40 protein-coding genes and 1 riboswitch (2 of these 41 cut by a window edge) are annotated in these 57,671 nt (G+C 66.6%); of the genes, 20 read left to right on the top strand and 20 right to left on the bottom strand.

What is annotated here, in order from left to right:
- Both FG95_RS05920 and FG95_RS05915 read left to right on the top strand, forming a co-directional pair.
- On the top strand, nucleotides 1-70 hold the end of the coding sequence (locus tag FG95_RS05920; RefSeq protein ID WP_037554651.1) for a sulfatase family protein. It extends 1,490 nt beyond the left edge of the window; the window shows 70 of its 1,560 coding nt (coding positions 1,491-1,560); the start codon falls outside the window, past its left edge; the stop codon is at nucleotides 68-70.
- Between the two features lie 41 nt (nucleotides 71-111).
- On the top strand, nucleotides 112-1,341 hold the full coding sequence (locus FG95_RS05915; RefSeq protein ID WP_037554649.1) for an MFS transporter: 1,230 nt from the start codon (nucleotides 112-114) through the stop codon (nucleotides 1,339-1,341).
- A 16-nt stretch (nucleotides 1,342-1,357) separates the two neighbouring features.
- On the opposite strand, the gene FG95_RS05910 is transcribed toward FG95_RS05915, so the two are convergent.
- Both FG95_RS05910 and FG95_RS05905 read right to left on the bottom strand, forming a co-directional pair.
- Nucleotides 1,358-2,290: a winged helix-turn-helix transcriptional regulator gene (locus tag FG95_RS05910; protein ID WP_037554648.1), complete on the bottom strand. Its 933-nt coding sequence runs from the start codon at nucleotides 2,288-2,290 to the stop codon at nucleotides 1,358-1,360.
- A gap of 100 nt (nucleotides 2,291-2,390) precedes the next feature.
- The gene (locus FG95_RS05905; protein WP_037554646.1) at nucleotides 2,391-4,679 is read right to left on the bottom strand and encodes a TonB-dependent receptor; all 2,289 of its coding nucleotides are present in this window, start codon (nucleotides 4,677-4,679) and stop codon (nucleotides 2,391-2,393) included.
- Nucleotides 4,680-4,825: 146 nt separating this feature from the next.
- Between FG95_RS05905 and FG95_RS05900 the strand changes: the two genes are divergently transcribed.
- The 10 genes from FG95_RS05900 to FG95_RS05855 all read left to right on the top strand — a co-directional run bounded on the left by FG95_RS05900 (nucleotide 4,826) and on the right by FG95_RS05855 (nucleotide 17,040).
- The gene (locus tag FG95_RS05900; protein WP_037554644.1) at nucleotides 4,826-5,764 is read left to right on the top strand and encodes an NAD(P)H-dependent flavin oxidoreductase; all 939 of its coding nucleotides are present in this window, start codon (nucleotides 4,826-4,828) and stop codon (nucleotides 5,762-5,764) included.
- The gene (locus FG95_RS05895) at nucleotides 5,761-7,257 is read left to right on the top strand and encodes a carotenoid oxygenase family protein (RefSeq protein WP_037554642.1); all 1,497 of its coding nucleotides are present in this window, start codon (nucleotides 5,761-5,763) and stop codon (nucleotides 7,255-7,257) included. The genes FG95_RS05900 and FG95_RS05895 overlap by 4 nt, the downstream gene beginning before the upstream one ends.
- Before the next feature lies 1 nt (nucleotide 7,258).
- A complete protein-coding gene (locus tag FG95_RS05890) occupies nucleotides 7,259-8,950 on the top strand; it encodes a class I adenylate-forming enzyme family protein (protein ID WP_037554641.1) in 1,692 nt (563 codons plus the stop codon).
- 1 nt (nucleotide 8,951) lies between these two features.
- On the top strand, nucleotides 8,952-10,181 hold the full coding sequence (locus tag FG95_RS05885; RefSeq protein ID WP_037554638.1) for an acetyl-CoA acetyltransferase: 1,230 nt from the start codon (nucleotides 8,952-8,954) through the stop codon (nucleotides 10,179-10,181).
- A 1-nt stretch (nucleotide 10,182) separates the two neighbouring features.
- A complete protein-coding gene (locus FG95_RS05880; protein WP_037554636.1) occupies nucleotides 10,183-11,343 on the top strand; it encodes an acetyl-CoA C-acyltransferase in 1,161 nt (386 codons plus the stop codon).
- A 206-nt stretch (nucleotides 11,344-11,549) separates the two neighbouring features.
- Nucleotides 11,550-11,770: riboswitch (cobalamin riboswitch) on the top strand.
- Between the two features lie 177 nt (nucleotides 11,771-11,947).
- Nucleotides 11,948-13,807 (top strand): TonB-dependent receptor plug domain-containing protein, encoded by a 1,860-nt coding sequence (locus FG95_RS05875; protein WP_037554634.1) that lies wholly within the window; start codon nucleotides 11,948-11,950, stop codon nucleotides 13,805-13,807.
- The gene (gene cobO / locus FG95_RS05870) at nucleotides 13,807-14,415 is read left to right on the top strand and encodes a cob(I)yrinic acid a,c-diamide adenosyltransferase (protein ID WP_037554632.1); all 609 of its coding nucleotides are present in this window, start codon (nucleotides 13,807-13,809) and stop codon (nucleotides 14,413-14,415) included. Before FG95_RS05875 ends, cobO begins: the two co-directional genes overlap by 1 nt.
- Complete coding sequence (locus tag FG95_RS05865; protein WP_037554630.1) at nucleotides 14,415-15,272, top strand: ABC transporter substrate-binding protein; 858 nt, start codon at nucleotides 14,415-14,417, stop codon at nucleotides 15,270-15,272. Before cobO ends, FG95_RS05865 begins: the two co-directional genes overlap by 1 nt.
- Nucleotides 15,269-16,270 (top strand): FecCD family ABC transporter permease, encoded by a 1,002-nt coding sequence (locus tag FG95_RS05860; protein ID WP_037554628.1) that lies wholly within the window; start codon nucleotides 15,269-15,271, stop codon nucleotides 16,268-16,270. The genes FG95_RS05865 and FG95_RS05860 overlap by 4 nt, the downstream gene beginning before the upstream one ends.
- Nucleotides 16,264-17,040 (top strand): ABC transporter ATP-binding protein, encoded by a 777-nt coding sequence (locus tag FG95_RS05855; RefSeq protein WP_037554627.1) that lies wholly within the window; start codon nucleotides 16,264-16,266, stop codon nucleotides 17,038-17,040. The genes FG95_RS05860 and FG95_RS05855 overlap by 7 nt, the downstream gene beginning before the upstream one ends.
- On the opposite strand, the gene FG95_RS05850 is transcribed toward FG95_RS05855, so the two are convergent.
- Together FG95_RS05850 and FG95_RS05845 are read right to left on the bottom strand one after the other, a co-directional pair.
- Nucleotides 17,037-18,047: a cupin-like domain-containing protein gene (locus FG95_RS05850; protein ID WP_235211472.1), complete on the bottom strand. Its 1,011-nt coding sequence runs from the start codon at nucleotides 18,045-18,047 to the stop codon at nucleotides 17,037-17,039. The genes FG95_RS05855 and FG95_RS05850 overlap by 4 nt on opposite strands.
- A 16-nt stretch (nucleotides 18,048-18,063) precedes the next feature.
- Nucleotides 18,064-20,619: a family 20 glycosylhydrolase gene (locus FG95_RS05845; RefSeq protein WP_037554625.1), complete on the bottom strand. Its 2,556-nt coding sequence runs from the start codon at nucleotides 20,617-20,619 to the stop codon at nucleotides 18,064-18,066.
- A gap of 160 nt (nucleotides 20,620-20,779) precedes the next feature.
- Between FG95_RS05845 and FG95_RS05840 the strand changes: the two genes are divergently transcribed.
- Entirely contained in the window at nucleotides 20,780-21,763 is a 984-nt protein-coding gene (locus FG95_RS05840) for a glycosyl hydrolase family 18 protein (RefSeq protein ID WP_161786535.1), read from the top strand.
- A gap of 99 nt (nucleotides 21,764-21,862) precedes the next feature.
- Nucleotides 21,863-22,600 carry a GntR family transcriptional regulator gene (locus FG95_RS05835; protein ID WP_037554622.1) on the top strand — a complete coding sequence of 246 codons (738 nt, stop codon included), beginning with the start codon at nucleotides 21,863-21,865 and terminating at the stop codon, nucleotides 22,598-22,600.
- 97 nt (nucleotides 22,601-22,697) lie between these two features.
- Here FG95_RS05835 and FG95_RS05830 read toward each other — a convergent pair whose 3' ends face one another.
- The 4 genes from FG95_RS05830 to FG95_RS05815 all read right to left on the bottom strand — a co-directional run bounded on the left by FG95_RS05830 (nucleotide 22,698) and on the right by FG95_RS05815 (nucleotide 30,353).
- Complete coding sequence (locus FG95_RS05830) at nucleotides 22,698-24,182, bottom strand: tryptophan halogenase family protein (protein ID WP_037554620.1); 1,485 nt, start codon at nucleotides 24,180-24,182, stop codon at nucleotides 22,698-22,700.
- Nucleotides 24,179-25,645 carry a tryptophan 7-halogenase gene (locus tag FG95_RS05825; protein WP_152567584.1) on the bottom strand — a complete coding sequence of 489 codons (1,467 nt, stop codon included), beginning with the start codon at nucleotides 25,643-25,645 and terminating at the stop codon, nucleotides 24,179-24,181. The genes FG95_RS05830 and FG95_RS05825 overlap by 4 nt, the downstream gene beginning before the upstream one ends.
- On the bottom strand, nucleotides 25,642-27,147 hold the full coding sequence (locus FG95_RS05820; RefSeq protein ID WP_037554617.1) for a tryptophan halogenase family protein: 1,506 nt from the start codon (nucleotides 27,145-27,147) through the stop codon (nucleotides 25,642-25,644). The genes FG95_RS05825 and FG95_RS05820 overlap by 4 nt, the downstream gene beginning before the upstream one ends.
- Before the next feature lie 65 nt (nucleotides 27,148-27,212).
- A complete protein-coding gene (locus FG95_RS05815; RefSeq protein ID WP_052182133.1) occupies nucleotides 27,213-30,353 on the bottom strand; it encodes a TonB-dependent receptor in 3,141 nt (1,046 codons plus the stop codon).
- A gap of 256 nt (nucleotides 30,354-30,609) precedes the next feature.
- Between FG95_RS05815 and FG95_RS05810 the strand changes: the two genes are divergently transcribed.
- The 5 genes from FG95_RS05810 (at nucleotide 30,610) to nagE (ending at nucleotide 38,197) form a co-directional block, all read left to right on the top strand.
- Complete coding sequence (locus FG95_RS05810; protein WP_037554790.1) at nucleotides 30,610-31,692, top strand: acyltransferase family protein; 1,083 nt, start codon at nucleotides 30,610-30,612, stop codon at nucleotides 31,690-31,692.
- Nucleotides 31,693-31,787: 95 nt separating this feature from the next.
- Nucleotides 31,788-32,819, top strand: coding sequence for an SIS domain-containing protein (locus FG95_RS05805; protein ID WP_037554615.1), 1,032 nt, complete (start codon nucleotides 31,788-31,790; stop codon nucleotides 32,817-32,819).
- Nucleotides 32,816-33,982: an N-acetylglucosamine-6-phosphate deacetylase gene (gene nagA, locus FG95_RS05800; protein ID WP_052182132.1), complete on the top strand. Its 1,167-nt coding sequence runs from the start codon at nucleotides 32,816-32,818 to the stop codon at nucleotides 33,980-33,982. Before FG95_RS05805 ends, nagA begins: the two co-directional genes overlap by 4 nt.
- 46 nt (nucleotides 33,983-34,028) lie before the next feature.
- Complete coding sequence (gene ptsP, locus FG95_RS05795; RefSeq protein ID WP_200880156.1) at nucleotides 34,029-36,518, top strand: phosphoenolpyruvate--protein phosphotransferase; 2,490 nt, start codon at nucleotides 34,029-34,031, stop codon at nucleotides 36,516-36,518.
- Complete coding sequence (nagE, locus tag FG95_RS05790) at nucleotides 36,518-38,197, top strand: N-acetylglucosamine-specific PTS transporter subunit IIBC (RefSeq protein WP_037554614.1); 1,680 nt, start codon at nucleotides 36,518-36,520, stop codon at nucleotides 38,195-38,197. The genes ptsP and nagE overlap by 1 nt, the downstream gene beginning before the upstream one ends.
- Before the next feature lie 73 nt (nucleotides 38,198-38,270).
- Here nagE and FG95_RS05785 read toward each other — a convergent pair whose 3' ends face one another.
- The 11 genes from FG95_RS05785 to FG95_RS05735 form a co-directional block, all read right to left on the bottom strand.
- The gene (locus FG95_RS05785) at nucleotides 38,271-38,591 is read right to left on the bottom strand and encodes a DMT family transporter (protein WP_037554613.1); all 321 of its coding nucleotides are present in this window, start codon (nucleotides 38,589-38,591) and stop codon (nucleotides 38,271-38,273) included.
- A gap of 101 nt (nucleotides 38,592-38,692) precedes the next feature.
- Nucleotides 38,693-39,712, bottom strand: a complete 1,020-nt coding sequence (locus FG95_RS05780; protein WP_052182131.1) for a sugar kinase — start codon at nucleotides 39,710-39,712, stop codon at nucleotides 38,693-38,695.
- Nucleotides 39,709-40,488: a 2-keto-4-pentenoate hydratase gene (locus tag FG95_RS05775; RefSeq protein ID WP_037554612.1), complete on the bottom strand. Its 780-nt coding sequence runs from the start codon at nucleotides 40,486-40,488 to the stop codon at nucleotides 39,709-39,711. The genes FG95_RS05780 and FG95_RS05775 overlap by 4 nt, the downstream gene beginning before the upstream one ends.
- Nucleotides 40,488-41,234 (bottom strand): FadR/GntR family transcriptional regulator, encoded by a 747-nt coding sequence (locus FG95_RS05770; RefSeq protein ID WP_037554610.1) that lies wholly within the window; start codon nucleotides 41,232-41,234, stop codon nucleotides 40,488-40,490. Before FG95_RS05770 ends, FG95_RS05775 begins: the two co-directional genes overlap by 1 nt.
- A gap of 82 nt (nucleotides 41,235-41,316) precedes the next feature.
- The gene (locus FG95_RS05765; protein WP_161786534.1) at nucleotides 41,317-42,204 is read right to left on the bottom strand and encodes an alpha/beta hydrolase; all 888 of its coding nucleotides are present in this window, start codon (nucleotides 42,202-42,204) and stop codon (nucleotides 41,317-41,319) included.
- Nucleotides 42,205-42,212: 8 nt separating this feature from the next.
- Nucleotides 42,213-45,071, bottom strand: a complete 2,859-nt coding sequence (locus tag FG95_RS05760; protein ID WP_052182129.1) for a TonB-dependent receptor — start codon at nucleotides 45,069-45,071, stop codon at nucleotides 42,213-42,215.
- 115 nt (nucleotides 45,072-45,186) lie between these two features.
- Complete coding sequence (locus tag FG95_RS05755; protein ID WP_037554609.1) at nucleotides 45,187-46,026, bottom strand: rhamnogalacturonan acetylesterase; 840 nt, start codon at nucleotides 46,024-46,026, stop codon at nucleotides 45,187-45,189.
- Nucleotides 46,026-46,778, bottom strand: coding sequence for an SDR family NAD(P)-dependent oxidoreductase (locus FG95_RS05750; protein ID WP_037554608.1), 753 nt, complete (start codon nucleotides 46,776-46,778; stop codon nucleotides 46,026-46,028). Before FG95_RS05750 ends, FG95_RS05755 begins: the two co-directional genes overlap by 1 nt.
- A 13-nt stretch (nucleotides 46,779-46,791) precedes the next feature.
- The gene (locus FG95_RS05745; RefSeq protein ID WP_037554607.1) at nucleotides 46,792-48,075 is read right to left on the bottom strand and encodes an MFS transporter; all 1,284 of its coding nucleotides are present in this window, start codon (nucleotides 48,073-48,075) and stop codon (nucleotides 46,792-46,794) included.
- Nucleotides 48,072-50,234 carry a heparinase II/III domain-containing protein gene (locus FG95_RS05740; RefSeq protein WP_037554606.1) on the bottom strand — a complete coding sequence of 721 codons (2,163 nt, stop codon included), beginning with the start codon at nucleotides 50,232-50,234 and terminating at the stop codon, nucleotides 48,072-48,074. Before FG95_RS05740 ends, FG95_RS05745 begins: the two co-directional genes overlap by 4 nt.
- Entirely contained in the window at nucleotides 50,231-52,414 is a 2,184-nt protein-coding gene (locus FG95_RS05735; RefSeq protein WP_037554605.1) for a chondroitinase-B domain-containing protein, read from the bottom strand. The genes FG95_RS05740 and FG95_RS05735 overlap by 4 nt, the downstream gene beginning before the upstream one ends.
- A 177-nt stretch (nucleotides 52,415-52,591) precedes the next feature.
- Here FG95_RS05735 and FG95_RS05730 point away from each other — a divergent pair, with 177 nt between their 5' ends.
- Complete coding sequence (locus FG95_RS05730) at nucleotides 52,592-55,630, top strand: TonB-dependent receptor (protein ID WP_037554604.1); 3,039 nt, start codon at nucleotides 52,592-52,594, stop codon at nucleotides 55,628-55,630.
- 145 nt (nucleotides 55,631-55,775) lie between these two features.
- Here the strand turns inward: FG95_RS05730 and FG95_RS05725 are convergent, their stop codons facing one another.
- A protein-coding gene (locus tag FG95_RS05725; protein WP_037554602.1) for an autotransporter domain-containing protein crosses the window boundary here: on the bottom strand, nucleotides 55,776-57,671 show its 3' portion. It continues 4,086 nt past the right edge of the window; the window shows 1,896 of its 5,982 coding nt (coding positions 4,087-5,982); its start codon lies beyond the right edge, outside the window; its stop codon occupies nucleotides 55,776-55,778.

Below are 57,671 nucleotides of genomic sequence, written 5' to 3'. Positions count from 1 at the left end.
GGCGATGAAGCGGCGGCTGGTCGAACTGCGCCGCGAATATAGGGATACGAGTGGCCCCGCCATTTCCTGACCGGGTTGCGACGGCTGCTTGCGGACGGTAGGCGCGATGGCGTGAGCCCCGAACCACCCTCTGCGTTCGCGCCCTTCCGCTACCCGGCGTTCCGCGCGATCTGGATCGCGAACCTTGCGTCGAACATGGGATCGATGATCCAGTCGGTCGCGGCGGCGTGGCTGATGACCGAGCTGACCCAATCGCACCTGCTGATCGCGCTGGTGGCCGCGAGCACGACGATCCCCGTCATGCTGCTCGGCATCTTCGCCGGCGCGATCGCCGACAATTTCGACCGGCGACGCGTGATGCTCGCGGCGCAAACGGGGATGCTGATCGTCTCGGCGGCGCTGACGGTCACGACCTATATGGATGCGATCACGCCGCTGACGCTACTGTTCTTCACGCTCGCGGTCGGATGCGGCACCGCGCTCAACGGCCCCGCGTGGCAGGCGTCGGTGCGCTTGCAAGTCGGTCCCAGGGATTTGCCGCAGGCGATCGCTCTCAACACCATCGCCTTCAACCTCGCGCGCAGCGTCGGGCCCGCGCTGGGTGGGATGCTGGTCGCGATCGTCGGCACCGCCGCCGCTTTCGGGCTCAACGCACTAAGCTATGTCGCGTTGATCGTCGTGCTGCTGCGCTGGCATCCCGGAACGCTGCCGCCGCGAAGGACGCCGATGCTGACGGCGATCGCCGCGGGCATAAGATTCTGCGCGCATTCGGACCCGGTGCGCCGCGTGTTGATTCGCGGTTTCGCCTTCGGTTTCGGCGCGGCAGGGTTTCAAGCGCTGCTTCCTTCGCTCGTCCGTGACCGGCTGCACGGGACCGAAATCATCTACGGCCTGTGTCTTGCCGCTTTTGGCGCGGGGTCGATCTTTGCCGCGCTGTGGGTCGGACAGGCGCGGCGCCGCTGGGGCAGCGACCGGGTGGTGACGACCGCGTCGCTGATCTTCACCGCCGCGATGCTGCCGGTCGCGCTGACGGCCAACCTCCCCGCCCTGATGGTCGCCGCCTTCGTCGCGGGCGGCGCGTGGGTCTCGACGCTGACGACGCTGAACGTCGCGATGCAGCTCCGCTCGCCCGAAGAGATACTCGGCCGCTGCCTGTCGATCTATCAGGCGGTGACCTTCGGCGCGATGGCGCTCGGCGCCTATACGCTCGGGCTGGTCGCCGACCTCAGCAGCCTGCCCGCGGCGATCCTCGGGTCCGCCGGCTGGCTTCTGCTCTCCGCGCTGGTGCTGCGTTTCGTCGCGCCGATGCCGCGCCGCGACGAGGGCCGCATCCTGCCCTGAGCTTAGGGTCAGGACCCTAGCCCGCCTCTTCGATCGTGAAGCGGCTGTTCGATAGCGCGAGTTCGTCGCCGCAATGGCTGCACGCCGCGACCATATGCAAGTCATGGCCGCACGGACGATGCGTCAGCAGCACCGGCGGCCCGCGCTCGTCGGAAAACCATTTGTCGCCCCATTGCAACAGCGCGAGCAGCACCGGGTAGAGATCGCGCCCCTTGTCGGTCAGGCGATATTCGACGCGGTCGGCGTGGCTCGAATAGGGCACGGTCTTCAAGATACCCTGCCGCACGAGCCGTTCGAGGCGGCCGGTTAATATGTTCGTCGCCATCAGCGTGTCGCGCTGGATATCGTCGAAGCGGTTGATGTGCGTGAACATCGCGCGGACGACGAGCGTCGCCCAGCGATCGCCGAACAGCTCGATCATCGTGTCGACGAGCGGACGGCCGCCGGGGCGCCGGGCGCCGACTTCGCCGTTGAAGCGGCGGCGCTCGTAATGCGGGACGACCTGTGCAAGCCCCGGCCCCTCGCGCCAGTCGACGTCGCGCGGATCGATCTCGGCGCGGCAATGCGCGCATACGGGCACGGGTTCGGTCGCATGGCCACAGGTGGCGTGGTGAAGCCGGACCTGGAAATCGCGGCTGTCCGCCTCCCACTTATGCTGCCAGCGCAGCATCATCAGGCCGTTCGGGAATTGGTCGCGGCCCTTCTGCGTGAGGACATAGTGAAAGCCGCGCCCATTCTTCTTGGGCACTTTGGCGAGGCAATCCTCCTCGACCAGCTTCTTGAGGCGGCCGTTGACGACCGAGCGCGCGAGGCCGGTGCGCGCGACGAATTCGTCGAAGCTGTGGATGCCGAGGAACGTCTGTTCCATGATCAGCAGGACCGGCACGTCGCCGACGACATCGAGCGCGCGCCAGATCGAGCAGGCCCTGATGGTGCGGTCGTGTTTCAAATAAGCCGTCCTTGCCTCTCCCCGCCCCTAGACCAAGGCGGGTGCATCGACAAGGCTAGCACCCGCGACAGGAGGGCGGCGGCGTGCCGCCCTCCCCGAGTCAGAAGCGTCCGGTCAACTGCACCGCGATCGTGCGCGGGCGGTCGACGATGCCGTTATAGGCGTTGCCGGCGTTTCGCGTGATCGTCGTCGCGAGCGGCATCGAACTCGCGGTCTGCAGGATGCGTTGGTTGGTGAGGTTGCGGCCGATCAGTGCGGCCTCCCAGCGGTCGTCGACCTCAGCCAGCGCAAGCCGCGCGCCGAGCTTCACATAACCGTCCTGATGCGTGCGCGGGTCGAGGTTCGCCGCCGCGATATAGGAGGAGGAGAAGTCGGCATTAAGGTTGAACGCGACCTTCATGTCGCTCGTCACCGGCGTAGTGTAATCGAGGTTGAGGTTGCCCGACCATTTGGGGCTGAGCGCGTTGCGCTTGCCCGAATAGTCGCAGAAGCCGTTCGCGTCGGGCGTCTGCAGATAATAGCATTGGCCGTCGGTGAAATTGCTGAACTTGAAGTCGAGATAGGCGACCGCGCCGCTGACCGTCAGCCCGGGGGCGAGCGCGGCGCGGAAGTCGGCCTCGACCCCCTGCGTGCGGGCCTCGGCGGCGTTGCGGACGTTGAAGTTGAGCGTGCCGTCGAAGATGTTGACCTGCAGATCCTTGTAATCGGTGCGATATACCGAAAGATTGAACGCGACACTGCGCCCCTTGTATTTGACCCCCGCCTCGAAATTGTCGGCGCTTTCGTCCTCGAACTCGAACGCGCCGGGCCGCGCGACGGTGGTCGAGGTCGGCAGCGAGTTCGACCGGATGTCGAAGCCGCCCGCCTTCGTCCCCTTGGCATAGGAAGCGTAGAGCATCAGATCGTCGGTCGCGTCGTACTGGACGTTGACCATCGGGTTGAAGCTGTCCTCGCTGATCTTGCCCGAGATGCTGTGTGCTTCGATATTGAGAGCGCGGAACACCGCCGCAACGACCGGCGCGGGCGCGGTGCTGAGCGGCCCCTGCACGATCGCGAGGTTGCGGCTGCCCGTCTTCTTCTCATGGTTGAAGCGCGCGCCCGCGGTGATGCGAAGCCGATCGGTGACCGACAGCTCGCCTTGGGCAAAGCCCGAAATCAGGTCGGATTTCTGCGCATAATCACGATCGTTGCTGGTATCGCCGAGCGCGCTGAAGGGGGCGCCCAGCGCGAGAAAGGTCGGGTTGAACAGCGTGAAGTCCTGCACGTCGAGCTTCGCATGCTGGTAATAGACGCCCGCGATATAGTTGAACGCCTCGCCGCCCGGCGACGCGAGGCGGAGTTCCTGGCTGAACTGGCGATAATCCTCGCGCAAATTGGTGCCGTCGAGGAAGCTGATGCCGGAGAAATCGACGTCGACGATCTCGCGCGTCTTGTAATCGAGCAGCGACGAAACCGAGGTCAGCGTGTGGTCGCCAAGCTCAAGGTCGGCGTTGAGCGTCGCGCCGAACACCTTGTTGCGGCTTTCATAGCCATTGTCCTCGCGGACATAATCGGGATCGGTGCTGACGAAGAAGGGTCCCTGGAAGACGGCATTGTAATTGCCGACCGCGCCGAACACGTCGCGCGGCTGCCCCTTCGTTTCGAAGTCGGCATATTCGAGCTTGAGTTCGGCCGCGAACGGCCCGCCCTTGTCGAATTCGAGCTTACCGCGGACATAATATTCGTCGACGTTCGGCTCGTCGCGGTCGAGTTCCTGATTGTAGAAATAGCCGTCCATCGAACGATGATAGCCGACGACGCGCGCTTCGATGCCGTCGCTGAGCGGCCCCGACAGCACGCCGGTGAGCTGCACTTCCTTGTGGTTGAATTCATAGAGGCCGCTGACCGAGCCTTCGAACTCGTCGGTCGGGCTGCGCGTCGTGATGTTGACCGCGCCCGCGATCGCATTTTTCCCGAACAAAGTCGGCTGCGGGCCGCGCAGGACCTCGACGCGCTCCATGTCGACGAGCGGCAGGCGCGAGAGCTGGTCGCGGCCGTAATAGACGCCGTCGACGAACATCGCGACCGACTGTTCGAAACCCTTGTTGTCGCCCGATGCGATGCCGCGGATCGCGATGCGGTTGGCGATCGCGGTCTGGGTGATCTTGAGGTTCGGGACCGACGAGGAGATTTGTTCGAGGTTGGTCTGGCCATAACTTTCGACCTGCTTGCCGCTGACCGCCGAGATCGAGATCGGCACGTCGGAGAGGCCCTCGGCGCGTTTCTGCGCGGTGACGATGATTTCCTCAAGCCCGCCCTGATCGTCAGCCGGCGCCGCGTCCTGCGCAAGGGCGATACCGGGGCTGGCAAGCGCCGATGCGGCGAGCAACGCGACCAAATGCTTTTTCATGAAACTCTCTCCCTCCCACCATCCTCAGGTTTGCCCCGCGATGTTTTTCTGGCCTTGCGACTCATATCGTCTTTAAGTATCGTTATGCAAGTCAGATAATTTGGAGAGGATCGAAGGTGCCGAAAAACGGCCTGCCAACTGCGCTGATGCGGAATTTGCGCCTGCCCGCGATCGCGGCGCCGATGTTCCTCGTCTCGGGTCCCGAGATGGTGATCGCGGCGTCGCGTTCGGGGGTGATCGGCAGCTTCCCGGCCCCCAATGCACGCACATCGGCCGACCTCGAAGACTGGGTCAGCCGGATCGATTCGGCGCTGTCGAACGATCCCGACGCCGCAGCCTGGGCGGTCAATCTGGTCGTCCATCCGTCGAACAACCGCCTGCCCGAAGACCTCGCCTGCGTCGTGCGCCACAAGGTCCCGCTGGTGATCACCGCGCTCGGCAGCCCGGCGCGCGTCGTCGAAGAAATTCACGGCTATGGCGGGCTCGTCTTCGCCGACGTCAATTCGGTGGGTTTCGCGCGCAAGGCGGCGGCGGCCGGAGTCGACGGGCTCGTGCTCGTCGCCGCGGGCGCGGGCGGACACACCGGCGCGACCGCGGGCTTCGCCTTTGTCGAGGAGGTGCGGCAATTCTGGGACGGGCCGCTCGTGCTCGGCGGGGCGATCTCGACCGGCCATGCGATCCGCGCCGCCGAAATCCTCGGTGCCGACTTCGCCTATCTCGGCACCTCGTTGATCGCTTGCGCCGAAAGCATGGCAGTGCCGGGCTATAAGGACATGGTCGTCGCCGCTGGCGCCGAGGACATCGTGCCTTCGAAGGGCATCACCGGTGTCACTGCCAACTGGCTGAAGTCGAGCCTGATCGCTGCGGGCTACGATCCCGTCAACATGCCCGAAGACAAGCGACCAAATTTCTCCGACGCGCAGGACGATGCCAAGGCGTGGAAGAATGTGTGGTCCGCCGGCCAGGGCGTCGGCGCTGTCCGCGCGGTCGAGCCCGTCGCGACTATCGTCGACCGCCTCGTCAAGGAATATGATGCCGCCGCCGCGAGGCCGCGCTTTGCTGCCGCCGAAGGAGTCCCCGCATGACCGCCGAACTCATCGACACGATCCAGACCACCATCCAGCCGAACGACCACCCCTATATGAAGGGCGCGTGGCGCCCGACCTATAATGAGTGGAACGCGATCTTCGCCGACGGCGATGCCGAGGTGATCGGCAATATCCCGACCGACATCGACGGGGTTTACGTCCGCACCGGCGAAAACCAGATCCACGAGCCGATCGGCCGCTATCACCCCTTCGACGGCGATGGCTTCATACACGCTATCTCGTTCAAGGATGGCCGCGCGAGCTATCGCAGCCGTTTCGTGCGCACCAAGGGGTTCGAGGCCGAAAAGGAAGCCGGCCGCTCGCTGTGGGCGGGGCTGATGGAGCCGCCGCACAAGTCGACGCGCCACGGCTGGGGGGCGCAGGAATGGCTCAAGGATTCAAGCTCGACCGACGTCGCGATCCACGCGGGCAAGATAATCTCGACCTTCTACCAGTGCGGCGAAGCGTACCGGCTCGATCCCTTCACGCTCGAACAGTTCGGTACCGAAAGCTGGGTGCCGCTCGACGGCATTTCGGCGCACTGCAAGGTCGACCTCGCGACGGGCGAACTCATGTTCTTCAACTATTCGAAGCACGCGCCCTATATGCACTATGGCGTCGTCGGCGCGGACAATAAGCTCAAGCATTATATCCCCGTCCCGCTCGCCGGACCGCGCCTGCCGCACGACATGGCCTTCACCGAAAATTATACGATCCTCAACGACATGCCGCTTTATTGGAACGCGGAACTGCTCGAACGGAACCTCCACGTCGTCCAGTTCCATCCCGACGAGAAGACGCGCTTCGCCATCATCCCGCGCCACGGGCAGCCCGCAGATATCCGCTGGTTCGAAGCCGAACCGACCTACACGCTCCACTGGCTCAACGCATGGGAGGAAGGCGACGAGATCATCCTCGACGGCTATTATCAGGAAGAGCCGATGCCGAAATCCTATCCGAACGCGCCGGAGGGGCTCGAGCGGATGATGGCCTATCTTGATCAGGGGCTGCTCAAGCCGAGGCTCCACCGCTGGCGCTTCAACCTCAAGACCGGGAAAACGACCGAACAGAGGCTCGACGACCGCGACCTCGAATTCGGCATGTTCAACCACCGCTATGCGGGCAAGCCCTATCGCTACGCCTATAGCGCGATCCCCGAGCCGGGCTGGTTCCTGTTCCGCGGGCTGGTGAAGCACGACCTCGATGCTGGGACGAGCGAGGACTATGAATTCGGCCCCGGCCGCTTCGGCAGCGAGGCGCCCTTCGCGCCGCGGATCGATGCGAAGGACGAGGACGACGGCTATCTCGTCTCCTTCATCGCCGACCTCGAAACCGACAAATCCGAATGCGTGCTGATCGACGCGAAAAATGTCGCGGCGGGGCCGGTATGCCGGATCATCCTGCCCGAACGCATCTGTTCGGGCACCCACACCGTGTGGGCGAGCGGCGACGATATCGGCATGGGCGAAAACAGCGTGCTGGCCGCCTGAGATGATCGTCGCGGGAGAGGATAAAAGGCGGCAATATCGGGAGAGCGGCTGGTGGGGTGACGAAACATTCGCCAGCCTGTTCGCGGCCAATGCGGCGGCGCATCCCGGGCGGCTGGCGCTGGTCGATGCGCCGAACCGCAGCGACTTCGCGTTCGGCGTGCCGCAGCGGTTGAGCTATGCCGAGCTGGCGGCGGAGGTCGACCGGCTAGCGGGGGCGCTGGTCAAGGCGGGCATCCGCAAGGACGATGTGCTGCTCGTCCAGCTTCCCAATATCAGCGAGTTCGTCGCGCTCTATTTCGCTGCGGCGAAGATAGGCGCGATCGTCAGCCCGGCGGCGGTGCAATATCGCAGCCATGAGCTGAAGGGTATGATCGGCGTCGTCGAACCGAAAGCCTTCCTCTGTGCGACGACGGTCAAGGGATGCGATCATGTCGGTGTTGCGGCGCCGCTGCTCGATGGCATCAGGCTGATGACCTTTGGCCCCAATCCACCAGACGAAGCGCTCGACCTCTCGACCGCCGTGGGTGACGAAGCCGCGCTAGCCGCGCATATCGCCGCCAACCCGGTCGATGCCGACGATATCTTCACCATCTGCTGGACATCGGGCACCACCGGCGTGCCCAAGGGCGTGCCGCGCAGCCACAACCATTGGATCGCGGTTGCGGGCGCCGGTTATGAGGCGATGAAGGTCGGCCCGGGCGACGTGCTGCTCAACCCCTTCCCGCTTATCAACATGGCGAGCATCGGCGGCATTACAATGTGCTGGCTCACCAGCGCGGGGACGATGGTGCTGCACCACCCCTTCGACCCCGGCGTCTACCTCAAGCAGATCGCGACCGAGCGGCCGAGCCTGACGATCGCGCCGCCCGCGGTGCTCAACATGCTGCTGCAGAATGAGGCTTTGCTCGCGTCGGTCGACCTCTCCAGCCTGCGCGTCATCGCCTCGGGCTCCGCCCCCCTCGCGCCCGCGATGGTGCGCGGTTTTCAGGACAAGCTCGGCATCATCATCGTCAATGTGTTCGGGTCGAACGAGGGGATGAGCTTCATCACCGGCGAGGCCGACATGCCCGACCCCGACAAGCGCGCGAGCCTGTTCCCGCGTCGCGGTACCTATCAGCGCCCCTATTGCGAAGGCCGCGCCCCCAATATCGAAAGCCGGCTCGTCCCGCCCGGCGGCGGCGAACCGATCGAGGCGGACGGCGTCTCAGGCGAACTCCAGATCCGCGGCCCGACCTTGTTCGAGGGCTATCACAATGCCCCCGAGCGCACCGCCGAAGCCTTCACCGACGACGGCTGGTTCCGAACCGGCGACCTGTTCGAGATCGCCGAGGACGGAGATTTCTATCGCTTCGTCGGGCGCTGCAAGGATCTGATCATCCGCGGCGGGGTCAATATCTCGCCCGAGGAGATCGACCAGATGCTCGGCGGGCATCCGCTGCTGGCCGAGGCCTGCACCTTCTCGCTCCCCGACCCGACGATGGGCGAGCGCATCGGACTCGCCTATGTTCCGCGTGGGAGCGACGATGTGGGGATCGGCGAGGTCGCCGATTATCTGCGCGGCCACGACCTCGCGGTATTCAAACTGCCCGAGCGCCTGTTCCGCTTCGACGCGCTGCCGCGCAACGTCACCAACAAGGTGATGCGCAGCGAAGTGCGCGAAATGGCGCTCGCCACTCTCGAAAAGGAAGCCTGACATGGCAAAGGACGTCTTCATCCTCGGCGGCGCGCAGACCGACTTTTCGCGCAACCTCGAACGCGAGGGCGGCGGGCTGTTCGAGCTGTTCCGCGATGTCGCCGAAGCCGCTTTCGTGGCGACGGGGATCGAACCCAAAGAGGTCGAGACCGCGCATGTCGGCAATTTCGTCGGCGAGCTGTTCGCGGGGCAAGGCCAGCTCGGCGGCTTCTTCGGCCATGTCCACCCCGACCTCGCGGGCATCCCCGCTTCGCGGCACGAAGCCGCCTGCGCGTCGGGCAGCATCGCGATCCTCGCCGCCGCCGCCGAGATCGAGGCCGAGCGCTACGGCCTCGCGCTCGTGCTTGGGATCGAATTGATGCGCAACGTCCCCGGCCAGCGCGCCGCCGAATATCTTGGCGCCGCCGCGTGGGCGGGGCGCGAGGCGCAGGAGGCGCGTTATCTGTGGCCCTATATGTTCGCGCGCGTCGCCGAGGAATATGAGGAGCGCTTCGGGCTCGACCGTGCGCATCTGCGCGGGATTTCGGCGAACAATTTCGCCAATGCCAAGAAGAACCCATATTCGCAGACGCGCGGCTGGGCGATTACCGACGATCATCTCGGTGAGAATGACGAGGTCAATCCGTTGATCGAGGGGAGTTTGCGCAAGTCCGATTGCGGGCAGGTTACCGACGGGGCGGCTGCGATCTTTCTCGCCTCGGCGGAAGTTGCCGAACGTTACGCGCAGCGTCGGGGGATTTCGATCGACTTGATTCCGCGGATCAAGGGATGGGGGCATGCGACCGCGCCGCTGCTCTATTCGACCAAAGTCGCGGAAAGCAGAGGCCAAGGCTTTGTTTTTCCAAGCGTTCGCAAGGCGATGATGGACGCGCTGCGGCGCGCAGAGATGCCCGACATCTATGCGTGCGACGGGGTCGAGGTGCATGACTGTTTTTCGATCACCGAATATATGGCGATCGATCATTTCGGGATCACCAAACCGGGCGAAAGCTGGCGCGCGGTCGAGGACGGGACGATTGCGCTGGGCGGGAAGCTGCCGGTCAATCCATCGGGCGGGCTGATCGGGCTCGGGCATCCGGTAGGTGCCACCGGGGTGCGGATGCTGCTCGACGGATGGCGGCAGGTCACCGGAAACGCTGGCGATTATCAGGTCGAGGGCGCGCGCAACTTCGCGACCTTCAACGTCGGTGGCAGCGCGACGACCGCGGTCAGCTTCGTCGTCGGCACCTGATTTGAGCGAGGTCTATCTTTACGACGCGGTGCGGACGCCGCGCGGCAAGGCGCGGCCCGATGGCGGGCTCGCCAAGCTCAGCCCGCAGGAGTTGGTGCGCCAGCAGGCGGCGGCGCTTGCGGCGCGATGCGGCGATGTCGCTACGACGCCAGATGTGCTGCTGCTTGGTTGCGTTACGCAGAGCGGCGAGCAGGGTGGGCATATCGCGCTGGTGTCGAAGCTGCACGCGGGGTTGCCCGACCAGACCGCCGCGCACAGCATCAACAATTATTGCGCGTCGGGATTATCGGCGATCGGGCAGGCGGTCGCGAAGGTCGCGAGCGGCGAGATCGCGGTGGCGCTCGCGGGCGGAGTCGAGTCGATGAGCAGCGCGCCCTTCCTCGGCGATCGCGCCGGATATTACACCAACGACGAATTGCCGCCGCGCGCGCGCTTCGTGCCGCCGGTGCTGGCGGCCGACCGGCTGGCGAACAGCGAAGGCATCGCGCGCGCCGAACTCGACGCGGTTGCGCTCGCCTCGCAACTGAAAGCTGCTGCTGCGGAAACCGATCCCGCCCTGCAAGCCTCGCGCGTCGCGACCGGCGCGCTCGACGGCGAGGAGTGTATCCGGCCGCAAACGAGCGCGGAATCGCTCGCCGCCGCACCGGCGGCCTTTGGCGAGTTGCAGGCGCAATATGCGGGCGCACTCGAAGGCGCGACCTTTGAACCGCTGCACAGTATCGCGCATGCACCGCCGATCTGCGATGGCGCGGGGCTGGCGCTGGTCGGCGGCGACGGGCTCGGCATCGCGCCGCGCGCGCGCGTGGTCGCCTTTGCCGAAAGCGGCGGCGACCCTGCTGCTTCGCTGACCGCGGGGTTCGCGGCGATGGACAAGGTGCTGACGCGCGCCGGGCTGACGCTCGGCGAGATGGACCGGATCGAGTTCATGGAAGCGTTCGCGGTCACGATCGCCAAATTCATGCGCGACCGCGATGCCGATCCGGCGCGCGTCAATGTCAGCGGCGGCCATCTCGCCAAAGGCCATCCGATGGGCGCGAGCGGCGCGATTCTGACCTCGACCTTGCTCGACGCGCTCGATGCGTGCGGCGGGCGTTATGGACTGGTCGTGCTGACCGGCGCGATGGGGGTCGGCGCGGCGATGGTGGTCGAGCGGGTCGCTTAGAACCAACTCCTCCTGTGGCGGAGCCATGGGGAGGTGGCAGCCCCGGAGGGCTGACGGAGGGGCATTGGCGCTACCGTTTCGGCCCCTCCACCACCGCTTCGCGGCGGTCCCCCTCCCCATCGCTTCGCGACAGGGAGGATTGCGTCTCGCAAAAGCCGATTGCGCAAAAGCGTGGCTGCGCTATGGGCGGCGCGTGCGGGGCTTGCCCTGCGCATGATCGCGCCGGTGCCCGAGAGGGCTTAAAATGGGAACGCGGTAACGGGGTTCGTCCTGAACCCCCGAAGCCGAGGCTGTCCCTGCAACTGTAAGCGGCGAGCGCGATGCACCGGTTCGAGGCTTTCGGACCAGCCACTGGGATCATCCTGGGAAGGCGTGCATCAAGCCCAGACCCGCGAGCCAGGAGACCTGCCGGCGTGGGTCGCTCAATGCCATGGCCCAGGGAAAGGCCACGGCACGGAGGTTTCCGTCGAGCGACGACCAGGCGGCTGGAGCCGCCTCGGTGCGGTGCCGCAGGCGTTACGCCACTTGCGACGCCGGCATCGGTCGATCGCGTCCCACGCAGTCGGCAGGCTCCGCCTTCGTTGCCGGCGTGCAGGGACTTCCGATGTTGAAATTTGCGACCATTTCTCTTTTGACACTGGCAACGGCAACACCGGCGCTTGCCGAAACCGTCGATAGCGAGCGCGGAGACGATATCGTCGTCACCGCGTCGGGCGTCGAGCAGCCGCGCGACGAAGTCGGTCAGGCGATCACGATCATCGACGCCGACACGATCGCGCGGCGCCAGTCGGTCGATGTCGTCGACCTGCTCGCGACCACGCCCGGGGTGCGCTTCAACCGGTCGGGCAGCACCGGATCGGTCGCGAGCATATCGCTGCGCGGCGCCGAAACAACGCAGACGCTCGTGCTGATCGACGGGGTGAAGGTCAACGACCCGAGCGGCATCGGCGACGGATATGATTTCGGCCATCTGCTGACCGGCAATATCGACCGGATCGAGGTGCTGCGCGGGTCGAACTCGGTCGTCCACGGCAGCCAGGCGATCGGCGGCGTCGTCAGCCTGATGACCGCAACCCCGGCCGAAGGCTTCGCCGCCGATGCCTCGGCCGAATATGGCTATAGCGATACTTTGAATGCCAAGGCCGATGTGTCGGGCACCGCCGGGCGCATCTCGGGCGGGATCGGCGGCGCTTATTTTCGCACCGACGGCATTTCTTCGGCGGCGGTCGGCACCGAAAAGGACGGTTACAAGAATTTCGCGGGCAACGCGCGGCTGAAGGTCGCGTTCAGCGACGCGCTGAGCCTCGACCTGCGCGGCTATTATATCAACGCCGACCTCGATTACGACAGCTTCTTCGGCGCGCCCGCCGACAGCGCCGACGTCGCCAAGCTCGACCAATATGTCGGCTATGCGGGGCTGAACCTTGGCCTGTTCGACGGCAATTTCACCAGCCGCGCGGCGGTGACGTGGATGCGGGGCGAGCGCGATTATTATTTCGTGCGCGGGACGGCGCCCGATTACGGCTATTCGGGCAGTAATTTGAGGTTCGAATATCAGGGTGTCGTGACGCCGGTACAGCAGGCCAAGCTGATCTTCGGTTACGAGCATGAACGCCCCGACTATGATTTCTTCGGCTTTGGATCGACCGACAGCCAGAAGGCCGATATCGACAGCGTCTATGCGCTGGGGATCGTCCAGCCGGTCACCGGCCTGTCGCTGTCGGGCGGCGTCCGTCACGACGACCACAGCCAGTTCGGCGGCGCGACGACGTTCGGCGCCAACGCCAATTATTCGCCGAACGCGGGCGCGACCAACTTCCGGCTGAGCTATGGCGAGGGGTTCAAGGCGCCGTCGCTGTACCAGCTCTACGACGCGTTCAGCGGCAACGCCGCGCTGCGCCCCGAACGGTCGAAAAGCTATGATATCGGCGTCGACCAGAGTCTCGCGGAAGGCCGTGCGCTGATCTCGCTCACCGCGTTTCTGCGCAACACCGACGACCAGATCAATTACGACAATGCGACCTTTATCTATGGCAATATCGACCGCACGCGCGCCAAGGGGATCGAGGCGACGCTGGCGCTGAAGCCCGTCGACGCGCTGAACGTCACCGCGTCGTACAGCTATATCGACGCGCGCGACCGGTCGGGGCGCCCCGCGTTCGACGGCAAGCGCCTGCCCCGCCGCGCCGAACATGCGGTCAGCCTGTCGGCCGATTATGACTGGTCGTTCGGGCTGTCGACGGGCGCGACGCTGACGATGGTCGGCGACAGTTTCGACGATTTCGCCAATAACGTACCGCTCGACGGCTATGCGCTCGCAGGGATCCGCGCATCCTTCCCCGTGAGCGGCCATTTCGAGATTACCGGCCGCGTCGATAATCTGTTCGACGCCGATTATGCGACGGCGTTCAATTACGGCACCTATGGCCGCGCGGTCTATGGCGGCGTGCGGGCGCGCTTCTGATGAAGGCGCGGAGCGACGCCGAGCATAAGGCGAAGATGAAGAAGATCCAGGCGGCGCAGGCGAAGAAGGTCGCGGCGAAGACGGTCGAAAAGGGGTTGGTCATCGTCCACACCGGTCCCGGCAAGGGCAAGACTTCGGCCGCGCTCGGCATGGCGGTGCGCGCGATCGGACACGGGATGAAGGTCGGCGTGATCCAGTTCATCAAGGGCGCGATGACGACCGGCGAGAAAGCCGTGTTCGACCGCTTCCCCGACCTGATCGAATTCAAGCCGATGGGCGAAGGCTTCACCTGGGATACGCAGGACCGGACGCGCGACATCGCGGTCGCGCGCGAAGCGTGGGACGAGGTCAAACGGATGATCGCCGATCCCGACTATGCGATGGTGATCGCCGACGAGCTCAATATCGTGCTGCGCTACGACTATCTGCCGGTCGATGAGGTGGTGGAGGCGCTGGGTACGAAACCGCATATGACGCATGTGGTCATCACGGGCCGCAACGCTCCCGAGGCGTTGATCGACGCCGCTGATCTTGTCACCGAAATGGCGCAGGTGAAGCATCCGTTCCGCGAGCAGAATGTGAAGGCGCAAAAGGGAATCGAGTTTTGATGCGGCGGCGCGGCCTTTTGGCGGCGGCCGCGCTGCTCGCGGGCGGCGCGGGGCTGCTGTGGGCGGCCTCCTCCGCCCCGCCGGTCAAGGCGCCGACGGTGCCGCAGCGCATCGTTTCGATCAACCTGTGCGCCGACCAACTCGTGCTCGCCCTCGCCGACCGGAAGCAGATCGCCGGGCTGACGAAGAACGCCACCGACGCGGAAATGTCGGGCGAGGCGGGGGCAGCGCGTGGACTGCCGCTCCTCAGCAATTCGGCCGAGCAGATTTTGGCGATCGAACCCGATTTGATCGTCGGCATGCCCGCGAGCCGCAGCGCGGCGCTCCGCGCGCTGCCACCGCAACATTATCCGCTGCTCGACCTCGCGACCGCCAACACGCTTGGCGAAATTTACACGTCGATCCGCAAGACCGCCGCGGCAGTCGGCCACCCCGAGCGCGGGACCGCGCTGATCGCGCGGATGGAGCGCGAGCTGGCGGGGCTTCCCAAGCCGGGCAAGGGCCGCGTCGCGGCCTATTACCAGCGGCGCGGCTATATGACGGGGACGGGAACGCTGATCGACGAAATGATGGCGCGCATCGGGCTGGTCAACCTCGCGGGCAAGCTCGGCAAGCCGCCGCTCTCACAACTGAGCCTCGAGGAGATGGTCGCGGCCGAGCCCGATTTCCTGATCGTCGAGAGCGCGACCGATGTCGTGACCGACCAAGGGAGCGAGATGCTGCACCATCCCGCGATCAAGGATATTCCGCGCATCAGCATAGCGCAGGCGTGGACCGTGTGCGGCAGCCCCGCCTACACGCAGGCGGCGCGCAGCATGGCGGCGCAGATCGCGCGGCACGACGGGGGCCGCTCATGAGCCGCTTTGCCCTCCCCCGCTGGTCGCTGATCGGCGCGCTCGCGGTGCTGACGCTGGTCGCGGCGGCCGGCTCGCTCTTGTTCGGCGCGGTCGACCTGTCGGTTGCGCGGCTGATCGCCGCCGCGAGCGGCGACGGCGACCGGGTCGCGTCGATCATCCTCTTCGACCTGCGCCTGCCGCGCACCTTGCTGGCGCTGGCGGTGGGCGCGATGCTCGGGCTCGCGGGCGCGGCGCTGCAAGGCTATCTGCGCAATCCGCTCGCCGAACCGTCGGTGCTCGGAACCTCGAACGCCGCGGCGCTCGGCGGGGTCGCGGCGCTCTATTTCGGGATCGCCGAGCTGCATCCGGTGATGCTGCCCTTGCTCGCGACGGGCGGCGCGCTCGTCTCGCTCGCGCTGCTTTTCGTCCTCGCTGGCCGCGCCGAAAGCCCGCTGACGCTGATCCTCGCCGGGATCGCGGTGGGGACGCTCGCGGTCGCGGGGACGAGCCTCGCGCTCAACCTGTCGCCCAATCCCTTCGCGGCGATGGAGATCATGACCTGGCTGCTCGGCAGCCTCGAGAATAGGTCGTTCGAACATGTGTGGATCGCGTTGCCGTGCATCGCGATCGGCGCCGCAATGCTGCTGTGGAACGGGCGCGCGCTCGACGCGCTGACGCTCGGCGAGGATGCGGCGCAGGCGCTCGGCACCGATCTGCGGCGCACGCGGCTCCGCCTCTTGATCGGGACCGCGATCGGGGTCGGCGGCACGGTCGCGGTGTCGGGGGCGATCGGTTTCGTCGGGCTGATCGTGCCGCACCTGATCCGCCCGCTCACCGACCGCAGCCCGTCGGCGATCCTGCTTCCTTCGGCGATCGGCGGCGCAGCGTTGCTGACGCTCGCCGACCTTGGCGTGCGGATCATCCCGACGACGAACGAGCTGAAGCTGGGGGTCGTCACCGCCTTTCTGGGGGTGCCGGTCTTCCTCCTCCACCTGATGCGGGAGCGGCGGCTATGGTGAGCCTGGTCCTCGATCATGTCGGCGTGACGCTCGGCCGCCGCGCGGTGGTCCACGACGTCAGCGCCGCGTTCGGCGCGGGAACGCTGGCCGGGATCGTCGGGCCCAATGGCGCGGGCAAGTCGACGCTGGCGCGCGCGATGCTCGCGCTGGTGCCCGCGCGCGGTTCGGTCCGCGTCGACGGGGTCGATGCGGCGGCGATGCCGCGCGGCGAGCTGGCGCGGCGGATCGCCTATGTTCCGCAGGGGCAGACATTGCACTGGCCGCTGACGGTCGAGCGGCTCGTCGGGCTGGGGCGCTTGCCGCATCTGGCGCCGATGTCGCGGATTTCCGATGCCGACGCGGCCGCGATCGAGCGCGCGATGGCGCGCGCCGACGTGCTCGAACTGCGCGGCCGGATCGCGACCGAGCTGTCGGGCGGCGAGCGCGCGCGGGTGCTGTTCGCGCGCGCGCTGGCGGTCGAGGCGCCCGCGCTGATCGCCGACGAGCCGCTCGCGAGCCTCGATCCGGGGCACCAGATCGACGTGATGGAGTTGCTGCGCGCCGAAGCGGCGGGCGGCGGGCTCGTGATCGCGGTGCTGCACGATCTGACGCTGGCCGCGCGTTATTGCGACCGGCTGCTGCTGATCGACGAAGGGCGGATCGTCGCCGATGGGACGCCCGCCGAGGTGCTCACCGCCGAGCGGCTGCGTGCGGTTTACGGCATTGACGCGAGGGTCGAGACCGGCGGCGAATGGCCGACGATCACCACCTTCGGGCGGGCGCGGGCCTAGCCGCTGCCGCCGCTGCGGCAGAAGCCGACGACATAGTCGATGATCATCCGGTCGCGCTGCGGCGACGGCGGGCCGAGCACGCCCTGCGCGTGCGGCGGCAGGTGATCGACCGCGTGCGTCGCGCCGTCGCCGAAGACATAATGGTCGAACCAGCTTTTCCACGCGGCGCGCTCGGCGCCCGGAAGCTCGCGGATCGAGTGCATCGCGAGCATCAGCGCGGCGAAGGGAAAGCGGTCCTGCCGCTGCCCGAACCAATAGTTGACGAGGACACCCACCGCGCCTTCGCTGCGGACATGGTGCCACCACATCGGTGGCATGTAGATGGCGTCGCCGGGTGTGAGTTCGGCGACGCGCTTGTGGCGCTCGGCCTCGGCATAGAGCGGGTAGCGGGCGTGATCGGGATGGTCGGGGTCGACCATGCTCGTCGGCTGACCCGCGATCGTGCGCTCGACGGGGCCGACGTAGAGGTTCGTTATCTGCGCGGGCGGGAAGAGGGTGAAGCGGCGGCGCCCCGCCACGACGACCGCGATATTCGCCGCCATGTCGTAATGCGGCGCGATGCGGCTGGCGTTGCCGACCCAGATGCGGGGATCGACGCCGGTATCGATGGGCAGCGGGTTTTCGACGGCGAAGCTGGCGACGCTTTCGGGGACCGGGGTCGATCCCGCGTAGAGGCTCGGCGCATCAGACTTATCGCGCAGCGCGACGAGACGTTCGACGAGCGCCGTCATCGGCATCTTTTCGCTGCCAAAATTCACCCCGCGCATGTCGTCGGTGTAGAAATAGCGCCCGCCGGTTTCGGGCGGGCCGACGAGCACGGTGAGCGGCTTGCCATTGTCGCGCGCGGCAAGATAGGCGGCAATGGATTCGTCGCCCTCGCGCGCCGCGGCGACTGCGGGCCAGTCGGCCGCGATGCCGCGGATGATGGCCGGACGATCGCCTGCCGCGACCGCGCGCGCGATCGCGGCGTGGTCGCGGCCCGATATCTCTTCCAGCACTGCGCTCACTTCGCCTCCCCTGCCCTCAGCGGGCCGGTTCGACCCGCATCGTCCGGCTCGCGCGCTTGCCGTCGGCGGAGCGGCTGCGCAGTTCGGCCGCGCCGCCGACCGCAACGGGCCCGGCATAGAGCGTCCACGCGCCGCCCTCGACCCGATATTCGATCGCCGTGCCGGGGAACATGCTGTTCGCCTCGAGCTTGCCGTTCGCGATCCGCGCGCCCGGCGGCGCGATGCGATAGGCGACGCCGATCTTTTCGAGCATCGGCCATTGCGCGGCGACGCGACCGGCGAAATCCTGCCAGCCCGCCTTGAGCTTCGCGGCGTCGACGCGTTTGTCGCCCCATTCGTAGCTGACGCCCGCCCGATAGGGCGGGGTCCACGGGGCGGGCGCCCAAGCGCGCTCGGCGAGCGCGAGCAGGCGCGGGAAGAGCATATAATCGACCTGCGCGTCGGTGCGGATCGTCTCGCTCCACAGCTGCGCCTGCAGCCCGGCAACCCGGTGCCCGGACTCGAGGACCGGCTTGTCCTCGATCGGCTTGCCCTCGGCATGGATGTTGCGGATCGTCGCGGCGTTGGCGGGCAGATTGTCGGGCATGAAGCCGAAGACCTGCCAGGGATCGACCCCGCGCGAGGCCCAGTCGTAGCCGCCCTCTTCGGGATGCGGCGCATAGGGCATGTCGAAATAGCCGAGGTCGGGGATCGACAGCACCGCGTCCCAGCCGCGGTTCATCTGGTCGTGCGCCTCGCGGATCGCGCCGGTGTGGAGTACGCCCCATATGTTCGTCTGCACCAGATGCGGCGCTTTCGGCATTGCGGCGGTCTCGGTGTGCCCCATGCCGTCGCTCCAGCCGCCTGTGCGCAGGCCCTTCGCGGCGAGGCTGGCGGTCACGCGCTCGATGAAGCGCGGGGTGAGCTTGCCCGCGTCACCGCCATTTTCGGCAATCATCGCCTGGCACGCGGGCGACTTGACCCACGCGCCCGCGGTCTCGTCGGCGCCGAGGTGGAAGGTTTGGAGCGGCACCCCCGCTTGGCTGTGCATCGCGGCGAGCGCATCGACGATGGTATCGACGAAGCGATAGGTCGCGGGAATGCAGACGTTGAGCGTATTGTCGTTATAATTCTGGATGCTGCGATATTCGGTCGTGTCGGCAGGGTCGATCAGGCGATATTGCTCTGCCTCGGCCTGTTTGCCCGCGGCGGTCAGGCGCGCGTGGCGCACCTCCATCGCCTTGATCGCAGCGCGGCTGTGGCCGGGCATGTCGATCGACGGGATCACCTCGATCTGACGCGCCGCCGCGGCCTCGACGATCGCGACATAGTCGGCGACCGTCAGATAGCCGTTGACGCCGCCGGTGCCGTCGGGCCCGGCGCCGAGTTGCGGCAGGAGACACACCGTCTCGGACGGGTCATGGCAGCGCTTCGAGCCGATTTCGGCGAGCTCGGGGAGCGCCGGGATTTCGATGCGCCAGCCCTCGTCGTCGGCGAGATGGAGGTGGAGCTTGTTGAGCTTGTAGGTCGCCATCGCCTCGACGAGCTTCAATATCTCCTCGCGGCTGTGGAAATTGCGCCCGAGGTCGATGTGGAGGCCGCGGAAGCCATATTCGGGGGCGTCCTCGACGTGCAGCGGCGTGAGCTTGCCCTTTTCGAATGCCGCCTGCTGCGCGAGCGAGCGCAAGGCATGGCTCGCGCCCGCGGCGTCGTGCGCGGTGATCGCGATGCCCGACGCCTTGGCGTCGAGAATATAGGATTCGGGCTCCTCCGCAGCGGCGCGATCGATGCGGATCGTCAGCGGCAACGCGCCTTCGGCAGCGCCGAGCGCCGCGAGCGCGGGCGCGAGCGCGCTACGCTCGACACCGCTCAATGTCAGCGCAACGCCGCGGCCGAGATCGACCGGCTGGCCCTTGCCCTGCACCGCCTTTGCGGGTTTCGGCAGGATCACGACGCCCTTGGCTTCGGGTGCGAGCCGGCCGGCCTGCAGGTCGAAGGCGCGCTCGGCGGTGAGCCAGCGCGTCTTGTCGGCCTCGCTCTTGGTCGCAAGCTTGGCCTCGTCGGTCATCGGCGCGACGAAGGGCAAGGTTTCGAGCCCGGTTTCGGGGTCGATCACGGGGCGCGTCGCGGCGATCGTGCGCGGTTTCAGCCCGTCGGCGACGAGATAGGCGTTGGGCATGCCGAACGCCTTCGAGAAATTGGAGCCGACGCCCCACAGCTTGATCTCATGCTTCGCGCCGGGGCGCAGCGCCGCGCCCGGCTTCAGCGTCAGTTGCTGGAGGTCGCCGTTGATCAGCCGGTGCGCGAAGATGTCGCTTTCGACGAGCGGCAGCCGGTTGACGAAGCTGAAATAGAGCGCGAGCCCCTTGGGCACGTCGGCGGACAGTTTTTCGGGCACGGTCAGCGTGATCGTCGTGAGGAAGCAGCCTTCAATCCCCGCCGGGCACGCCGGGCCGTTGTCGACCATGGTGAGGCGGTAGCCGAGCGTGTCGGCGAGGCGGTCGAGCGACGCTTGCGATCCCGTCTCGGCCGCCAGCGCCTGCGGCGGGGCGAGCGCCATCATCGCCATCATGATCCACCCCGCAGCCCGCATCCATTTTCTCCCGCTCGACAATTTGTATCTAATTTGTCATGTAGTCGCGAGCGGGTCAACGTCTTTCGGATCGGGCAGAATTATGGGGGAAATGGATAATATGACGAATATTCGCGCTTTTCGTCTCATCGCGTCGATCCTGATTGGTTTTATATTAGTATTGTCGCTGCCGGCCCGAGCGGAAGAGCGACGGCCCGTTGTGGTCGGCTATCTCGCGGCGTTCAAGGGACTCGAGCTGTCGATCGCCCGCACCGACCTTGCAGCCTTCACTCATTTCAACCTGTCCTTTGCCAATCCCGATGCCGGGGGACGCTTTGTCCATGACGGAAGGATGACGTGCATGGGCGACGAGATCGGCGCGAACCTGTCGGTCGAGGCGCTGCGCGGCACGATCGCGCGATTGCAGGCGAGCGTGGCGAAGGTGCTGATCTCGACCGCCGGCGGCGTGATCCCCGGCTGTTCGGGCGACTGGAAGGCGCTGCTCGCGCCCGAACGGCGCGCGGCGACGGTCGCGGCGCTGGTCGATCTTGCCGATACCCTCGCGCTCGACGGGGTCGATATCGACATCGAGGGGACGCTGCTCACCGAAATCGACCGCGCGGGCGACTATACGCCCTTCATCGCGGCGCTGTCCGACGCGACGAGGGCGCGCGGCAAGCTGCTGACCTGCGCCACCGCTTCCTATGAAGGCGGGATGATCCCGGTGAGCTCGATCCCCTATTTCGACCTCGTCAACGTCATGTCCTATGACGCGATCGGGCCGAGCTGGGGCGAAGCGGGCGCCGAGCACAGCAGCTATGCGATGGCGGCGCGCGATCTCGACCTGTGGCTGGCGCGCGGGGTGGCGCGCGAGCGACTCGTCCTCGGCGTGCCCTTTTACGGTTATGGCCTCGGCGGCGAGAAGGCGAATTGGTCCTATCGCGAGATTGCCGACGCACATGGCATAAATGCGACCAAAACCGATGTGATCGGAGATCGGTGCGCGGGCTGTCGCTATATCACCCTCAACAGCTCGGCGACGATCGAGAAGAAAGCGCGACTTGCCGTCGAAAAGGCGGGCGGCGTGATGGCGTGGGAGTTGTCGCAGGACAGCCCAGATCACGCGTTGACCAAGGCGATCGAACGCGGTCTGACGCGCGAATAATTCGCAACAAGGTTGACGCGAGGATACCAATGCAACACATGGGGAGCGGGCGCTGGTCTTATCGACCGAAGCGCCGGGCAACCAAGTGGAGCATCGTCCTTGTCACTGATCGAACGCGTGGGTCCGCTCCAGAAGGACGATCCGACACCGCTTTACCTGCAGCTCCAGAAAATCCTGCGCGACGCGATCGAGGGGCAGGTCGTGAAGGCCGAAGAGGCGATCCCGACCGAGCGCGACCTGGCCGAGGAATTCGACGTGTCGCGCATCACGGTGCGCAAGGCGATCGACGGGCTGGTCGGCGACGGCCTCGTCACGCGGCGGCGCGGCGCCGGCACGTTCGTCACGCGGCCGCGCGTCGAGAAGAGCTTTTCGAAACTCACCTCTTTTTCGGAGGATATGATCTCGCGCGGGCGCAAGCCACACAGCAGATGGGTAAGCAAGACCGCGGGCGCGGTGACCCCCGAAGAGGCGCTGTCGCTCGGGCTGTCGCCGGGGTCGCTCGTCTATCGTTTTCACCGCATCCGCTATGCCGACGACACGTCGATGGCGCTCGAGATCGCGACGATCCCTGCATATTGCCTGCCGTCGGTCGAGGCGGTGGGCGCTTCGCTCTATGAGGCGCTGGAGGCGGCGGGGCATTTGCCCGTGCGCGCGCTCCAGCGGCTGCGCGCGATCGCGGCGACGACCGAGCAGGCCGAAATGCTCGAGATCGAGCCCGGCACGCCGGGGCTGTTCATCGAACGACGCGGTTTCCTGGCCGACGGGCGCACCGCGGAGTTCACGCAGAGCTTCTATCGCGGCGATGCCTATGATGTGGTCGCGGAACTGAACGGCTGAGCCCTTATCGTCATCCCGGCGAAGGCCGGGATCTCGACCTCGCGTCATAATGCACCGGCGAGATCCCGGCCTTCGCCGGGATGACGAGGGTTAGGAATTAGAGCCGTCGCAGAAATTCCACATGCGGCGGCAGTTCGGCGAGTTGTTCGGCGACGCGGCCGCGCAATGTCGCGAGACGCGTGGCGAGTTCCTCATCCGAGAGGCCATCGGCGATCGGGTGCCAGCTTTGCGGCCGCATCCCCTGCCCCGTCAGCACTGCATACCAGTTCGTCGGGCCGAACAGATCGCCGGGTTCGAACAGGATATTGCCCGTGGCGCGGAACGCCTCGATCCGCTCGGCGAGGCTGTCGGGCAGACCCGCCGCGGCGACGTCGCGCCAGAAGGGCGTGTCGTCGCGGTTCGCGAGCGCATAATGGGCGATCACGAAATCGCGGATCACCGCATATTCGTGAAGCGCGTCGCGGTTGAAGCGGCGGATGACATTCGGATCGATCGCGTCGCGCGGCAGCAGCGACAGCAGGCGGATGATCGTCGTCTGGATGAGGTGGATCGAGGTCGATTCGAGCGGTTCGAGAAAGCCCCCCGCGAGGCCGATCGCGACGCAATTGCGGTTCCAGATCGCCTTGCGGTGCCCCGCAACGAAACGCAGCCGGTTGGCGTCGGCGAGCGGCGCGCCGGGCAGGCGCGAGCGGAGCAGCGCCTCGGCCTCGTCATGGCCGAGATGCGCGCTCGAATAGACATAGCCGTTGCCGTCGCGGTGCTGGAGCGGGATGCGCCATTGCCACCCCGCCTCGCGCACGGTCGAGCGTGTGAAGGGCGCGGGGTCGCCCGTGCCTTCGCACGGCATCGCGATCGCGCTGTCGCAGGGGAGCCAGTGGCTCCATTCGGTGTAGCCGGTCTGGAGCGCGCCCTCGATGAGGAGACCGCGAAAGCCCGAACAGTCGATGAAAAGGTCGCCATCGATCGTGCGGCCGTCGTCGAGCGCGAGCGCGGTGATGAAGCCGTCTTCGGGATCGAGGCGGACGTCGGCGACCTTGCCCTCGATCCGCACGACGCCCTTGTCCTCGGCATAGCTTCGCAGCAAGCGCGCGTAGGCGGCGGCGTCGAACTGGACGGCATGATGCACCGGGCCGTGGCGGGTTGCGGGCGCAAAGCGGCCCTCGCGCGCCGCCATCGTTTCGAGATTATAGGGACCGTGATCGGGGTCGCCGCCCGCGGCGAGATGGCGCAGCCAGAAATGGTGGAAATGGATGCCCGACATCTCGACGCCGAGATAGCCGAAGGGGTGGAAATAGCGGTGGTCCGACCCGCCCCACCCCTCGAATGCGATGCCGAGCTTGATCGTGCCGTGCGTCGCGCGGAGGAATTCGGCTTGGTCGATCTTCAGGTAGCGGTTGAATTCGTGGATCGGCGGCACGGTCGCCTCGCCGACGCCGACGGTGCCGATCGCCTCGGATTCGACGAGGGCGATGCTGTGCGGCTGCCCCGCGAGCGCGCGACCGAACGCGGCGGCGGTCATCCAGCCTGCGCTGCCGCCGCCGACGATGACGATGCGCCGCACGGGGCGCGCCCGCGCGCTCATCCGCGCATCCGCCGTAGTGCGTCGGCGTGGCTGTCCATCGCATGGACGTCGCTCGCGACGGCGCGGAGCTGGCGCTGGAATTCGGCCATCAGCGCCTGGTCTTCGGTCAAGAGCGCCTGCGGGTCGAAACTGCGCGGGGTGACGCCGTGGCCCGCCATGACGAGCGCCCAGCTATCCTCGACATGCGCCTCGTGATTATAGTGCGCGAACATGCCGCGCGCGGCGAACAGGTCGATCTTGGCCGCGAGTTCGGTTGAGATCGGTGCGGCGCGCGCGGCGTCCCAATAGGGCTCGCCGGTGCGGGCGTTGAGGCGGAAATGCTGCGCGGTGAAATCGGCGACGCGCGCGCGGGTGCCCGCGAGTTCCTCGTTGTAAATATCGGCCTCGGGCATCTGTGCGCGGTCGATCGGCCAAAGCAGCACGAGCTGCGCAATGCCAAGCTGGAGGAGGAGCAGTTCGGCGCCGTCGAGCGGCGGCGGGTCGCCCGCCGCGGGGCCGACCGCGACGACGTTGCCGACCCACGGGCGCGGTCGCGCGGTCGCGGCGAGCGGTGCGGATGGCTCGGCGTCAACGGGGCGTCCGAGGGCCGCCGCGAGCGCGGCGGGGGCGTCGGCGTCGGCCAAGGATGCGCTATCGTAGGCGAACTCGATCGCGGTGCGGTTCGCGAGCGGGATCAGCGTGAGCCACCCCGCCGGGTGCGCGGCGACGCGGCTGTAGAGCGGCAGCGGATCGAAGGCGGGCGCCGAGGCGCGGATGATGCGGTCGCAGAAAACGGGTCGCGCGGCGGTTTCGCCGGGATCGAGCGCGGCGATCAGCGCACCGTCGGTGTCGATGAACAGGTCGGCGCCGAATTGCTCGCCATCGGCAAGCTCGATGCGGTCGAGGCCCGCTCCGCCGCGATGCACGACGGCGTCCGCGCCCGCGACGATGCGAATATCGGCCTGTTCGCACGCGGCGCGCAGCAGCTTCGCATAGCCGGGGGCGTCGAGATGCCAGCCCGTCTTGACCGCCTGCCGCGTCGCCGCTTCGCGCGGGGCGCCGGTGCGGCCCTGCTTGGCGGCGGCGGCGGCGAGGCAGAAATCCTCGAGCGCGACGCGCAGCCCCGCGGCGCGCGCGCGCGTCCAGTGCTGGACGAAGGGCAGCGAGGCGAAGGCGCTGCCCGCGTCGCCATAGGCGTGGAGGAAAGCGTCGTCGCCGCCCGACCAGCCGGCGAACTGCTGGCCCATGGCGATCGTCGCCGCGGCATGGCGGAGCAGCGCGGCTTCGTCGATGCCGAGCAGGCGGTGGAAGGTCGCGAGGTCGGGCGGCGCGATGAGCGCGGCGTGCGGCGCGGGCGCTTCGCCGGTGTCGACCCAGACGGTGTCGGTGCCGAGCCGCGCATAAGCGCGGCCGACCGCGAGCGCCGCCATCGCCGCCGCGACGCCGCCGCCATGGACGACCACCTGCTGCACCGCATTCGTCATGGCGCCGGCGCCGGGCAATAGCGCGCGATGAAATCGGCGTGCGAGGGCAGTGTCGCGGCGGCGTCGGCGATCGTCGCGGCGAGGGTCGCGAGGCGTTCCTCGACGGTCGCGGCGGGCAGCGCGTCGGCGAGGCGGTCGGCGGCGCGCGGTTCGATGCCCTGCCCGACGAACACGGCCTGCCAGCTCGGCGGGCCGAAGAGGCCGTCGCGATAGGCCTGAACATGACCGCGGTGGCGGAAACGATCGATCTTGTCGGCGAGCGTATCGGGGAGGTCGATCACAGTCACCCGCTCCCACAACGGCGCGTCGGCCTCGTTCGCGATATAGTGGAGGATCAGGAAATCACGGATGCGGTCGTACTCGACGTCCATCACGCGATTGAATTCGGTGGGAAGTGCGGGATCGATCGCGCGCTCGGCGGGCATCAGCGTCAGCATGTGCATGATCGCCATCTGGACGAGGTAGATGCTCGTCGATTCGAGCGGTTCGAGGAAACCGCCCGCGAGGCCCATGCCGATGCAATTATGCGCCCACGCCTGTTCGCGCTTGCCCGCCCTGAAGCGCAGCACGCGCGGGTCGGCGAGCGCGTCGCCGTCGAGGTTCGCGAGCAGGGTCGCGGCCGCCTCGTCGTCCGAGATATCGGCGCTCGAATAGACATAGCCGTTGCCGGTGCGGTGCTGGAGCGGGATGCGCCATTGCCACCCCGCCGTGCGGCGCGTCGAGCGCGTATAGGGGGTGAAGTCGACCGAACGCGCCGAGGGCACCGCCTGCGCGCTGTCGCACGGCAGCCAGTGCGCCCAATCCTCGAGACCGACGCCGAGCGTCTGGCCGAGGAGCAGCGAGCGGAAGCCCGAGCAATCGACAAACAGGTCGCCCGCGACGCGGGTGCCCGACGCGAGCTTGACCGCGGCGATGTCGCCGCTTTCGCCATGCTGCTCGACCTCGACGATCCGCCCTTCGACGCGCTCGATCCCGCGCGCCTCGGCCCAGCCGCGCAGGTAACGCGCATAGAGAAAGGCATCGAGGTGATAGGCGTAGGCGAAGGCATTGCGCACATCGTTCGCGTCGCCGCTGGGCAGCATGAAGCGGTTCTGCAGCGCGGCGACGATCGGGAAGCAATAGTCGGAGAGCGGCGCGGCCGTGCCGGCAACATGCGCGCGGATCCAATAGCTGAAGAAATCGGCCTCGCCGATCGGGCGGCCGAAGGTGCCGAAGGGGTGGACGTAGCGGACGCCTTCGCGCCCCCAGTTCACGAATTCGATGCCGAGTTTGAAGGTCGCCTGCGTCGCCTGCATGAACTCGACCTCGTCGAGGCCGAGGAAGTCGTTGAAATCCTTCATCTGCGGCAGCGTCGCTTCGCCGACGCCGACGGTGCCGATCTCTTCGGATTCGACGAGGCGGACGCGGAAGCGCGCTGGGTCGAGTTTGGCGGCGCAGGCCGCGGCGCACATCCAACCCGCGGTCCCGCCGCCGACGATAACGAGTTCGAACCTATCCCCCATGGCGGCCTAGCTTAACGCGGAAGAAAGCGGGCGCCAGTCCCGATGGACCGGCGCCCCTCCCCCTTTTAGAAGTTGAGCCGCACGCCGAGTTGATAGCGCCGGTCGTTCTTGAACCAGGCGTTGGGCTTGAGCGTGCCGTCGCCGTCGACCTGCTGCAACAGCACGGTGTCGGTGCCGAGCAGATTGGTGCCCTCCAGCACGAACTCGATATTCGCGGTCGCGCGCAGGCGAAGCGACGCGTCGAGATAGCCCGTGCTCTTTTGCCAGATCGGGAAGCCGACGCAGCAGTCGATCGCGGTCACCAGATATTTGGAGCGCCAGTTGTAGGCGACGCGCGCCGATACCGGGCCCTTCTCATACATGCCGACGAGGTTGTAGCTGTGCTTCGAAATGCCTTCGAGCGCCTTGGCCTTTACCGTGCTATCCTCATAGGTCAGGCCGCCGCCGGCCGTTCCGCCCGCGGTTTCGTTGGTCAGATTAACCGTCTCGATCCCGTCGTTCTTCACATAGGTGTAGTTCGCCTGCACCCCGAAGCCGTCGAACGGCGCCGGCAGGAAATCGAAGAAGGTCTGGAAGGCGAATTCGGCGCCATAGATGCTCGCGCCGTCGCCGTTGACCGGGCGGTTGACGCGGACGTCCTCGGTCACCCCGTTGTTCGTCACTTCGAGGTTGAATTGGCCCGCCTGGATATAATCGTAGAACTTCTTGTAGAAACCCGTGGCGGTGAACGAACTCGACCGGCCGAAATAATATTCGAGCGTCAGGTCGAACTGGTCGGCCGTTATCGGTTTGAGCCCCGGATTGCCCGACTGGCCGGTATATTGCCAGTCATAGGCGATCGCGTTGCCATCCTCGTCGCGCGTGACGTTCGGGTCCGAAAAATCGTTGAGGTTCGGCGTCAGCCGGTTGACCGTCAGGAAATTGCGGAGCAGTCCGAAATCGGGGCGCGACATCGCCCGCGAATAGGCAAATCGCGACACCAGCCTGTCGGTCAGGTCGAACTTGATGTTGAAGCTGGGCAGCGCGTGGAAATGATTGACCTTGGTCGTGTCGGCGACCGTCGCGCCGTTGCTGAAATCAATCTCCCGCTGCGTGACGACGCAGCCCGATGATGCCGTCGGGCGCGGCGGCGGGCCCGGATCGGTCCCCCGCTCGCAAAGGAGCCCTGTCGGCGTGAAGGGAACGGGCAAGGTGGTTGCCCCCACCGTATCGTCGCGCGTCCAGATCAGGCGGACGCCGATGTTGCCCGAGATCGGCACCCCGCCGATCGCGAGGCTGTCGCCGCCGAACTTCGCCATCGCATAGGTGGCAATCGTGCGCTCGCTGACGCGGTGGACCTCGCTCGGGAAATAGCAGCCGAAGGCCTTTTCGATCGTCTCGGCACCGCGATAACCCTCGCCCGAACAGACCGGATAATAATCACCGACGCCGATCGACGGGCGCCCGAGCGCGGCCGCGAGCTGTTCGCGATTCGACAACATGTCCATGTTGAAGAAGGCGAAGCTGTTGTGATTGATCTGGTTGCCGGCGAAGAAGTCGCCGCCGAAAGTGTGCAGTTCGTTGGTGCCCGGCGCGTAGGCGGGGCTGTCGATGTTGAAATAGGGCGCCTGAGTGAAGGTCCAGGTGTTCGAGATATTCGCCCAGTTATACGCGCCCCAACGCACCGTCTGATCGCGATCGGCGTAGCGCGCGCCGACCTTGATCGCGTCGAGCCAGCCCGAATCGACGTCATATTCGACGTCGGCGCGGAAGGCGACCTCCTCGCCGTCGCTGTCCTCGGTGTGATCGGTGACCGCGTAGTAGAAATAATTGTTCGGGTTGTTGAGCCCGCCGCTCGACAAATTGATGTTTTCGGCCTGGTTGGGCAGGAATTCGAGCCGCGGATATTTGCCCGTCAGGTCGACGAAGGTATCGGCGAAGGTCCGCGCGGTGACCGATGCGTTGTAGTTTTGGACGCTGGCGTCGACATATTGGCCGTCGAGCGTGACGCGCAGGCGGTCCGAAACATCCCAGCGGAAGTTGAGGCCGAAATCCTGTGTGATCTGCTTGTTCTTGAGCGCATTCGCCGCGGTGTCGACCTGCGGCGCGCGCTGTTGCGGGACGCAGCCTTCCCAGCCGTAGCAGCGATTGAAAAAGGCCTCGCCATCCTCGTTGACGCCCAGCCCGAGATTGGCGTCGCCTTCGCCGACATAGGGGCGCGGCGCCGACCACCAGCCGCTGAGGAAATTGCCGTCGTCGTCGAACTGGAAGGGGGCGGTGCCGGTGAGCGGGTTCACGAGCGTCGGATCGGTGACCTGATAGTCGCTGGGCTGGCCGTAGATGCTGAACGCGCTCGAATAGATCGCATGTTCGCGCCAGCTGTTGTTATATTGCGAGCGCAGATACTGACCGGTCAGTTCCATGTCGCCGTCGTTGGAGCGCCACTGGAAGGCGGCCGAGACGCCGTAACGTTTGCGGTCATATTCATTGTCGCGCATGTAGATGCCGCTGGGGATATATTGCTTCCCCGGGCCGAACACGCCGTCGAAGATCGCCATGCGGTCGAACTGGATGCCCTGGCTCGCGGTGATCGCGTGCGAATAGGCGCCGCTCAGCATCAGCCCGATCTCGCCGATCCCGGTCTGCCAGCGATCCGAGATGATGCCCGAGATTTCGGGCGTCGATTTCTCGGCGATGTCGCCATAGGTGTTCTTGATCGAGATCGAGATCAGGCGTCCGTCCTGATCGAACGGCACGCGCGTGCGCAGATTGACCGTGCCCGCGATGCCGCCCTCGATCAGGTCGGCGGTCTGGTTTTTATAGGTATCGATGCCGCCGAGAAGTTCGGGCGAGATGTCCTGCCAGCTGAGACCGCGCGAGCTGTTCGCGCTGAAGGTATCGCGGCCGTTGAATTCGGAGCGGACCTGATTGAGGCCGCGGATGACGACGCCCGAGGGTTCGGCGGAAAAGTGCGACGTGTCGTCGGTGCCCGCAAAGCGGATGACGGTGATGCCGGGAACGCGCTGCAGCGCTTCAGCGACCGATTTGTCGGGGAAGGATCCGATATCCTCCGCCGTGATCGAATCGACGACGGTGTCGGCGTTGCGCTTGCGGTTCTGCGCCGATTCGAGGTTGGCGCGGATGCCGGTGACGACGATGTCGTCGGGATTTGCCTCGTCCGCCGATACCGGCACGGTGCTTTCCTGCGCCGCGGCGGGAAGGATCATCGCGCTCGCCAGTGCCGCCCCGCATATCCCCTGGAGCAGGCTCTGGCGAATCCGATATGTCTTGGCAGGCCCCTTAACCATTATGATTTCCCCCATCCAATGCGGTCCAGATTGCCTTCCCACAATCTCTATAAGACCAATTGCGTCCTTGGAATATTACCAATAGACTACAAATCCAGCGCGCTGTCCATTGCAAATTTATGGCAGCGTCAGGATGCCGCCCGAGGGGGCGATGGCGACCGGGGAGGAAATGGCCATGCGATTGATTTCACTCGATGTGCTGCGGGGGCTCACCGTCGCCGGGATGATATTGGTGAATTCGGCCGCGGCGATGAAATATGGCGCGGAGGCAAATGTCGCGCCAATGCTGCTGCATGTGAGCTGGGACGGGCTCACCCTCGCCGACCTGGTTTTTCCGGGTTTTCTGACGATGGTGGGCGTCGCCATCCCCTTTTCGATGCGCGATGCGAAGCTCGATTCGGCGCAGCGCCGGCATATCTTCGGCCGCACCGGCCGCCTGCTGCTGCTGGGCTTCATCCTCAGCAATCTTTACTGGTTCACCAGCTTCGCGTCGGGCGACTGGCGGCTGTTCGGGGTGCTTCAGCGCATCGGGCTCGTCTATTGCGCCTGCGCGATCCTGTTCCTGCTCGCGGGGCCGCGCGCGCGGCTGATCGTCGCGGCGGCGATCCTCGCGCTCTACTGGCCGCTCGCGCTGCTCCCCTCGCTCGACGGGCTCGCGACCGACATCTGGGGGCGTGGGCACAATTTCGTCGCTTCGGTCGACCGGCTGCTGCTCGGCAATCACCTCTATGTGAAGGGACCCGAAGGCTATGATCCCGAGGGGATATTGGGCACCTTGCCCGCCATTGCCCAAGGACTGATCGGCGTCGCGATCGGCGAACTGCTGATCCGCCGCCAAGGTCCCGCGGCGCGGCAACTCGCGACGATCGGCGCCGCGATGCTGGTCGCCGGCAGCGGCTGGAGCCTCGCCTTCCCGATGGTCAAGGATATCTGGTCGAGCAGCTTCGTGCTCGTCACCAGCGGCATCACCGTGCTGGCGCTCGCGCTGCTGCATCATTTACTCGACCGCGAAGGCCGCAAGCCCGGGATGGCCGCGACCGCGATGCTGGCGTTCGGCGCCAATGCGATCGCGGCCTATACGCTGCACCAAGTGACGGCGGGCGTGGTGACATGGGACCTGCTGCTGGCGCCCTTTCGCGCGCTGCGCGAGACACTGGGCGATCCGGTCGCGTCGCTCATCTCCATCCTTCTCTATATGCTGCTGATCTGGGGTGCGATGGAATGGCTGCGCCGCAAGGGCTGGATCATCAAAATCTGATCCGGCCGAACATACCTCTTGATAAGACCTATATAACCTATATAATACCAATAATCGAGCGGCGTCGCGTCGCCCGATCCGGAAAGTGATGGACGATGCCGAACGCCGCGACAGACGGACGAATAACGCTGATGGAGCAGGAAGCCGGGGAAGCAGCCGCGGCCGTCGCCACGATGCTGGACGCCAATCGCGACGCCTTCGCCGCGATCGGGCGGCGGCTGCGCGGCGCGCCGCCCGTCGCGGTGGTGACCTGCGCGCGCGGGTCGTCGGACCATGCGGCGACTTATGCCAAATATCTGATCGAGACGATGACCGGGACGCCGACCGCGTCGGCCGCGCTGTCGATCGCGTCGCTCTACGACGCGCCGGCGGTTGCCGGGAATCGCCTGTGCCTTGCGGTGTCGCAGTCGGGCAAGAGTCCCGACCTGCTGGCGGCGGTCGAGCAGCAGCGCGACGCCGGCGCCTTCGTCGTCGCGCTGGTCAATGCCGAGGGATCGCCGCTTGCGGGGCTCGCCGACGTGGTGATCCCGCTCTCCGCCGGGGTCGAACGATCGGTCGCGGCGACCAAATCCTATATCGCCTCACTCGCCGCCATCGCTGCGCTCGTCGCGGCATGGGCCGAGGATGATGCGCTCGACGCGGCGCTGACCGCCCTGCCCGGCCAGCTTGCGCAGGCCTTCGCGCTCGACTGGTCGCCCGCGGTCGCGGCGTTTCGGGAAGCGACCAACCTGTTCGTGCTCGGGCGCGGCTATGGGCTCGGCGTCGCGCAGGAGGCCGCGCTCAAGTTCAAGGAAACCTCGGCGCTCCATGCCGAAAGTTTCAGCGCCGCCGAAGTGCGCCACGGGCCGATGGCGATCGTCGGCGATGCCTTTCATGTGCTGGCGTTCGGCGGCACCGACCGTGCGGCGGCGAGCGTGCGCGACGCGGCCGCCGAGTTCCGCGGGCGCGGCGCGACGGTGCTGCTCGCCGATCCCGGCGGCGACCTGCCCGTCATCGCCGCGCATCCGGCGATCGAGCCCGTGCTGATGATCCAGAGCTTTTACCGCATGGCAAGCAGGCTGGCGCTCGCGCGCGGCTGCGACCCCGACTCGCCACCGCATCTCAACAAGGTTACCGAGACTTTATGATCGTTCGTTTCCACAACGGCCGGGTCGCACTGCCGGGCGGCGCCGTCGACGCGGCGGACATCGCCGTCGAAGGCGGCGCCGTCACCACCGTGTCCGCGCCGGGCGATACGGCGGCGGACCGCGCGGTCGACCTCGAAGGCGGCTGGCTGCTGCCCGGCTTCGTCGACACGCAAGTCAACGGCGGCGGCGGCGTATTGTTCAACGATCAGGTCGATGTCGAAGCGATCGCGGCGATCGGCGCCGCGCATGCGCGCTTCGGCACCACCGCTTTCCTGCCGACCTTGATCAGCGACACGCCCGCGCAGATCGCCGCCGCGCTCGCGGCGGTCGACGCCGCGATCGAGCAGGGGGTGCCGGGCGTCGTCGGCATCCATATCGAAGGGCCGTTCATCAACGAGGTGAAGCGCGGCATCCACGAGGCGCATCGCATCCGGCGGCTCGATACCGGAATATTGGCGACGCTCACCGCGCCGCACCGCGGGCGCGTGATGCTGACGCTCGCCCCCGAACTGTGCGACGAAGAGGATATCCGCACCCTCGTCCGCCACGGGGTGATCGTCAGTGCGGGGCACAGCGACGCGACCTATGACGAGGCGCGGCGCGCGATCGCCGCGGGATTGTCGGGCTTTACCCATTTGTTCAACGCGATGTCGCCGCTGCGCCATCGCAATCCCGGCGCGGTCGGCGCGGCGTTCGATTCGGACACCTATTGCGGGCTGATCGTCGACGATGTCCATTTGCACCCTGCGGTGGTGCGCCTGGCGGTGCGGACCAAGGGCAAGGAGCGCATCATGCTGGTCACCGACGCGATGCCGAGCGTCGGCACCAACGTGAGCGAATTCACGCTGCAGGGCAAGCGCATTGCGGTGAAGGACGGCGTCTGCATTTTCGAGGACGGCACGCTCGCGGGCACGCATCTCGACATGGCGTCGGCGCTACGCAAGACGGTCGAGGTCACCGGGCTGCCGGTGCCCGACGTGTCGGCGATGGCGAGCGCGACGCCCGCGGCCTTCCTGTCGCTGGAGGAGCGCATCGGGGCAATCGCGGCTGGACAACGCGCCGACTGGGTGTGGCTCGATGCCGGTCTCGCTCCGCGCGCGACGTGGATCGGCGGCGCGATTGTTTCGGAAACCGCATGGGGCCATTTCCAGGCCGCGCAATGATACGCAAGCCGCATCATAAGCGGCGGACGTTTTGGGGATTATATCGATGGGCCTGATCATCACCTCTCCGCTTCGAGGGTGGGCGACGACGCTGGACGACGTTCCCGACCCGGTCTTTGCCCAGCGGATGATGGGCGACGGGGTCGCGATCCAGCCGCTCGGCGATACCGTCGTCGCGCCGTTCGACGGCGAGGTGGTGACGCTGCACGAGGCCGGCCACGCCGTGTCGCTGCGCAGCGCCGAGGGCGCCGAGGTCCTGATCCATATCGGGCTCGATACGGTGATGCTGAAGGGCGAAGGCTTCACGCCGCTGGTGGCGATCGGCGATACGGTGGCGCGCGGCGATCCGCTGATCCGTTTCGACCTCGACGCGGTCGCGCTGGCCGCGACGAGCCTGATCACGCCGGTGATCGTGACCAACGCCGAGGCTTTTGCGATCGGCCGCCGGACGACCGATGCCGCGATCGGCGCATGCGAGGCGCTGATGACGCTCGTCCCGGTGCAGGCCGAAGCGCGCCGCCGGTCCGATGACGGAATTTTGGTCGAGCAGGCGGTGACGCTGTCGCTGCCGCACGGGATTCACGCACGCCCCGCCGCGCGGATCGGCGAAGCGGCGCGCGGCTTCGAGGCCGACGTGCATCTGGTGAAGGGCGACAAGCGCGGCGATGCGCGGAGCACGGTCGCGCTGCTCGCGCTGGGCACCGCGTTCGGCGACGAGATCGTCGTGCAGGCGCGCGGCGACGACGCCGAAGCGGCGCTCGCGGCGCTCGTCGCATTGCTCGCGACCGATATGGGCGAAGCGGCGGCGGCGGTCGTCGCGCCTCTGCCCGCGACTGCTGCCAGTCCGCTGCGCGCGGGACAGATCGGCGGCGTGATCGCCTCGCCCGGCCTGGCCATGGGACCCGCCGCGCGGTTGCGGCAGACGGAGATCGCCGTTGCGCGCGAAGGCGCCGGGGCGGCCGAGGAACGCGCGGCGTTGCTGGCGGCGCGCGAAGAGGTCCGCGCGATGATTGCCGCGCGCGCCGACGGCGCGAGCGGCAGCGTCGCATCGGTGATGCAGGCGCATCTGGCCTTGATCGACGATCCAGAACTGATTGCGGCGGCCGAGGGCCGGATCGCAGCGGGGAACAGCGCCGGTTTCGCGTGGCGCGGCGCGATCCACGACCAGATCGACGCGATCCGCGCGACGGGCAACGCCCATTTGATCGAGCGCATCGACGACCTGATCGACATCGAGCGGCAGATGCTCGCCGTGCTGACCGGGACACCGCTCGACGGGGCGAATATTGCGGCGGGTGTGATCGTCGTTGCCGAGGACCTGTTGCCGTCGCAGCTCGTGGCGCTGGCGGCGCAGAAGCCTGCCGGGATCTGCCTCCGGCGCGGCGGCCCGACGTCGCACGTCGCGATCCTTTGTGCGGGCATGGGATTGCCTTCCCTCGTCGCAATGGGCGACGCGCTCGACGAGATTGCGGAGGGCACACCGCTGCTGCTCGATGCCGAACTGGGTCATGTCACGGCGGCGCCGTCGGCCGCCGGCACCGACGCCTTTACCGCGCGGCTTGCGAAGCGCGACGCGCGGCGCGAAGCGGCACAGGCGGCGGCGAAGGACGCCTGCCACAGCGCCGACGGCACGCGCATCGAAATCTTCGCCAATGTCGGCAGCGTCGACGAAGCGCGAGCGGCCGCGACGCAAGGCGCCGAAGGATCGGGCCTCGTGCGCAGCGAGTTTCTCTTCCTCGATCGCGACACCGCGCCGTCGGAGGATGAACAGCACGCCGCCTATCAGGGGATCGCCGACGCGCTGGCGGAGCGGCCGGTGATCGTCCGCCTGCTCGACATCGGCGGCGACAAGCCCGCCGCCTATATCCCGTTCGACGCCGAGGAAAATCCGGCGCTGGGCCAGCGCGGCATTCGTGTGGCGCTCGCACGGCCCGACCTCCTCGAAACGCAGCTTCGCGCGATCCTGCGCATCGAACCCGCCGGGCAATGCAAGATCATGATCCCGATGGTCGCGAGCCTCGATGAGCTGCGCCAGGTGCGCGCGGTGGTCGAGAGGCTGCGCGGCGAGATGGGGATCGCGGCGCCGGTCGAAGTCGGGGTGATGGTCGAAACCCCCGCCGCGGCGATGACCGCCGACCTGCTCGCCGCCGAGGCCGATTTCCTGTCGATCGGCACCAACGACCTCACCCAATATGTGCTCGCGATGGACCGCGGCAATCCGGCGGTCGCCGCGGGGGCCGACGCGATGCACCCCGCGGTGCTGCGGATGATCGGCGAAACCTGCCGCCTTGCCGCCGTCCACGGGCGCTGGGTCGGCGTGTGCGGCGGGCTCGCGTCCGATCCCGCAGCGCTGCCGATCCTGATCGGGCTGGGCGTCACCGAATTGTCGGCGGTGCCGGGATTCGTCGCCGAGGCGAAACAGATCGTGCGCGGGCTCTCACTGCCCGAGGCGCAAGCGCATGCGGCGCTGGCGCTGCAATGCAAGTCGGCGGCGGAGGTGCGCGCGCTCGCCCGCGCGTTCGAGGAGACACGGTGATGCGCAAGATACTCGAAACGCTCCAGCCCTTGGGTCGCGCGCTGATGCTGCCGATCGCGGTGCTGCCGATCGCCGGCCTGCTGCTGCGCATCGGCCAGCCCGACCTGCTCGACATCGCCTTCATCTCGGCGGCGGGCGCGGCGATCTTCGAGAATCTGGGTATCCTGTTCGCGATCGGCGTCGCGGTCGGCTTTGCGCGCGACGGCAATGGCGCCGCGGCGCTCGCGGGGGTCGTCTGCTATCTCGTCACGACGACCGGCGCGCAGACCTTCATGACCGCGCCGGCTGACCTCGGCGCCGGATGGCCCGAGGCGGCGGCGGCGCTGGCAGGCAAGAACTGGGCGCTGACGCAGATCGACAAGCTTGAAGTGCCGACCGGCATCCTGTCCGGATTGATCGGCGGCAATTTCTATAACCGGTTCGCGGCGATCGCCCTGCCCGAATATCTCGCCTTCTTCGGGGGGCGGCGCTTCGTACCGATCGCAAGCGGGGTTGCCGGGCTGCTGCTCGCGGCGGTGATCGGCTATGGCTATGCGCATATCAGCGGCGCGATCGACGCCGCGAGCCGCACCGTCGTCGAAAGCGGCGGCGCGGGCCTGTTCGTCTATGGCGTGCTCAACCGGCTGCTGATCGTCACCGGATTGCACCATATCATCAACAATGCCGCCTGGTTCGTCGTCGGCGATTTCGCGGGCGCGACCGGTGATCTCCGCCGCTTCTTCGCGGGCGATCCGACCGCCGGCGCATTCATGTCGGGCTTTTTCCCGGTGATGATGTTCGGTCTGCCCGCCGCGTGCCTCGCCATGTATCACGAGGCGCGGCCCGAGCGGCGCAAGGCGGTCGGCGGGATGCTGCTTTCGCTGGCGCTCACCAGCTTTTTGACCGGGGTGACCGAACCGATCGAGTTCACCTTCATGTTCGTCGCGCCCCTGCTCTATGCGATCCACGCGCTGCTGATGGGCGTGTCGATGGCGCTGATGGACGCGCTCGACATCCGGCTCGGCTTCGGCTTTTCGGCGGGGCTGTTCGACTATGTGCTCAATTTCAGCCTCGCGACGCGGCCGTGGATGCTGCTGCCGGTCGGCGCAGTTTACGCGCTGCTCTATTATGGCCTGTTCCGCTTCTTCATCCGCCGGTTCGACCTGACGACACCGGGACGCGAGCGCGGCGAGGCCGCCGAGGCGTCAACCGTTTCGACGGGAGGCGCGCGCGGCGAAGCCTTTGTCGCGGCGCTCGGCGGTGCGGCGAATCTCGTCAGCGTCGACGCGTGCACGACGCGCCTGCGCCTGATCGTCGCCGATCAATCGACGGTCGACGACGCGGCGCTGACCGCGCTCGGCGCGCGCGGCATCATCCGGCCGTCGGAAAATGCGGCGCAGGTCGTTCTGGGCCCGGTCGCCGATCTGGTCGCCGAGGAAATCCGCGGCGCGCTAGCCGGCGGCGGGACTGCTATCGCGGCCCCTGCCCCCGCGGCGAGCGGGAGCGGCGCGGATGCGACGCTACCCGACGATTTGGCCGGTGCGCTTGGCGGCGCCGCGAATGTGCGTTCGGTCCGCGCGCTCCACGGCCGCTACCGGGTCGAACTCGCCGACGCGGCGCAGGTCGACGAAGGCGCGCTGGCGCGGTTGACGCGCGGGCTCGTCCGGCCCGCGCCCGACGTCTGTCATATCCTGATCTGAACAGGGCGGCGGTCTTCCCGCCGTTTGCCCTTGGCGCTCGCCGTGTTTTCTTCGAAAGCCCGGCGGGCGTCGCTCACGCAGTCGACGACAGCTTCATCAGGATGAGGCCGCTGACGATCAGCAGCGCGGCGACGATCCGCATCGCGTTCGCCTGTTCGCCGAGGATGAAGATGCCGACGAGGAACGCGCCGACGGCGCCGATCCCGGTCCAGATCGTATAGGCGGTGCCGAGCGACAGCGATTTCATCGACAGCGCGAGCAGCGCGAAACTCACGATCATCGCGGCGATGGTGACGGCGGTCGCGCCCGGGCGCGTGAAGCCTTCGGACTGCTTCATCGAGAAAGCCCACACGACTTCGAAAATTCCGGCGATCGTCAAATATATCCAGGCCATGGCAGCCTCCTTATCGAGCTGCCGGGCCGTCCCGGACTTGAGAACCCGGCATAGCCGGGCGAGGACGTGGCCTCCGTCGGGAGTCTCTACCGTTGCGAACCCTAGCGCGCAATATCCTGTGCGGCACTGGACGCACGGTCCAGCACCGACCGCGCGAAGGGCGCGAAATCGCCGTGCAGCCCATGTTTGAGCGCCGCGAGCGCAAGGCCGTGCGTCGCCGCATCGGCGAGGCTCTTACCGCTCCACAGGCCGTCGAGAACGCCCGCCGCGAAGGCGTCGCCGGTCCCGACCCGGTCGATCACCGGCGTGATGAGGGTGGGGTCGCTCGCGCCATGGTCGTCCCGCGTATCGACGCGCGCGGTGATCCGGTGGGCGTCGGTGCCGAGGATTTCGCGGGCGGTCGAGGCGATATGTTCGAGCGAGGGGAATTGATCGAACAGCGCCAGCGCGGCCTCGCGCCGCCGGTCTTCGCCCTCGCCCGAAAATTCGCGGCCCAGCAGCAGCCCCGCGTCGCGATGATTGCCGAAAAGCAAGGTCGCCTGCGCGACGATCGGTTTCAGGATCGACGCCGGGTCGGGCTGCCAGCGTTCCCACAGACGCCCGCGCCAATTGCCGTCGAACGACACGCCGATCCCGGCGGCGCGGGCACGCGTGACCGCTGCGAGCGTCGCGGCGGCGCTGTCCGGCCCCAGCGCGGGCGTGACGCCCGAGACGTGCAGCCAGTCGATGCCGTCGAGCAAGCGGTCCCAATCCCAGTCGTCGCGGCTGGCCGCCGCAAAGGCTGAGCCGGCGCGGTCGTAGACGACCTCGGCAGGGCGCATCGGGCCGCCGGGAAGATGGTAATAGAGGCCCATGCGGCCCGCGGGGCGGCGCACCGACGTCGTATCGACGCCATGACGGCGCAGTTCGCCCATGACCCCGTCGCCGATCGGACCTTCGGGGACCGCGCTGATCATCGCGGTAGCACGGCCGAGCGCCGCGAGCGCGACGGCGACATTCGCCTCGGCGCCCCCGACGTGCGCGCCGAAGCGCGCCGATTGCAGCGGCAGTTCGCCCGCCGGAACCGAGACGCGCATGACGATTTCGCCGAAACAGGCGATGCTGCGGGGCGGAGCGATCATGCGTGGAATCCGGTTTCGGCGGCGGCGGTGCAGGCGATGGTGGCGGCGGCGCCGAAACGGGCGGTTGCGGTCTGGCCGATGGCGATCGGGTGGACCCCGGTGATCGCGCCAGCGGAAATCCATTGCCCGCGATTGAGTTCGATGACGCCGCGGCGATGGAGGTCGGCGAGGAAATCGAGCGCGCCCCACGGGCCGTCGAGCACGTCGATCGCCCGCCCGCTGCCGACCGCCACGCCGTCGATTTGCGTTTCGACCCCGAGCGTGGCGAAATCGCCGTGATCGAGCTGCGGGCCGAGCAGCAGGCCGTTGTTGATGCCGATGTCGGCGATGATGCCATAGGGGGCGTGGTTATGGACGTCAGGTGCGGGCGAGCTTGCGACCTCGAACCCCGCGCGGATCTCGTCGACCCAGCGGGCGCCGTCGCCCGCGGTCACGCGTCGGTCGGGCACCGCGCGGAGGCGCAGCATCACCTCGGACTCGATCGCGCCCGCGCCGTCCCTGAAGATAAGGACCTCGCCCGGCCTGTCTCCGTCGAGTTCGGCGACGCGCAGCACGGGGCCCGCGACGCGCTCGGCACCGAGCGTTTCGACGAGCGCGGGCGGGATGCGGCCGACCTTCCAGCCGAGCACCGGCGCGCCGAGCGCCGCGGTCAGCCGCTGCTGCACATCATAGGCTTCGGCCAGCGTCGCGGGAACCGGCGTGGGAAAGGCGGGAAGCGCCTGCCCCGAAAGGCGCGCGGCGAGCAGCGCCGCAACCGGATCGGGGGTATCGGGCATCAGGCGAGTTTTGCGCTCAGCAGATAACGCTGGCGACTTTCGGCCGACTGGCGCCGCAGTTCGACCATCGCGCGTTCCTCGGTCTCGTCGAGCATCGATTCGAGCAGGCGGTTGAAATGGCGCCGCATCGCGAGCCGCGCGCCGGTCGCGTCGCGGTTGCGCAGCGCCGCGACGACATCGGCGTGCTCGGCCTGGCGCGCGGCGCCGTCCTTGCGGCAGACGAGCGAATGGCTGCTGCGCACTTCGGGCAATTCCATGCGCATCCGCCACAGGCTCTCGATCACATGGATGATCGCCTTGTTGCTCGACGCGGCGGCGATCGTCATGTGAAACTCGCGGTCGATCGCGCTGATCTCTTCCTCGCTCTTGCTGTCGTCGGCCATCGCCACGAGCAGTTCGTCGAGCTTTTCGAGCGTCTCGCTCGAAATCGTCGGCGCCGCGAGCGCCGCCGCCTCGGCCTCGAACAGCGAGCGCGCTTCGGTCAGCTCGAAGGCGCTGACCTTGGGCAGGATCGCATTGTCGCCGGGCAGCACCGCCTCGACATAGGCGCCCGCGCCGGTGCGGATATGAATCCACCCCGTCGCCTGCAGCGCGATCTCGGCCTCGCGGATCGTCACCCGGCTGACCTCGAACCGCTCGGACAGCTCGCGCTCGCCGGGCAGTCGCGTTCCCGGCGGATAGGTTCCGTCGAGAATCAGGCGCCGGATCGTATCGGCGACATCCTCGAAAAGGCGGCGTTCGGCCATATTCAATCGTCTCCCCGCATGATTGCGGGTACGGTCATACAATTTGGTATGACAAGTTTGAAGTGGGTCGTCGCGCGGCGCATCAATTTTTCGCTGCACAAGCCGATGCGACCAACAGTTTGCGGCCACACAGGAAAGCGATCGCCCGCCTCGACACTTCGGCTTGGCGTTCGGGCGTAAATTTGCCGTGACCGCCGCCGCGCACGACGAACAATTCGGACGGGACCGCCAGCGCGTCGAGGCGGCGCTTGAGTTCGATCGACTGGGCGACGGGCACCACCGGGTCGGCATCGCCATGCACGATAAAGACCGGCGGACTGTCCTTGGCAAGCCAGGCGACCGGCGACATCGCCCGCTCGGTTACCGCAGCTTCGGCTTCGTCGCCGATCCAGTTCGCGACGGTAGGATGCCGCGCGCCCGACGGCGACGCGATACGGGTCAGGTCGGCCGGTCCATAGAAATCGAGGATCGCCGCCGCCGCGGGAGCAGCGCGGCATTCGGCGCTGTCGATATCATTTGCCGCGGGTAGCAGGCCCGCCATGAGCGCCAGATGCCCCCCCGCCGAGGTTCCGGTCACAATGACACGGTCGGGATCGAAGCCCAGCCGGGCAGCGTTGGCGGCGACCCAGTGGAGCGCGCAGCGCGCATCCTGCACGGCGGCCGGCGCGCGCGCCTCGCCAGCGAGGCGATATTGCACCGTCACCAGCGATAAGCCCGCCGCCAGATAAGGACGAAACCCCGCCCAGTCGGCGGGCCGCGCGCCGCGCGCCCAGCCGCCGCCATGGAAGTGAACCAACACCGGGCCCGGCGCAGCGACGCTGTCCGCATGGCGATAGACGTCGAGGTGCAGCGCCGTTCCTTCCACCGTCCGGTATACGACGTCCCGGTCGATTTGCGCGAGTTCGACCGCATCGGTCGCAGCGGCGGGCGCTGCAGCCGCGACCGATAACAAGGCGAACAGAGTGCGCACCTTGCCGCCTAGATCCGGGCCCGCAGGCCGATGAAATATTTGGATCCGTAATAATGATATTGGCGGCTGCTGCCGTAGACGGGCATATAGGTCGCCTTGGGCTCGTTGAAGAGGTTCAGCGCCTCGAACCGCAGCGACACACCGGGCATCAGCGCGAGCGATGCGCGGAAATCGAGGGTTTCGCTGGGCCCGACATAGCGCAGCTGGCTATTGCCGCCGACGAAGTCCTGGAAATATTTGCTGCGGTAATTGTAGATCGCCTGCAGCGACACCGGCCCGATGTCGTAATAGGCCTGCGCCGATAACACATGCTTCGAATAGCCCGAAAGGCCAGCGGGCGCGATGAGGCCCGGCGTCACCGTTTCGGTTTCCGGATCATATTCGTCGCCGAGCCGGATATCCTGCGTTTCGAAGTTCGAATCGGCGTAATTGTAGCTGACCTTGGCGCCGAGACCGTCGAGCGGCTTGGGCAGGAAGCTGAAGCGCGTCGCGGCGGTGAGTTCGAGACCGTAGATGCGCGACTTGTCGGGGCTGTTGCGCGTCTGGGTGACCGGCACCGTCACGGTTTCGCCGTTGATCGTGAAATCCTCGTTATAGACCACCGGCTGGAAGCCGCCGTTGAACTGCTTGTAGTAGACGGTTGCCGACAGGAGGCTGTCCTTGTTCGGATACCATTCGATCGCGGCGTCGGCGTTCCACGACATCAGCGGCTTGAGGCGTGGGCTACCGTTGGCGCGGACATTGTCGATGGCTTCCTCGATCGAGGTGAAGCCGCCATCGTCGCCGTCGCCGAGTGTGAAGGTGCGGCCGGCGCCGAGCGCGCTGGGATTGGGGCGCGACATGGCGCGATAGCCCGCGACGCGCACCAGCGTGTCGGGCGCGACCTCGAAGATCGCATTGACGCTCGGCAGGATGCGTGTGCTGCTGCTCTCGATCCGCACCGTCTGGAAATCACTGGTTTCTTCGAGCGTGAACCGGCCGGGGTCGGTGTCATCGGGGACGAGGACGAGGTCGCTGCGCAGCCCGTTCGAGGTGACGTCGGTCTTGACGACGCGGACGCCGAAATTGCCGCGGACGGGCATATTGCCCAGATCGGCGTCATATTCGGCCATCACATAGCCCGCGAGCGTGCGTTCGGTGACGTCGCGATTGGCGGCCGCGCGGAGCTCGTCGGGCAAGCCCGGATCCACAGTGCCCAGATATCCGCCGAATATGCAGTCGACGTCAAAGGTCGCCCAGCTGTGGATGTTGTTGCCCTCGGCCGCCGACAGATAACCGGTCTGCGGGAAGGCCTGGCGGCACTGGTTGTTGATCGCCCGCTCTTCGTCGATATCCGATGTCAGCTCGAAAGCCTCGTTGCGCAGGTCGTAGTCGCGAAAGGTGAGTTCGGACCAGCGCGCGCCCGCCGAAATCCGGCTGAGGAAGCCGTCGAGCTCATATGCGGCGTCGAAGCGCCCCGCGATGATCTCGTTGTGGCGCTTGCTCTCGTCGCGGCGCAGGCGGGCGTCGTCCCAGAAGAGATCATGGTTATTGAGGTCGAAGCGCGGGTCGATCGTGATTGTGGGCACGAAGCTGCCCGGCGCGAGTTCGTAGATATAGGGGACGCGCTGGTCGCCCACCGGCGTGCGATCGCCGTTGAGGTCGTTCCGGTCGGTGCGCAGGCGGAAATTGCGTTCGATCTCCTTGCGGATCGTGCGCGAATAGCTGCCGTCGAAGGTCAGCGTCAGCCGGTCGTTCGGCATCCATTCGACCGACAGGCCTCCGCCGAGATATTCTTCCGAACGCGACAGTTCGGAGCCGTTCGATTCGAGCGAACTCGACCCTTCGAGATAACGAACGATGCCGTTTTCGTCATATTCGACGTTGGCCAGGCCGCGCCGCGCCTCCGAAATCGTAAGGTCGCGGCGGCTTTCGACAAAAGTGCGGTCCGAATATTGGACGTCGAGATTGACGTTGAGCCGGTCCGAGGGGCGCCACTGGATCGCGCCGAACGCGGCATCGCGCTTGTCGGTCTCGCTGATCTGGCGGAAGATGTAGGAGTTGGGGACGAGATAATAGGGATCCTGGCCGTAATCCTCGCGCGCGAGTTCGCTGCAATTGCCGCTGGAGGCATTGTCGGCGCGGCACGCGACCCAGGTGCTGCTGGCGGCATAGGTTTCCTCGGGGTTGTTGGTGTCGTTGCGCTGGACGCCGATCGCGATGCCGATCGTGTCGTTCGCGAACTGATCGACATAGCTCAGCGTCCCGCGCCAGCCGATGCCGCCCGACCCGACGATGCGGTCTCCATAGGGGTTGTACTGCGCCTTGACCTCGGCCTGGATGCGGCGCTTGCCGAAGTCGAGCGGGCGCAGCGTCCCGATCTCGATCGTGCCGGCGACGCCGCCCTCAACGAGGTCCGCCTGCTGCGTCTTGTAGATTTTGATATTGTTGACGAGTTCGGACGGGAACTGGTTGAAGTTCACCGAGCGGTCGCCGCTGCCGTTGGTCGCGTCGCGGCCGTTGAAGGTCGCGTTCGAGAGGAAGGGGCCGAGGCCGCGCAACGCGATTTCGGAGGCGTCGCCCTTTTCGCGGTGCGTCGTCGCGCCGGTGATCGTCTGGATCGCCTGGCCGACCGACAGCGCGGGAAGGTCGCCGATGTCATCGGCCGAGAGCGCGTCGACGATCGCCGTCTCCTCGCGCTTGGTGTTGATCGAATTCTGGATCGTCTCGCGAATCCCGGTGACGACGATCGCGTCCTCTTCGTCCTGCGCGGCGGGGGCCGTGTCCTGCGCCACCGCGGGCATCGCGGCGGCGAGCAATGTCGAGCCCGCACCCGCCAGCAAGACGGCGCGGAGCGAACGCGCACGGATTTGATTACGAGAATTCACTTCGTCTCTCCCAAGAAATCGATTCTGTTCTGACCAATGCTGTCGAACATTGCAGCATGATTGTCAACCATTGTGTATGGACGATTGGTTAGTCCATTTTGCCATACACTATTCGTCAGCGGACGAGCTGGCTCCGAAGGTCCGGCACGGCACGGGCAAGCGCCTGCGTCACCAGCTTGGCGGTGACTTCGGCGCCGACATTGCCGAGGTGCGTATAGTCGAACTTGCGCGTCACCTGCCCGCGCGCACCGTCGCCGGCGATCGGCGGGGGCGGAGGCGGCGCCGGGCGCGCGGCCAGCGTCGTTCCCGCTTTCGCGGCGACGAGTTCTTCGGCCGTCGGCGGTTCCTGCGCGAGCTTGGTCGCCGTCTCGGCGCCCATCTCCTGCGCCTGTGCCGCGCTGAGCGCATTGAGGTCGACGAGCGGCACGTCCATCGCCTTGGCGACGCCGCGAATCTGGTCCGACCAGCTCGCGAGCGTGTTCTTCAGCTTGCCGTCCTTGAACTCGCGGCGCGTCAGCGGGGTGACGAGCACCGGGGTGGCGCCCGCCGCCCGCACCTCTTCGACGAAGCGGCGAAGGTTGGCGGGAAATTCGGTCGTCTCGTCGGTCCAGCGCTCGGACTTCGACGACTGGTCGTTGTGCGCGAACTGGATCAGCACCCAGGTGCCGCGATAGCCCGGCACCTTCGCCTCGGCGAGCGCGATGTCCCAGCTGCCTTCCTGTCGGTAGCTGCGCGTCGAACGCCCGCCACGCCCGGTGTTGAGGCACGCGACCGACGATTTGACATGGTGCGCGCAAAACGCCCCGCCCCAGCCGCTGTGCGGCGCCATCGTGGAGTCGCCGACGAGGATGATCTTGTATGGCTCGAGCGGCGGCGCGTCGGTGCGCTCACGGGTTTGAGCCTGTGCGCCGCTCGCGATCAGGAGGCAGGCCGCGGTTGCGAGAAGCCGGCGCATCACGAGAAGGCCAGCCCGCCGTTGATGTCGAGGCAGACGCCCGCGAGGAAGCTCGCCGCGGGCGACGCGAGATAGACGATCGTGTCGGCGACCTCGTCGGGATGGCCTTCGCGGCGGAGCGGGGTGTTGTTCGCGGTCGCGGCGCGCCCCTCGGGCTTCGAGAAGATGTCGTGGAAGCTGGTGCCGATCAGGCCGGGGCAGACGGCGTTGACGCGGATGCCCTGCGGGCCGAGTTCCTTCGCCATCGAACGCGTGTAGGTCATCAGCGCGCCTTTCGCGGTCGCATAGACCGACGCGCCGGGGCCGCCACCGTCGCGGCCGGCAAGCGACGAGACGTTTACCACCGCCGAGCCTTCGCCAAGGAAGGGCTGCGACGCCTGGAGGACGAGGAAGGCCGATTTGAGGTTGAGCGTCATGACATGATCGAAGAAATCCTCGTCCATCTCGCTCAGCGTCTTGCGCGCGACCATGCCGCCCGCGAGGTTGACGAGGATATCGAGCCGGCCGCTGAAGCGGGCGCCGACCTCGTCGAGCATCGCCCGGACGGCGTTGCTGTCGGTGACATCGGCCTGAATCAGAAAGGCGTCACCCCCCGCGTCCTTGATCGTCCGGAGCGTTTCCTCGGCGGCTTCGCGGCCGCTGTTATAGTTGATCGCGACGCGCACCCCGGCGCGCGCGAGCGCGATCGAGACCGAGCGGCCGATGTCGCGGCCGCCGCCGGTGACGAGCGCGGTTTTGCCCTGGAGAGTCATGTGGTGCATTTCCTTATTCTTGATTGTGGGTGGGTTGGGTGGCGACCGGTTCGACGCGACCGCCGACCAGCCAGAAACACAGGAATGAGATCGGGACGATCGCCGCGGAGAGCGCGAAGATCGGCGCGTAGCTCGTCTTGGTGAGTACCGGCACGAGCCAGGTCGTGATCAGCGTGCCCGCGACCGCCGCGGTGCCGCTGATCCCCGCGAGGCTGCCGACCGCGCCGCCGCCGAAATAGTCGCTCGGCAGCGTCTGGATGTTGCCGATCGCCATCTGGAAACCGAAGAGGATGCACGCGATGAGCAGCACCGCGGTCAAGGGATCGCTCGCGCCGATGGTGAAGAGCAGCGCGGGGAGCATGATCGCGCAGCCGATCGCGATGCTGAGCGTGCGCGCCTTGTGCACGCCGCCGCCGCCGGTGATGATCCTTCCTGCGAACCAGCCGCCGAACAGGCTGCCGAGCATCGCGCCGACGAAGGGCACCCAGGCGAAGAGGCCGATCTGCTTGACGTCGAAGCCGAAGGTTTCGGCGAGATAGATCGGTAGCCACGACACGAAGAGCCACCAGACGGGGTCGAGGAAGAAGCGCGACAGGATGACGCCCCAGCTCTGGCGATAGCGGAGCAGTTCGCCGAGCGGCACGCGCCGGCCGTCGTCGCGGCCCGCCTCGGTACGGCCGGTCAGGATATATTGCCGCTCTTCTTCGCTGAGCCCCGGATGCTTGTCGGGATCGGCCTTGTAGAACCAGAGCCAGGGCACGAGCCAGATGAAGCCGAGCACGCCGATGAGCAGGAAGGTGCCGTGCCAGCCGAACTGGACGAAGAGCAAGGCGATCAGCGGCGCCGAGATGATGCCGCCGAGCGAGGCGCCGGCATTGAAGATGCCCTGCGCCAGCGCGCGTTCGCGCGACGGGAACCACAGCGCGTTCGCTTTTGCGGCGCCGGGCCAGTTACCCGCCTCGCTGACTCCCAATGTGGCGCGCAGGACCATGAGCAGCGTCATCGAGCGCACGAGGGCGTGGGCGGCGATCGACAGCGACCAGATGACGATCGAAAGGGTGAAACCCATCCGCGTGCCGATCGCGTCGAAGATGCGCCCGAACAGCGACTGGCCGAAGGCGTAGAAGATCATGAAGATCGTCACGAGCAGCGCGTAATCTTCCTTGGTGGCGCCGATGTCCTTCGACACCTCGGGCCACATCACGGCGAGCGCGTTGCGGTCGATGTAATTGATGACGGTTGCGAGCGCGATCAGCGCGATGACGCACCAGCGGAAGCGGCCCTTGATATTGCTCATTTCTTCGCTCCGGTCTTGGCGAGGTCGAGGCGGCCGACGGGGCCGGTCCAAGCGAGGGTTTGTTCGCCTATGGCGAGGCTGTGCTTCGCATTGGCGGCAACGTCGTCGGCGACCGCGATAGCGATGCGGCGGCCGTCGACGAGAGTGACGAGGACGAGATCGACGCCCTTTTCCTTGCGATGCTCAAGCGCCGCGACACGCGCGCTGCTCGCGACGACCGTCTCGGCCGCGGCGTCGTAGGCGCCGTGCGGTTCGAGCAGGCTGACGAAGGTCGCGTCCGCGGCGCCGTCGACGCGCTGAATCAGCGCGGGTTCGCGGCGCAGGTTGAACTCGGGATCGTTCGCGCCGCTTTCGGCGAGGATGAAGCTTGCGCCCGCGGGCGGCAGCATATGATAGCTATAGAAGCGGCTGCCCTGCATCCATGTCAGCCGCGCCTTGCCCGCCTTGGTTCCCGTCCCGTCGACCCACAGGTGCTGATAGCCGTTCGCCTTCCCCAGCACCGGCCGCTCGGCGAGATTGCGGTCGAACGCGATGTCGCTGTCGATGATATGCCCCGAAAAATGCAGCGGCAGGTCATAGACATGCCTGCCGCTGCCAGTTCCGTGGAGGATATCGAGCGTCAGAGGATTGGCGAGGCCGTCGACCTCGATCAGCAGCAGCGCGCGGCGGATTGCGACATCCTTGTATGCGCTGTCGATTTCGCCGATCGTGTAGCGGGTGGGGCCTTCGAGCGATGCGGCGAGCTGGCGCGTTCCGGATTTTTCTCCAGCTTTCCAGTCGCCTGCGAAGTGGCTTTGCTCATCGACGACAAGCGTGTTGTGCGCGATCGTCGCGCTCGCCCAGCTGTCGTTTTCGGGGAGATAGCGCCCGCCGCGCTTCGCCTCGACATTGAGGAAGCGCGCGGCGCCATAGTCGGTCACGACCGCGCCGGTCTCGTCATAATAGAGCCAGCCGAGCCGGTCGAAATGGCCGTGCCCCATGCCTTGCACCGTATTCTTGGCAACGAGCAGCGGGCCGGCGGGATCACTCTTGGTCCGCAGCAGCACGAGCGCGCCGCCCTTGCCGTCGGGGCCGTCGGACAGCAGCCGCGAGGCGAAGGGCCAGGGCTTCGCCTTGCCCGCCGCAAGATCGGCGGCCATCGCCTGCCCCGCCGGGGTCAGCACGGTGCGGCCCTGCCAGTCGGCGATCGACAGGAAGGCCGGATCCTTGGTGGCGCCATAGGCGATGGCAACGGCGTGGTAGAGTTCCTCGGTGCGCAGGCTCTTGTCGGGCATCGCGTCGTTGATCGGGAGGAAAAAGCCATCGTGCGTCAGGTCGATCGCGGTGCGGATCGCTTTCAGGACGATGCCGCCCCGATATTCGAAAATCTTGCGGTCGGGATCATTCGCCGCGATCGCTGCCGCGAAGACGACAAAGGGTTGCAACGCATAGCGTTGATAATAGGGCCCTTCGGCATAATAGCCGTCGGGCGAAAAGAGCAGATCGAGCTGGCGGAGGAATCCTGCCTTGCCGCTCTTGTCAAGCCCGAGCAGCGCCTTGTCGACGAGGTCGCGGTCGCCGAGCAGATAGCCCGACAGGCCGACGCCGGCCGCGGCCCAGGTCGCGTGATTGTGGATGCGGTTGATGACCTCGGGCGACTCGTCCGACAGGAAGCGCGCCATCGGGCGGATCACATTGTCGTCGATCCGCTTGCGCTCGTCGGCGGAGAGCGCCTCGCGGATCTGAGCATAGCCCTGCACCGCGTTCACGAGGAAGACGCTGTCGTTGAGGCTCTGCCAGAAGAGGCGTCCCGGCACCTGGTTCGACGCCGCGGGATGCGGCCCGAGCCCCGGATAGAGGTCGGCATAAGCGAGTAAAAGATCGCGAACATGGTCGCGGTAGCGCGCCTCGCCGGTCAGGCGAAAGAGCTGGCCGCCCTCGAAAATGATGCGGTAATTGCGCTTGTGCTGCTCGTGGGTGAAGCCGCCGCCGGGATCCTTCGGCACCGGAACGTTGATGCCCGCCTTGATCGACGCATCGACGTCGCGCCGCGCGCGTTCGACCTCGGCCGCAAAGAGCGGTGCGAAAGCCTGTGCCGAAGCGGCGGGCGGGGTCTGCGCGGCGGCGGGGACCGCCGGCAGCGTCGCGGCGGCGAGCAGGAGCGCGAGGGTGCGGGTCATCGGCGCGCCTCCACGACATTACCGATCAGCTGCCCGCGCGGCGGGCCTTTCCACGCCAGTTCCTCGATGCGCGGCGCGGGGGTCGCGGCGAAGGCGTTCGATGCGATGCGCGTTTCGGGCGCGCCGACCGAATGGATGACGACGATGCCGTCCGACTTGGCGAAGCTGTTCTGCGCGATGTCGGTGTGTTGCGCGCCCGAGACGCGCAGCGACGCGCCGCCCGCACCGCTATTGGCGACGCTCGAACCCGTCATCGAAAACCAGGGGCCGAAGGTACTTTCGTCACTGCCCTTGCGCAAGAGGTCGGCGACCATCGCGACGCTCGCGAAGCGGCTGCCGCTGATCGTCAGGCGTTCCATCGGATACCAGCCCTTTGGTTCCTGCTCGCCGGTACCCGAGACGACGACGCCCATTGCGGAAAAATCGCTGTTCGTGATCGTCACATCGTCGGCGAAGGTGCCGGGCGCCATGACGATGCCGTCGAGGCTGCCCTTGCCCGGGCCGCGCACCGACACGCGGTCGAGCGCGATGCAGTAATTGGGGGCGATGCCAGCGCCGACCGCGATCAGCGCGCCGTCGCCGGGCGATGCACTAGCGTCCACCGCCAGATTTTCGAGCCGCAACCCGCCGCCGCTCGCGATCCGCGCGAGGCTCGACGCGACGCGCAGCACGGGCTTCGCATCCTTGGCACCTGCGATGGTCAGCCGGCTCTGCACCGTCAGCGGCGCGGCGATGTCGTAGGTGCCCGTCGCGAGCGCCAGCGTGTCGCCGGCCTTCGCATCGGCGACCGCCTCTGCGAGCGAGGCGCCCGCCGCGATCGGCCGTGTGGCGCCGGCGCCGAACGCCGCCTCCGGAGCATCGCCGCGATACCAGTTCGCGCCGACCTCTTCGCGGGTGACGGGTTCGAGGTCGCGGGGCGCGCCGACGGCGGCGAGCGCGGGCTCGGTCGGATAGAGCAAGCCATTGGCGGCGCGTTCGAGCGTCATGTCGCGCTGCTCGACCCCGGCGCTCGGCAAGGGCTTCGCGACCTTCGTCTGAACATTGCCCGCGAAGGCGATGCCGCCGATTTCGCCTTCGGCGCGGAACGGGTCCGCACCCTTGGAGCCGACGATCAGATTGCGCTCGAATTTGCTGTCCACGGGCGGCGCCGAACGTTCGGCGTCGGCGCCCGCCGCCAGGGTGATGCGCGCGACGTCGATGAGGCTGTTGCGCTCGATCCGCGCGTTCGCGACCCGATGATAGCGGTTGATCACCGAATTGGGCACGCCGTTCATCACGGTGATCGCGCTTTTGAACGAGCTGCCCGCGAGCCCTTCGAAATAATTGTCGCGCACGATCTGATCGCGGTTGATCACGCGCACGCCGCCGGTGTCGGGCACGCCCTTGCCGAAGAAGATGTTGCGCTCGACGAGATTGCCGTTGCCGTGGCGGAGCACGAAGGCACCCTGCGCTTCGAGCACCAGATTTTCGCGGATGATATTGCCGCCCGACTTGACAGAGACGATCTCGACCTCGCCACTCGTCCGGTCGAAGATGTTGCGTTCGACGATCGTATGGCTGTCGGACAGCGATTCCTCGCTGGTGCCGATGCGGATCGTCTCTCCGCCGTTCGATCCCAGCGGCGGACGCGGGCCGAAATAATTGTGATCGATGCGGTGGCCGTTATCGAGCGGGTCGCCCGCGCGGCGGATCACCGCGAGCGTCACGCCGGCGTTGGTCTTGCCCTCGAAATGCGAATGATCGACGCGGTTGCCGGTGCCGTAAAGCGCGACCCAAATATCCTCGGCGCGGCGGTCGGCCTTGCTGAAGCCGTCGATGACAGTCTCGGTAATTCGGCTGTCGGTGGCGAGCGTTTTGGAATCGCGGCGGAAGCTGATGACTTCGCGGGTCGGGCTCGCGCCATTTTTGAAGACGAGACCCGAAACGAGAAGATGCTTTCCGCCGATGCGCAGGTTCGACTGGCCGGTGATCAGCACCTTGCCCTTGGTCTCAGCGGTCAGCGCGATCGGCTTGGCGGCGGTGCCGGTGCCGGTGAAGACGATCTGGAAATCGCGCCACTCGCCTTCGGCGAGGACAATCGCGTCGCCCGGCTGCGCCTTTTTGACCGCCGCCTTATATTGCGCCTGATCGGCCACGAGCAGGTCGCGCGCCCACGCGGGATGCGCCGTCGATGCCAACATCACTATCGTTAGAATCGCCCTTATCTGCACCGCGCCTCACCCTTTTTATGATTCTTGGCCATTGGCCTATACAAGAGGTAGGACAATATCAACCCAGATATGGTATGAATCATGGGTTGACATATTGGTCTGACAGGAAGAGCCTCTCTCCAAACAAGGCAAACAGGGAGAGTGGGAATGATTCGGGGCAGCCTCGTGCGCGTTTCGCGCGGCAGAATGAATTTCGCGGCGACCTTGTTGGGCACGACGGCCTTGGCGATGCTCGCCATTCCCGCGTTCGCGCAGGATAGGGCGTCGGACGATGCCCCCGCCGATGAGGCGGTCGATGACGCGATTGTCGTCACGGGCATCCGCAGTTCCCTTGCCACCGCGCTGGGCGAAAAGCGCACCTCCGACAATATCGTCGAGGTCATCCAAGCCGAAGATATCGGCAAACTGCCCGACCAGAATTTGGCCGAAGTGCTGGAGAATGTCACCGGGGTCCAGATCACCCGGCAAGCCGGCGTCGGCAATGCGGTGCAGATCCGCGGTACCGACGCCAACCGCACCGAAATCAACGGCGTGTCGACCGTCGGATCAGGCGCCGGCCGCTCGGGCATCAGTTTCGAGGATCTGCCCGCTGCGCTGATCGCCTCGGTCGAAGTCACCAAGGTCCCGACCGCGCAGACGATCGAGGGGTCGGTCGGCGGCACGATCAACCTGCGGACGATCCGCCCGCTCGACCTCAAGGAACCGCTGATCGCCGCGCGCGCGCAGATGGAAAACAGCGACCTGTCGAAGTCGACCCTGCCGCGGCTGTCGGCGACGGTCGGCAGCAATTGGGACACCGGCATCGGCGAAATCGGCATCGTCTTGAGCGGCAGCTATGCCCGGCAGGACGTCGCCGCGTTCAAACCGCGCGTCGACCGCGACGCGGTCGTCCTTCCCGGATCGGGCCCAAGCGCCGAGGCCTTTCCCTTTCTGCGCATCCAGTTCCTTCAGCAGGGATTGGAGAATTACGAATATGAAACCTACAATGGCACCGCCGCGCTGGAATGGAAGCCGAACGACGACCTGAAATTCTATTTCGACGCGACGCTCAACAACCAGACGCGCGGGCAGCAAAGCCACCGCGTGCAGATTTCGGGCACCGCGACGCCGTCGGTCGTCGACGCGACCGACAATAGCGCGTTCGAGACCGTCAACTGGGGCACGCTCGACGGCCCCGACGGCCCGATCGACCTTGGCAGCGTCGATGCGACGGTCGCGGGCACGCTCGGTATCGGCGGCAGCACCGGAACGGTGATCGATCCGAATATGCGCACGTCGAGCGACACCGGAGCGCGCGTCACCAAAAGCCGGGTGTTCGACTTTGGCACCGACTGGCAGGTAACCGACAAGCTGAGGATGCGCGCGGAAGTAGCGCTATCGACCTCGAAATCGGATTTCCCGAACTTTTCGACAACGCTCGATTTCATCAACCCCAACGGCCCGCAGCCGCAAATCGGACGCAGCATCGACAATGGCGTGCCGATCGAATTCGACCTGCGCGGCGGCACACTGCAGTTCGGCATCGACCAGGCGAGCCCCTTCGCGCCGACGACGGCGCAATTGCTCGATCCCGCCAATTACCAGCTGCAGCAAGTGGCGCAGGGCGCGAACACGACCGACAATCAGGAAAGGGCGGCGCGCCTCGATTTCTCCTATGATACGAGCGATCTCAACCCGTTCGTCACTTCGATCGATTTCGGCTATCGCTGGAACCGCACCTCGGCGGAAAACAACGAATTTTCACGAAATGTCAGCCTGACCAACACGACCAGCGCATGGAACCGGCCGTCGGGCGACCTGTTTTCGGACATATTGATCCCGGGGCCGAGCAACTTCAACGCGGCCGACGGGCGCCGGCTCTATTTCCCCGATTTTCTGCTGATCGACGGCGGGCTGGCGTTCGACGATCCGGCGAAAGTGCTCGACGCACTCAACGCCGCGATCGACGCGAGCAACGCCGCCGCGACGCAGGGGCCGCCCATCGCGTCGCTGGTGACGCCGACCGAATCCTTCGCGGGCTTTTTCAAGATCAAGGAAACGACGAATGCCGCCTATTTTCAGGCGAATATGGAGGGCGAGATCGCCGGCATGCCGGTGCGCGGCAACGCGGGCGTGCGCTGGCTGCACACCAGCCTGTCCTCGACCGGCAACAATATCGCGAACGGCGAGGTCACGGGGCAGACCGTCGCCAAAAGCTCGTACAACTTCCTGTTGCCGCGCTTCAACCTCGTGCTCGAACCCGCCGACCGCTTCCTCGTCCGCGCCGGCATCGCGCGCGACATTCGCCGCCCGAATTTCGACACGCTGTCGACCTCCTTCTCTTTCGGCACCGGCGCGAACACGCCGGTCGCGGTGGGCAATCCCGACCTCGTTCCCGAAGCGGTGTGGTCGTTCGACCTGTCGGGCGAATATTATTTCGCGCCGTCGAGCCTGATCAGCATCGGCTTCTTCCACAAGAGCCGCACCAATTTGTTCGCGCAGCGGCAGGAAGATCCGGCGCCGAATCTCGACGCCGACGGCAACCTCAATATTTCGATCGACCCCTCTTGCCCCGACGGCGGCATCTATAATCCGATCGCCAACCGCAACATCAACAACCCGATTCAGGGCGTCGGCATCTGCGTTCCGCGCAGTTCGACCTTCAACGTTCCGGGCACGACGACGCAAACCGGCGTCGAGGTCGCGTTCCAGCACGATCTTTCGGCGTGGGAGGACGTGCTCGGCTTCGCCTCGGGCTTCGGCTTTATCGGCAATTTCACCTATCAGAAGGCGGGCGGCTCGGCGCGCGAATATCGCACCGCCGACGGGCCGCGGACGGTCTTCACCCAGCTCGGCTATCCGGGTTCGCAGGACCTGATCTCGCTGACCAATCTGTCTAAATATGCCTATAATGCGACGCTGTTCTACGACAAATACGGGCTCAATGCGCGCGTGCGTTATACGTGGCGGTCGAGCTATGTGTCGGACGATCCCTTCTTCTTCGGCCTGCCGCTGATCAACGGCGCGCGGGGCCAACTCAACGCCAGCATCAATTACGACATCAACGATCACATCAATGTCGGCGTCGAGGGCATCAACCTGCTGCGCGGCGACCAGAACCAATATTGCGTCAACAACAAGGCGCTGCTCTGCTTCCAGGGCCTGACCGATCGCCGGATCACTGCCGGACTGAGCGTGAAGTTCTAGTGATCGGAATAGACCGAAACACCGTTATTCCATAGCTCGTCATCCCGGCGAAGGCCGGGATGACGATGCAATTAAAGGATGAGGCCGAGGCAACCTAAGTTGCCTCGGCCTCAAACTGCGTGAACCGCTTCCGATCGGGTCGCTATCAGAAAGCGATGCGCGCAGTTACTCGTGCACCATGGGCGCTGCGATCCGACGCCAGCGTGCCGGTATAGGCGGCGCCGAGGCGGAAGGCCCCCGTGGTGAATTCAAAGCCGGCTTCGACCTCCGCCGAATTTTTGGGGATCGCGATGCCGAGGATGTCGAACGCCGGACCACCCGCGACGAAGCGCGAGACGATCGGGGCGCGGCGATCGTTGAAGGCGCGGTTCCACGCCGCCGACAGATAGGGCTGGAAGCCCGGCTGTCCCGCGTTGAACTGCGCCCGCGCGCCCAAGCTGAGGAAGGTCGTCTTCTGGTCGGCCTTGCCCACCGTCAGCGCCGCACTGCCGCCGGTTTCGGTGAAGGCGTCGCTGCCGGTGTCGACATGCGCCAGCCGGGCAAAGGGTGTGATCGCCGTGTTGCCGGCGGTGATGTCATAACCGATTTCGCCGAAGATCTGCAGCGTGTCGGCATCGCGCTTCGACGTCAGCGTCTGGGCGAGCGGCGCGCCGCTGATGCTGCGGCTGGTGTCGACGTCGTGCCAGGCGTAGCTGACCCCGACGGTGCCGCGCAGCCCCTCGCCGCTGCCATAGGTGGCATGCGCGGCGAGATATTTGCTGTCGACCTCGGTGCGGTCATTACGCCCGTCGAAACGGAAGTCCGAACCGCCGATCCCCGCCGAGAGCGCCGCGGCGAAGCCGTTGCCGCCGAAACCGACCCCCGCGACCAGCCCCTTGTGGTCGGTGTCCATCGCGAAATTGCCGCGATTGGCGTCGAAATCGCCCCAGCCGCCGAAGGCCGAGCCCCAGACGAACGCGCCGCTTTCCTCGGGCGCCTTCATCCCCATCAGGCTGTTGCGCAGGTGCCGGCTGTCGTCGGTCAGGCCGCTGAGCGAACTGGCCAGCATTTCGCCCGACAGGTCGCCGAAGCTCGCCTGTGCGGTCGCCGCATTCTGGACCAGCACCGCTTCGTAGAGCGGGTTGTCGATGCCGAGCGCCTGAACCGCGGTCGCGACGCTCGCCTGGTTGAAGCCGATGGCGATGTCGGCGAAGTCGATGTCGTTGCGATAGAGCGACAGGATCACCGAATTGGCGTCGTAGCGCAGCAGCGGATCGAGGAAGGCGAGATCGCTCGTCACCGTCCCGAAGGTGCCGGTGATGCCGCCCGCGCCGGTCAGGATCACATAGTCGGTGCGGCCGGCATATTCGCCATCTTCGGCGAGAACGGCGACGCTCGCCGTGCTGTCGATCGTGACCGCGCCGGTGGCGTCGAGGCGGTCAGCCTCGCCCGCCGCATTGACTTCGACCTCATAGGTCGAGCCGGCGGCGAAGGCGAGGTCGCCGTTGACGGTGAGCCGGCCGATCGAATTGCCCGGCGCGAGCGTCCCGCCGTCGCCGACGGTGGTCGAACCGACGCTGCCGTTGCCGCCGAGCGTGCCGCCGCTGTTGACGGTGACCGGCGAGACGATCGAGCCGTTCACCGCGAGGGTGCCGCCGTCGACCGACGTGGGGCCGGTGTAGGTGTTGTTGCCCGTCAGGTTGAGGGTGCCCTCGCCCTGTTTGACGAAGCTGCCGGTTCCCGAGATGTCGCCGCCGAAGGACGTATTCCCCGGCTGGTCGACGGTCAGCTGGCTGTCGCCGAGTTCGACGTTCGAACCTTCTTCACCCTCGAGACCGCCGATCGTCTGGTCCTTGCCCGTGATGTCGAGCATGCCGCCCTCGCCGAGATTGAAATCGGTCGTCGGATCGATCGTCCCGCCGATACGCACCGAACCGCCGAGGATGTTCGTCACGCCTTCGAAGGCATAGTCGCCCATGAAGGTCAGCGTGCCGTCGCCCAGCTTGTCGAGCGCGCCATTGCCCGAGAAATCGCCGAGGAAGTCATAGTTGTCCGAACGATT

Source organism: Sphingopyxis sp. LC363, assembly GCF_000756385.1.
Lineage (GTDB): Bacteria > Pseudomonadota > Alphaproteobacteria > Sphingomonadales > Sphingomonadaceae > Sphingopyxis.
This window is presented reverse-complemented; position numbering and strand designations above follow the sequence as displayed.

Bases quoted from the DNA above. Each gene is read 5' to 3' on its own strand.
- FG95_RS05905 (WP_037554646.1), bottom strand. From the start codon at position 4,679: ATGAAAAAGCATTTGGTCGCGTTGCTCGCCGCATCGGCGCTTGCCAGC.
- FG95_RS05900 (WP_037554644.1), top strand. From the start codon at position 4,826: ATGCGGAATTTGCGCCTGCCCGCGATCGCGGCGCCGATGTTCCTCGTC.
- FG95_RS05895 (WP_037554642.1), top strand. From the start codon at position 5,761: ATGACCGCCGAACTCATCGACACGATCCAGACCACCATCCAGCCGAAC.
- FG95_RS05890 (WP_037554641.1), top strand. From the start codon at position 7,259: ATGATCGTCGCGGGAGAGGATAAAAGGCGGCAATATCGGGAGAGCGGC.
- FG95_RS05885 (WP_037554638.1), top strand. From the start codon at position 8,952: ATGGCAAAGGACGTCTTCATCCTCGGCGGCGCGCAGACCGACTTTTCG.
- FG95_RS05875 (WP_037554634.1), top strand. From the start codon at position 11,948: ATGTTGAAATTTGCGACCATTTCTCTTTTGACACTGGCAACGGCAACA.
- cobO (WP_037554632.1), top strand. From the start codon at position 13,807: ATGAAGGCGCGGAGCGACGCCGAGCATAAGGCGAAGATGAAGAAGATC.
- FG95_RS05865 (WP_037554630.1), top strand. From the start codon at position 14,415: ATGCGGCGGCGCGGCCTTTTGGCGGCGGCCGCGCTGCTCGCGGGCGGC.
- FG95_RS05860 (WP_037554628.1), top strand. From the start codon at position 15,269: ATGAGCCGCTTTGCCCTCCCCCGCTGGTCGCTGATCGGCGCGCTCGCG.
- FG95_RS05855 (WP_037554627.1), top strand. From the start codon at position 16,264: ATGGTGAGCCTGGTCCTCGATCATGTCGGCGTGACGCTCGGCCGCCGC.
- FG95_RS05845 (WP_037554625.1), bottom strand. From the start codon at position 20,619: ATGCGGGCTGCGGGGTGGATCATGATGGCGATGATGGCGCTCGCCCCG.
- FG95_RS05830 (WP_037554620.1), bottom strand. From the start codon at position 24,182: ATGAGCGCGCGGGCGCGCCCCGTGCGGCGCATCGTCATCGTCGGCGGC.
- FG95_RS05825 (WP_152567584.1), bottom strand. From the start codon at position 25,645: ATGACGAATGCGGTGCAGCAGGTGGTCGTCCATGGCGGCGGCGTCGCG.
- FG95_RS05820 (WP_037554617.1), bottom strand. From the start codon at position 27,147: ATGGGGGATAGGTTCGAACTCGTTATCGTCGGCGGCGGGACCGCGGGT.
- FG95_RS05815 (WP_052182133.1), bottom strand. From the start codon at position 30,353: ATGATCCTTCCCGCCGCGGCGCAGGAAAGCACCGTGCCGGTATCGGCG.
- FG95_RS05810 (WP_037554790.1), top strand. From the start codon at position 30,610: ATGCGATTGATTTCACTCGATGTGCTGCGGGGGCTCACCGTCGCCGGG.
- FG95_RS05805 (WP_037554615.1), top strand. From the start codon at position 31,788: ATGCCGAACGCCGCGACAGACGGACGAATAACGCTGATGGAGCAGGAA.
- nagA (WP_052182132.1), top strand. From the start codon at position 32,816: ATGATCGTTCGTTTCCACAACGGCCGGGTCGCACTGCCGGGCGGCGCC.
- ptsP (WP_200880156.1), top strand. From the start codon at position 34,029: ATGGGCCTGATCATCACCTCTCCGCTTCGAGGGTGGGCGACGACGCTG.
- nagE (WP_037554614.1), top strand. From the start codon at position 36,518: ATGCGCAAGATACTCGAAACGCTCCAGCCCTTGGGTCGCGCGCTGATG.
- FG95_RS05785 (WP_037554613.1), bottom strand. From the start codon at position 38,591: ATGGCCTGGATATATTTGACGATCGCCGGAATTTTCGAAGTCGTGTGG.
- FG95_RS05780 (WP_052182131.1), bottom strand. From the start codon at position 39,712: ATGATCGCTCCGCCCCGCAGCATCGCCTGTTTCGGCGAAATCGTCATG.
- FG95_RS05775 (WP_037554612.1), bottom strand. From the start codon at position 40,488: ATGCCCGATACCCCCGATCCGGTTGCGGCGCTGCTCGCCGCGCGCCTT.
- FG95_RS05770 (WP_037554610.1), bottom strand. From the start codon at position 41,234: ATGGCCGAACGCCGCCTTTTCGAGGATGTCGCCGATACGATCCGGCGC.
- FG95_RS05755 (WP_037554609.1), bottom strand. From the start codon at position 46,026: ATGCGCCGGCTTCTCGCAACCGCGGCCTGCCTCCTGATCGCGAGCGGC.
- FG95_RS05750 (WP_037554608.1), bottom strand. From the start codon at position 46,778: ATGACTCTCCAGGGCAAAACCGCGCTCGTCACCGGCGGCGGCCGCGAC.
- FG95_RS05745 (WP_037554607.1), bottom strand. From the start codon at position 48,075: ATGAGCAATATCAAGGGCCGCTTCCGCTGGTGCGTCATCGCGCTGATC.
- FG95_RS05740 (WP_037554606.1), bottom strand. From the start codon at position 50,234: ATGACCCGCACCCTCGCGCTCCTGCTCGCCGCCGCGACGCTGCCGGCG.
- FG95_RS05735 (WP_037554605.1), bottom strand. From the start codon at position 52,414: ATGTTGGCATCGACGGCGCATCCCGCGTGGGCGCGCGACCTGCTCGTG.
- FG95_RS05730 (WP_037554604.1), top strand. From the start codon at position 52,592: ATGATTCGGGGCAGCCTCGTGCGCGTTTCGCGCGGCAGAATGAATTTC.